The sequence below is a fragment of the Helcococcus kunzii ATCC 51366 genome, from assembly GCF_000245755.1.
In the GTDB taxonomy this organism is placed as follows: domain Bacteria; phylum Bacillota; class Clostridia; order Tissierellales; family Peptoniphilaceae; genus Helcococcus; species Helcococcus kunzii.
In genome coordinates, this window is record NZ_JH601088.1 from 1,299,192 (window position 1) to 1,355,749 (window position 56,558).

67 protein-coding genes and 1 pseudogene are annotated in these 56,558 nt (G+C 29.7%); 10 read left to right on the forward strand and 58 right to left on the reverse strand.

Annotation, left to right across the window (positions count from 1 at the left end):
* Positions 1–261: 261 nt before the first annotated feature.
* Complete coding sequence (locus HMPREF9709_RS05945; RefSeq protein ID WP_005398684.1) at positions 262–1,959, reverse strand: M3 family oligoendopeptidase; 1,698 nt, start codon at positions 1,957–1,959, stop codon at positions 262–264.
* A gap of 150 nt (positions 1,960–2,109) precedes the next feature.
* Between HMPREF9709_RS05945 and HMPREF9709_RS05950 the strand changes: the two genes are divergently transcribed.
* Positions 2,110–2,925 (forward strand): ZIP family metal transporter, encoded by an 816-nt coding sequence (locus HMPREF9709_RS05950; protein WP_005398685.1) that lies wholly within the window; start codon positions 2,110–2,112, stop codon positions 2,923–2,925.
* Positions 2,926–3,962: 1,037 nt separating this feature from the next.
* Here HMPREF9709_RS05950 and HMPREF9709_RS05955 read toward each other — a convergent pair.
* From HMPREF9709_RS05955 to HMPREF9709_RS06175, 48 genes are all read right to left on the reverse strand, one after another.
* Positions 3,963–5,768 carry a bifunctional metallophosphatase/5'-nucleotidase gene (locus tag HMPREF9709_RS05955; RefSeq protein WP_005398686.1) on the reverse strand — a complete coding sequence of 602 codons (1,806 nt, stop codon included), beginning with the start codon at positions 5,766–5,768 and terminating at the stop codon, positions 3,963–3,965.
* A gap of 8 nt (positions 5,769–5,776) precedes the next feature.
* Complete coding sequence (locus HMPREF9709_RS05960; protein WP_005398687.1) at positions 5,777–6,265, reverse strand: methylated-DNA--[protein]-cysteine S-methyltransferase; 489 nt, start codon at positions 6,263–6,265, stop codon at positions 5,777–5,779.
* A gap of 20 nt (positions 6,266–6,285) precedes the next feature.
* Complete coding sequence (gene pepF / locus HMPREF9709_RS05965; protein ID WP_005398688.1) at positions 6,286–8,034, reverse strand: oligoendopeptidase F; 1,749 nt, start codon at positions 8,032–8,034, stop codon at positions 6,286–6,288.
* Positions 8,027–8,752 carry a response regulator transcription factor gene (locus tag HMPREF9709_RS05970; protein WP_005398689.1) on the reverse strand — a complete coding sequence of 242 codons (726 nt, stop codon included), beginning with the start codon at positions 8,750–8,752 and terminating at the stop codon, positions 8,027–8,029. The genes pepF and HMPREF9709_RS05970 overlap by 8 nt, the downstream gene beginning before the upstream one ends.
* A gap of 239 nt (positions 8,753–8,991) precedes the next feature.
* Positions 8,992–10,620 carry a chaperonin GroEL gene (gene groL / locus HMPREF9709_RS05975; protein ID WP_005398690.1) on the reverse strand — a complete coding sequence of 543 codons (1,629 nt, stop codon included), beginning with the start codon at positions 10,618–10,620 and terminating at the stop codon, positions 8,992–8,994.
* 16 nt (positions 10,621–10,636) lie between these two features.
* Positions 10,637–10,909 (reverse strand): co-chaperone GroES, encoded by a 273-nt coding sequence (locus tag HMPREF9709_RS05980; RefSeq protein ID WP_005398691.1) that lies wholly within the window; start codon positions 10,907–10,909, stop codon positions 10,637–10,639.
* Between the two features lie 385 nt (positions 10,910–11,294).
* On the reverse strand, positions 11,295–11,486 hold the full coding sequence (locus HMPREF9709_RS05985) for a hypothetical protein (protein ID WP_005398692.1): 192 nt from the start codon (positions 11,484–11,486) through the stop codon (positions 11,295–11,297).
* A gap of 69 nt (positions 11,487–11,555) precedes the next feature.
* On the reverse strand, positions 11,556–12,464 hold the full coding sequence (locus HMPREF9709_RS05990; protein ID WP_005398693.1) for a GH25 family lysozyme: 909 nt from the start codon (positions 12,462–12,464) through the stop codon (positions 11,556–11,558).
* 112 nt (positions 12,465–12,576) lie between these two features.
* Entirely contained in the window at positions 12,577–12,903 is a 327-nt protein-coding gene (locus tag HMPREF9709_RS05995; RefSeq protein ID WP_005398694.1) for a hypothetical protein, read from the reverse strand.
* Positions 12,904–12,917: 14 nt separating this feature from the next.
* Positions 12,918–13,136: a hypothetical protein gene (locus tag HMPREF9709_RS06000; protein ID WP_005398695.1), complete on the reverse strand. Its 219-nt coding sequence runs from the start codon at positions 13,134–13,136 to the stop codon at positions 12,918–12,920.
* Between the two features lie 9 nt (positions 13,137–13,145).
* Positions 13,146–15,149 carry a DUF859 family phage minor structural protein gene (locus HMPREF9709_RS06005; RefSeq protein WP_005398696.1) on the reverse strand — a complete coding sequence of 668 codons (2,004 nt, stop codon included), beginning with the start codon at positions 15,147–15,149 and terminating at the stop codon, positions 13,146–13,148.
* Entirely contained in the window at positions 15,149–16,987 is a 1,839-nt protein-coding gene (locus HMPREF9709_RS06010; protein ID WP_005398697.1) for a phage tail spike protein, read from the reverse strand. The genes HMPREF9709_RS06005 and HMPREF9709_RS06010 overlap by 1 nt, the downstream gene beginning before the upstream one ends.
* A gap of 1 nt (position 16,988) precedes the next feature.
* A complete protein-coding gene (locus HMPREF9709_RS06015; RefSeq protein ID WP_005398698.1) occupies positions 16,989–17,672 on the reverse strand; it encodes a phage tail family protein in 684 nt (227 codons plus the stop codon).
* Positions 17,672–20,623 (reverse strand): phage tail tape measure protein, encoded by a 2,952-nt coding sequence (locus tag HMPREF9709_RS09620; RefSeq protein WP_005398699.1) that lies wholly within the window; start codon positions 20,621–20,623, stop codon positions 17,672–17,674. The genes HMPREF9709_RS06015 and HMPREF9709_RS09620 overlap by 1 nt, the downstream gene beginning before the upstream one ends.
* A 53-nt stretch (positions 20,624–20,676) precedes the next feature.
* The gene (locus HMPREF9709_RS10070) at positions 20,677–20,838 is read right to left on the reverse strand and encodes a hypothetical protein (protein ID WP_005398700.1); all 162 of its coding nucleotides are present in this window, start codon (positions 20,836–20,838) and stop codon (positions 20,677–20,679) included.
* Entirely contained in the window at positions 20,810–21,370 is a 561-nt protein-coding gene (locus tag HMPREF9709_RS06025; RefSeq protein WP_005398701.1) for a Gp15 family bacteriophage protein, read from the reverse strand. Before HMPREF9709_RS06025 ends, HMPREF9709_RS10070 begins: the two co-directional genes overlap by 29 nt.
* Before the next feature lie 6 nt (positions 21,371–21,376).
* The gene (locus HMPREF9709_RS06030; protein WP_005398702.1) at positions 21,377–21,790 is read right to left on the reverse strand and encodes a hypothetical protein; all 414 of its coding nucleotides are present in this window, start codon (positions 21,788–21,790) and stop codon (positions 21,377–21,379) included.
* A 52-nt stretch (positions 21,791–21,842) separates the two neighbouring features.
* Positions 21,843–22,367 carry a hypothetical protein gene (locus HMPREF9709_RS06035; RefSeq protein ID WP_005398703.1) on the reverse strand — a complete coding sequence of 175 codons (525 nt, stop codon included), beginning with the start codon at positions 22,365–22,367 and terminating at the stop codon, positions 21,843–21,845.
* Position 22,368: 1 nt separating this feature from the next.
* The gene (locus HMPREF9709_RS06040; protein ID WP_005398704.1) at positions 22,369–22,785 is read right to left on the reverse strand and encodes a hypothetical protein; all 417 of its coding nucleotides are present in this window, start codon (positions 22,783–22,785) and stop codon (positions 22,369–22,371) included.
* Complete coding sequence (locus HMPREF9709_RS06045; RefSeq protein ID WP_005398705.1) at positions 22,782–23,165, reverse strand: minor capsid protein; 384 nt, start codon at positions 23,163–23,165, stop codon at positions 22,782–22,784. Before HMPREF9709_RS06045 ends, HMPREF9709_RS06040 begins: the two co-directional genes overlap by 4 nt.
* Positions 23,158–23,556, reverse strand: a complete 399-nt coding sequence (locus HMPREF9709_RS09625) for a DUF6751 family protein (protein WP_005398706.1) — start codon at positions 23,554–23,556, stop codon at positions 23,158–23,160. Before HMPREF9709_RS09625 ends, HMPREF9709_RS06045 begins: the two co-directional genes overlap by 8 nt.
* Positions 23,540–23,950: a head-tail connector protein gene (locus HMPREF9709_RS06055; RefSeq protein ID WP_005398707.1), complete on the reverse strand. Its 411-nt coding sequence runs from the start codon at positions 23,948–23,950 to the stop codon at positions 23,540–23,542. Before HMPREF9709_RS06055 ends, HMPREF9709_RS09625 begins: the two co-directional genes overlap by 17 nt.
* Before the next feature lie 10 nt (positions 23,951–23,960).
* Positions 23,961–24,227 carry a HeH/LEM domain-containing protein gene (locus HMPREF9709_RS06060; protein ID WP_005398708.1) on the reverse strand — a complete coding sequence of 89 codons (267 nt, stop codon included), beginning with the start codon at positions 24,225–24,227 and terminating at the stop codon, positions 23,961–23,963.
* Positions 24,228–24,277: 50 nt separating this feature from the next.
* On the reverse strand, positions 24,278–25,144 hold the full coding sequence (locus tag HMPREF9709_RS06065) for a hypothetical protein (RefSeq protein ID WP_005398709.1): 867 nt from the start codon (positions 25,142–25,144) through the stop codon (positions 24,278–24,280).
* Between the two features lie 14 nt (positions 25,145–25,158).
* Complete coding sequence (locus HMPREF9709_RS09630; RefSeq protein WP_005398710.1) at positions 25,159–25,767, reverse strand: phage scaffolding protein; 609 nt, start codon at positions 25,765–25,767, stop codon at positions 25,159–25,161.
* Positions 25,768–26,095: 328 nt separating this feature from the next.
* The gene (locus tag HMPREF9709_RS06075; RefSeq protein WP_005398711.1) at positions 26,096–26,308 is read right to left on the reverse strand and encodes a hypothetical protein; all 213 of its coding nucleotides are present in this window, start codon (positions 26,306–26,308) and stop codon (positions 26,096–26,098) included.
* The gene (locus tag HMPREF9709_RS09635) at positions 26,298–27,893 is read right to left on the reverse strand and encodes a phage minor capsid protein (RefSeq protein ID WP_005398712.1); all 1,596 of its coding nucleotides are present in this window, start codon (positions 27,891–27,893) and stop codon (positions 26,298–26,300) included. The genes HMPREF9709_RS06075 and HMPREF9709_RS09635 overlap by 11 nt, the downstream gene beginning before the upstream one ends.
* Entirely contained in the window at positions 27,886–29,292 is a 1,407-nt protein-coding gene (locus tag HMPREF9709_RS06085; RefSeq protein WP_005398713.1) for a phage portal protein, read from the reverse strand. Before HMPREF9709_RS06085 ends, HMPREF9709_RS09635 begins: the two co-directional genes overlap by 8 nt.
* A 3-nt stretch (positions 29,293–29,295) precedes the next feature.
* Complete coding sequence (locus tag HMPREF9709_RS06090) at positions 29,296–30,612, reverse strand: terminase large subunit domain-containing protein (RefSeq protein ID WP_005398714.1); 1,317 nt, start codon at positions 30,610–30,612, stop codon at positions 29,296–29,298.
* A complete protein-coding gene (gene terS, locus HMPREF9709_RS06095) occupies positions 30,587–31,285 on the reverse strand; it encodes a phage terminase small subunit (RefSeq protein WP_005398715.1) in 699 nt (232 codons plus the stop codon). The genes HMPREF9709_RS06090 and terS overlap by 26 nt, the downstream gene beginning before the upstream one ends.
* Before the next feature lie 142 nt (positions 31,286–31,427).
* Positions 31,428–31,886, reverse strand: coding sequence for a hypothetical protein (locus tag HMPREF9709_RS06100; RefSeq protein WP_005398716.1), 459 nt, complete (start codon positions 31,884–31,886; stop codon positions 31,428–31,430).
* A gap of 3 nt (positions 31,887–31,889) precedes the next feature.
* On the reverse strand, positions 31,890–32,069 hold the full coding sequence (locus HMPREF9709_RS06105) for a hypothetical protein (RefSeq protein ID WP_005398717.1): 180 nt from the start codon (positions 32,067–32,069) through the stop codon (positions 31,890–31,892).
* A gap of 88 nt (positions 32,070–32,157) precedes the next feature.
* Positions 32,158–32,352 carry a hypothetical protein gene (locus HMPREF9709_RS06110; RefSeq protein WP_005398719.1) on the reverse strand — a complete coding sequence of 65 codons (195 nt, stop codon included), beginning with the start codon at positions 32,350–32,352 and terminating at the stop codon, positions 32,158–32,160.
* 15 nt (positions 32,353–32,367) lie between these two features.
* The gene (locus HMPREF9709_RS06115; RefSeq protein WP_005398720.1) at positions 32,368–32,550 is read right to left on the reverse strand and encodes a hypothetical protein; all 183 of its coding nucleotides are present in this window, start codon (positions 32,548–32,550) and stop codon (positions 32,368–32,370) included.
* Positions 32,550–33,473, reverse strand: a complete 924-nt coding sequence (locus HMPREF9709_RS06120; protein ID WP_005398721.1) for an RNA ligase family protein — start codon at positions 33,471–33,473, stop codon at positions 32,550–32,552. The genes HMPREF9709_RS06115 and HMPREF9709_RS06120 overlap by 1 nt, the downstream gene beginning before the upstream one ends.
* Positions 33,470–33,781, reverse strand: coding sequence for a hypothetical protein (locus HMPREF9709_RS06125; protein ID WP_005398722.1), 312 nt, complete (start codon positions 33,779–33,781; stop codon positions 33,470–33,472). The genes HMPREF9709_RS06120 and HMPREF9709_RS06125 overlap by 4 nt, the downstream gene beginning before the upstream one ends.
* Positions 33,782–34,021 (reverse strand): hypothetical protein, encoded by a 240-nt coding sequence (locus HMPREF9709_RS06130; protein ID WP_005398723.1) that lies wholly within the window; start codon positions 34,019–34,021, stop codon positions 33,782–33,784.
* Position 34,022: 1 nt separating this feature from the next.
* Positions 34,023–34,253, reverse strand: a complete 231-nt coding sequence (locus HMPREF9709_RS06135) for a hypothetical protein (RefSeq protein ID WP_005398724.1) — start codon at positions 34,251–34,253, stop codon at positions 34,023–34,025.
* A 12-nt stretch (positions 34,254–34,265) separates the two neighbouring features.
* Positions 34,266–34,694, reverse strand: a complete 429-nt coding sequence (locus HMPREF9709_RS06140) for a RusA family crossover junction endodeoxyribonuclease (RefSeq protein WP_005398725.1) — start codon at positions 34,692–34,694, stop codon at positions 34,266–34,268.
* Positions 34,695–34,969: 275 nt separating this feature from the next.
* Complete coding sequence (locus HMPREF9709_RS06145; protein WP_005398726.1) at positions 34,970–37,207, reverse strand: AAA family ATPase; 2,238 nt, start codon at positions 37,205–37,207, stop codon at positions 34,970–34,972.
* On the reverse strand, positions 37,197–38,795 hold the full coding sequence (locus HMPREF9709_RS06150; RefSeq protein WP_005398727.1) for a DEAD/DEAH box helicase: 1,599 nt from the start codon (positions 38,793–38,795) through the stop codon (positions 37,197–37,199). The genes HMPREF9709_RS06145 and HMPREF9709_RS06150 overlap by 11 nt, the downstream gene beginning before the upstream one ends.
* On the reverse strand, positions 38,795–39,220 hold the full coding sequence (locus HMPREF9709_RS06155; RefSeq protein WP_005398728.1) for a DUF669 domain-containing protein: 426 nt from the start codon (positions 39,218–39,220) through the stop codon (positions 38,795–38,797). The genes HMPREF9709_RS06150 and HMPREF9709_RS06155 overlap by 1 nt, the downstream gene beginning before the upstream one ends.
* A gap of 12 nt (positions 39,221–39,232) precedes the next feature.
* Positions 39,233–40,375: an ATP-binding protein gene (locus tag HMPREF9709_RS06160; RefSeq protein WP_005398729.1), complete on the reverse strand. Its 1,143-nt coding sequence runs from the start codon at positions 40,373–40,375 to the stop codon at positions 39,233–39,235.
* Positions 40,375–41,703, reverse strand: coding sequence for an AAA family ATPase (locus HMPREF9709_RS06165; RefSeq protein ID WP_005398730.1), 1,329 nt, complete (start codon positions 41,701–41,703; stop codon positions 40,375–40,377). Before HMPREF9709_RS06165 ends, HMPREF9709_RS06160 begins: the two co-directional genes overlap by 1 nt.
* Before the next feature lie 10 nt (positions 41,704–41,713).
* Positions 41,714–41,914 (reverse strand): hypothetical protein, encoded by a 201-nt coding sequence (locus tag HMPREF9709_RS06170; protein WP_005398731.1) that lies wholly within the window; start codon positions 41,912–41,914, stop codon positions 41,714–41,716.
* 154 nt (positions 41,915–42,068) lie between these two features.
* Entirely contained in the window at positions 42,069–42,197 is a 129-nt protein-coding gene (locus tag HMPREF9709_RS10315; RefSeq protein ID WP_280985306.1) for a hypothetical protein, read from the reverse strand.
* 3 nt (positions 42,198–42,200) lie between these two features.
* On the reverse strand, positions 42,201–42,362 hold the full coding sequence (locus HMPREF9709_RS09935; RefSeq protein WP_005398732.1) for a hypothetical protein: 162 nt from the start codon (positions 42,360–42,362) through the stop codon (positions 42,201–42,203).
* Positions 42,363–42,371: 9 nt separating this feature from the next.
* A complete protein-coding gene (locus HMPREF9709_RS06175; protein ID WP_005398733.1) occupies positions 42,372–42,653 on the reverse strand; it encodes a hypothetical protein in 282 nt (93 codons plus the stop codon).
* Positions 42,654–42,744: 91 nt separating this feature from the next.
* On the opposite strand from HMPREF9709_RS06175, the gene HMPREF9709_RS06180 reads away from it, so the two are divergent.
* Positions 42,745–43,095: a DUF2513 domain-containing protein gene (locus HMPREF9709_RS06180; RefSeq protein ID WP_005398734.1), complete on the forward strand. Its 351-nt coding sequence runs from the start codon at positions 42,745–42,747 to the stop codon at positions 43,093–43,095.
* Here the strand turns inward: HMPREF9709_RS06180 and HMPREF9709_RS09940 are convergent.
* Genes HMPREF9709_RS09940 through HMPREF9709_RS06190 form a run of 3 tightly spaced genes read right to left on the reverse strand, consistent with a single transcriptional unit; the run spans position 43,070 to position 43,708 of the window.
* Entirely contained in the window at positions 43,070–43,243 is a 174-nt protein-coding gene (locus HMPREF9709_RS09940) for a hypothetical protein (RefSeq protein WP_005398735.1), read from the reverse strand. The genes HMPREF9709_RS06180 and HMPREF9709_RS09940 overlap by 26 nt on opposite strands.
* A 55-nt stretch (positions 43,244–43,298) precedes the next feature.
* Positions 43,299–43,511 (reverse strand): DUF739 family protein, encoded by a 213-nt coding sequence (locus HMPREF9709_RS06185; RefSeq protein WP_005398736.1) that lies wholly within the window; start codon positions 43,509–43,511, stop codon positions 43,299–43,301.
* 14 nt (positions 43,512–43,525) lie between these two features.
* Positions 43,526–43,708, reverse strand: coding sequence for a hypothetical protein (locus tag HMPREF9709_RS06190; RefSeq protein ID WP_005398737.1), 183 nt, complete (start codon positions 43,706–43,708; stop codon positions 43,526–43,528).
* Between the two features lie 99 nt (positions 43,709–43,807).
* Between HMPREF9709_RS06190 and HMPREF9709_RS06195 the strand changes: the two genes are divergently transcribed.
* Positions 43,808–44,371 (forward strand): hypothetical protein, encoded by a 564-nt coding sequence (locus HMPREF9709_RS06195; RefSeq protein ID WP_005398738.1) that lies wholly within the window; start codon positions 43,808–43,810, stop codon positions 44,369–44,371.
* Here the strand turns inward: HMPREF9709_RS06195 and HMPREF9709_RS06200 are convergent.
* Both HMPREF9709_RS06200 and HMPREF9709_RS10320 read right to left on the reverse strand, forming a co-directional pair.
* On the reverse strand, positions 44,368–44,562 hold the full coding sequence (locus tag HMPREF9709_RS06200; protein ID WP_005398739.1) for a hypothetical protein: 195 nt from the start codon (positions 44,560–44,562) through the stop codon (positions 44,368–44,370). The two genes, HMPREF9709_RS06195 and HMPREF9709_RS06200, sit on opposite strands and share 4 nt — an antisense overlap.
* Before the next feature lie 124 nt (positions 44,563–44,686).
* Entirely contained in the window at positions 44,687–44,818 is a 132-nt protein-coding gene (locus HMPREF9709_RS10320; RefSeq protein ID WP_280985307.1) for a hypothetical protein, read from the reverse strand.
* A gap of 137 nt (positions 44,819–44,955) precedes the next feature.
* Between HMPREF9709_RS10320 and HMPREF9709_RS06205 the strand changes: the two genes are divergently transcribed.
* From HMPREF9709_RS06205 to HMPREF9709_RS06230, 5 genes and pseudogenes are all read left to right on the forward strand, one after another.
* The gene (locus HMPREF9709_RS06205) at positions 44,956–45,450 is read left to right on the forward strand and encodes a helix-turn-helix domain-containing protein (protein WP_005398740.1); all 495 of its coding nucleotides are present in this window, start codon (positions 44,956–44,958) and stop codon (positions 45,448–45,450) included.
* A complete protein-coding gene (locus HMPREF9709_RS06210; protein ID WP_005398741.1) occupies positions 45,450–45,866 on the forward strand; it encodes an ImmA/IrrE family metallo-endopeptidase in 417 nt (138 codons plus the stop codon). Before HMPREF9709_RS06205 ends, HMPREF9709_RS06210 begins: the two co-directional genes overlap by 1 nt.
* A gap of 22 nt (positions 45,867–45,888) precedes the next feature.
* Positions 45,889–46,224 carry a hypothetical protein gene (locus HMPREF9709_RS10235; RefSeq protein ID WP_005398742.1) on the forward strand — a complete coding sequence of 112 codons (336 nt, stop codon included), beginning with the start codon at positions 45,889–45,891 and terminating at the stop codon, positions 46,222–46,224.
* Positions 46,225–46,358: 134 nt separating this feature from the next.
* Positions 46,359–47,432: a site-specific integrase gene (locus HMPREF9709_RS06220; RefSeq protein ID WP_005398743.1), complete on the forward strand. Its 1,074-nt coding sequence runs from the start codon at positions 46,359–46,361 to the stop codon at positions 47,430–47,432.
* Positions 47,433–47,735: 303 nt separating this feature from the next.
* Positions 47,736–48,614 (forward strand): annotated as a pseudogene (locus tag HMPREF9709_RS06230) (Abi family protein).
* A 162-nt stretch (positions 48,615–48,776) separates the two neighbouring features.
* On the opposite strand, the gene HMPREF9709_RS06235 reads toward HMPREF9709_RS06230, so the two are convergent.
* Both HMPREF9709_RS06235 and HMPREF9709_RS06240 read right to left on the reverse strand, forming a co-directional pair.
* Entirely contained in the window at positions 48,777–49,676 is a 900-nt protein-coding gene (locus HMPREF9709_RS06235) for a DNA-3-methyladenine glycosylase family protein (protein WP_005398746.1), read from the reverse strand.
* Positions 49,677–49,711: 35 nt separating this feature from the next.
* Positions 49,712–50,581, reverse strand: coding sequence for a class B sortase (locus HMPREF9709_RS06240; protein WP_005398747.1), 870 nt, complete (start codon positions 50,579–50,581; stop codon positions 49,712–49,714).
* A 134-nt stretch (positions 50,582–50,715) separates the two neighbouring features.
* Between HMPREF9709_RS06240 and galT the strand changes: the two genes are divergently transcribed.
* Together galT and HMPREF9709_RS06250 are read left to right on the forward strand one after the other, a co-directional pair.
* On the forward strand, positions 50,716–51,705 hold the full coding sequence (gene galT / locus HMPREF9709_RS06245; protein WP_005398748.1) for a galactose-1-phosphate uridylyltransferase: 990 nt from the start codon (positions 50,716–50,718) through the stop codon (positions 51,703–51,705).
* Position 51,706: 1 nt separating this feature from the next.
* Positions 51,707–52,870, forward strand: coding sequence for a galactokinase (locus HMPREF9709_RS06250; RefSeq protein ID WP_005398749.1), 1,164 nt, complete (start codon positions 51,707–51,709; stop codon positions 52,868–52,870).
* 43 nt (positions 52,871–52,913) lie between these two features.
* On the opposite strand, the gene hemW is transcribed toward HMPREF9709_RS06250, so the two are convergent.
* Positions 52,914–54,059 carry a radical SAM family heme chaperone HemW gene (gene hemW, locus HMPREF9709_RS06255; RefSeq protein WP_005398750.1) on the reverse strand — a complete coding sequence of 382 codons (1,146 nt, stop codon included), beginning with the start codon at positions 54,057–54,059 and terminating at the stop codon, positions 52,914–52,916.
* 86 nt (positions 54,060–54,145) lie between these two features.
* The gene (locus HMPREF9709_RS06260) at positions 54,146–55,966 is read right to left on the reverse strand and encodes a flavocytochrome c (RefSeq protein WP_005398751.1); all 1,821 of its coding nucleotides are present in this window, start codon (positions 55,964–55,966) and stop codon (positions 54,146–54,148) included.
* Between the last annotated feature and the right edge of the window lie 592 nt (positions 55,967–56,558).

Genomic DNA, 56,558 nt, shown 5'->3' on the forward strand with positions numbered 1-56,558 from the left:
AATTATCATCGTACAAAACTGACTAAATAGACGAGGATAATCGCAAAAAAGTAAATTATCATCGTAAAAACTGGCTAAATAGACGAGGATAATCGTAAAAAAATAAATTATCATCGTTTCTATTCTGAAATTAATACGAGGACAATTAGGAAAATCCACATTATACTCGTAAATTTCCTAATACTTTTCAGTTCCCATTCCTACTCTAATAACAAATAAAAAAAGACACTATTGAGCTGTTCAACAGTGTCTATCTATAAATTATTTTATCTTATCATGATCTAAAGATTCTAAATATTCTTCTAATCTTGGTACTACATATTTAAATGTTTCTTTTTCAAATGGATTTTTTAATCCAACTTTACTAATGATTTCTTTAGTACCTAATTTTCCACCAAGTTTACATAATTCAAGGTATTTGTTCCATGCATCTTCATGATTTTCCATATCCAATACAAAGAATTGGAATGCGTTCATTTGTGCAATTGTATAATCTAAATAGTAGAATGGTGAAGAATATACGTGCATTTGAACTTGCCATCTTCTACCTGAATCCATGTATTCATCATCAGCATAATCAATATGTGGAGAATATTTCTTTTCTATTTCTCTAAATTTATTATTTCTTTCCTCTGGGGTTGCTTCAGGATTATCGTAAACCCATTCTTGATATTCATCAATTGAAGCTCCATAAGGCAAGAATTCTAATGAAGATACTACATGATTATAGTAATACTTTTCTGTGTCTTCCTTAAAGAAACCTTCCATCCATGGATGTGTGAAATATTCCATACTCATAGAATGTGTTTCCATAATTTCCATGCATGCACCTCTAACATCACTTGGATAAACATCTCTTGTTAAGTATCCTTGGAATGCATGTCCCGCTTCATGAGTTAAAACATCAACATCATGCGCTGTACCATTAAAGTTTGCAAAGATGAATGGTAATTTTGTCTTATCTAGTTGAGTCATATAACCACCAGGCGCTTTGCCATCTTGTGAAGTTAAATGCATCATTTCATGTTCAATCATGGCATTAAAGAATTCTTCAGTTTCTGGAGAAAGTTCTTTGTACATTTTCTTAGCATAATCCACTAATTCTTCTTCTGTGCCCTTTGGTGTAGGATTACCAGATAGGAATTTTAATGGAATATCATAGTATAGAAAATCTTCTACTCCTATTCTTTCTTTTTGTTCTTCATATAGCTTATTCGCTAAAGGAACGATATATTTTACAATTTGTTCTCTATAGTTTTTAGCATCTTCTCTTCCCCAGTCTGTACGACCAAAGCTTCTATATGCTACATCTAAATATGAATCAAATCCTAATTTTTTCGCAATTTGATGTCTTACTTTAACTAATTCATCATATATTCTATCAAATTGATCTTTTCTTTCATTAAACCATGCAGATGAAGCTTTAGCAGCAGCTTTTCTCACTGCTCTATCTTTTGATTGTTTATATGGTGTTAATTGAGAAAGATTTAATTTTTTACCATAAAATTCGATTTCTGCTGTACCCATTAATTTTTGGTATTCATTCGCAAGTTTTGATTCTTTAATTCTATCTTCCATTATTGAAGGATTAAAAATATCTTTTTGTAATTCATCAGTTTTTGTAATGTTTTTTCCATATTTTTCTTCAAAATCTTTTCTAAATGGTGATTTTAATCTAATATTTTGCAATTTATTGGAAAATTGAGAAAACTTTGGAAAAATTTCGTCAAATACTTCTACTTCTTTTTCGTAGAACTCATCTCTTGTATCAATTGTATTTCTAATATATGCAATATTTGCAGCTTCAGAAAAATCTTCTGTCATTGTATCAACTTCGTGTAATAGTTTAAGATACTCATCACTAGTTTTTGCATTTTCAATTAAATCTAATTTTTCATTTAATTCATTTAGTAATGAGTCAAAATCAGGTCTTGTGTATTCTAATTCTCTAAATTTCATAATTATCTCCTTTTCTTATTTAATATTAATTATATACCATTTAGTAATATTGGTAAAATTTAAATTTATATTTTTACTATATCAATATATTTTGCAAATTTTTCTCTTATAGGATATATTGAATTTATAGGGATTTTATAAGGAGAAATAATGGAATGGTTTTTATCACTATCGCCTATTTTACAAGCACTTTTAGCTGGGATTTTCACTTGGCTATGTACGCTTGTTGGTTCTGCGGTAGTATTTTTTATTAAAGAAGTTAATAATAAATTCCTTGCGATAATGCAAGGTGCAGCAGCTGGCATAATGACCGCCGCTTCTTTTTGGTCACTTTTAGCTCCAGCGCTAGAGTTTGCTGAAAAAGGACATTCTTCCTTACCAACTTGGTTACCTGTAACAATTGGATTCTTAGGTGGAGGAATATTTCTAAGATTCTTAGATATAGTTATACCTCACATTCATCTATCAGGCGATCATGGCGATACAGATATCAAAAAATCTACTTTAGGAAGATCCACAATGCTTTTCTTAGCAGTTACATTACATAACATACCAGAGGGAATGGCATTAGGTGTTGCCTTTGCTGCTGCCGGATTACAAGTATCTGGAGCTTCAATCGCTGCAGCAATCGCTCTAACAATTGGTATAGGGATACAAAACATCCCTGAAGGTTCAGCACTTTCTCTTCCGATTAGAGCTCAAGGACGTTCAAAAAAATATGCGTTTAATATGGGACAAATGTCTGCACTAGTAGAACCAGTCGGTGCAGTACTAGGTGCAGCAGCAGTTACAGCTGTCACAGAAATATTACCATATGGGTTGTCCTTTGCTGCAGGTGCAATGTTATTTGTCGTTATTGAAGAATTAGTACCAGAATCACAAAAGTCTGAATACACAGATATAGCCACAATGGCATTTTTAGTTGGATTTTGTATAATGATGGTGTTGGATGTGGCGTTAGGTTAGATTTGTTGTTGCGTATTGCAACTGCGTGCATTCGAAAAGAAATTACTTCGGTAAATTAACGAAAAGCTGCGGAACTTGTTCGCTTCGCGAACTTCGGACATCCTCGCTTTTCTAATTTACTCTTGTAATTTCTTTTCTCATATTCGCACGATGTTGCAATTACTCACAACAAATCTATTCAATATTGTGTGGGTACACACTTTATTCTGGTAAAATTATGTAGTAGCTTTTTTTATTTCAAAAAGCAATGCCACGTATCGAACAACAAATTCTATTCGAAATTGTTTGGGATAGAAGTTATTGGAAAAAATTAGATAAAATATTAGTAGAGGTATTGATTAATCAATTCTTTATGGAACAAATTTAAGTAAATCTAGGATTTAGTATTTTACATATAAAAGAGAGCTGTTACAAAATGAAGTTAGTCATTTGCAACAACTCTCTTTTATGGTTAAATATTTTATCCACATTTCACTGGTTTATTGATTTTATGTATAAGCACAAAAATAATTTATACATAAATTTCCTATTTTAATTTCTATGTATAACAATTTTGAAAAATTTATACACAAATGGATCTTTTATCTTTTATGTGTATAGTATTATAAGGTCTAATTATACACATCTTTGCTTATTTGTAGGAAGTATGTATAAAATACTGAAAAATTTTATACATAAATTTTAGTAAATAGATTTTATGTATAAGGCTGTACTTTATTTTATACATAGATTCCAATAAATGGGATTTTATGTATAAATCGCAAGCAAAACAACACATTCTACTATTCTTCTAAATCTATGTTGTCTTGAGGTAATGGGAGTCAACACATTTAGCCATTTCGAAGAAAGTATGTTGTCATTTGTAAGAAAATTTCAACACACTTCTTACATTAATGTTGAGTTGTGTTGTCTCACTCCACTCATATTCAACATATTCTGTTAATATCTTCAAAATGTGTTGTCCAGAAAATTCGTCCCGACCAATCCTTCCAAAATGCTCACCCGAGTGAATTTAAAATTTATAACTCGTTTTTTTATCATTTCTTATACATATTTTCTAAAATTTCCCCCAGAGTTTCATTTCTATCAAATTGATATTTCTCTGATAGTTTTTCAATTTGGTATTCTTCAAGTTTGTTAAATAGGTTAAGCGATCTAGTAATGTCAATTTCACCATCGGCATTTTTGTATAAAAGTAAGTCACCTTCATTTATTAGCTTAATTGCTTTTTGTCTTAGTGTTTCGTGTGAATTATCGATGTTTATATGCCACCTATTGATAAAGTGATATTTGTATGTTTGATCCGTTTGTTTTGCAATATAGCTTTCTGCAAATTTCCTTATTGTGCCATTTTGACCTAGTGCTGTGATTGAGGACCAAAGTGGCTCTAAAGGTTGTCCTTTTAATGGACCTTGATCTGAAATGAGTAAGTCCATTCTGTATTTGTTGATGGCAAGTTTTATTTTGTCATCTGGCAAAATATTTGTGTCATCTTCATATCTTAAATTTTCTATTCTATTACCGAATTGATTTGTGATGTCTACCTCATATTTGATGCTTCCAAATATATCTAAAGTTGAATATTTGTATTCATTTCTCGTTGGTTCAAAAGAAATGTTTATATCTCCTTCTCTAAATGTATTGTAGACAGAAACAGACCATTCCATATAGTCTCGCAGATTTTGTCCTGTAATTTCATAGACCGAAACTTCTCCACCAGAATAGCTATAGGAATTGTTTATGTGTTTCCTTTTTATTTCTCCTTTAGTAAGAATGGGATACGGATTGTCAAAGTGGACGGCTGCGACATCCGCTCCACTTGCATCGAGCATGACATCTAAAAAGAAATCTGCGATAGGTGTTTGTCTAATCCTAACTTCTGGTATTCCTTTTATTGTGTCTGGGTAGACTAAATTGGTATCGGAGTATCCAATATGTTCATTTACATAGGAACGCAATTCTTCATGATATGGTTTTAATATATTTTCAAGTTCTTTATCTGATTCTATATTTTCATCAACTTTTATTAGTGAATGCTTGATGTCAATTAATTTGTTTGATTTTGTTTTATCAAAAAATAAATCAACTCTACTTATTGCTTCTCCATGATATCCCGGCTCTAGAAAAATAGTATTGTTTATTTTACCTTCTTTTACCTGATGCATATGGCCACCAAAAACCGCATTTATGTTTTCAGTGTTTTTTACATTTCTTAAAAGATCATCAACACCGGTATTTTCTATTGAATTTTCATTTATATCACCCATATGAAACAGACCAATTAAAGCATCACAATCTTCGACTTCTTCCAATAATCGAGATAGTTCAAAATCTGCATCAATTACATCAAAATGTTTGAGGTTTCCTCTTTTCGCTTCAAACTTACGTACAAGTGGCGTATTTAGAGCAATAAAACCGATTCTTATATTTTGAATGTTTTTATAATAAATTCCATTCATAAAACGCATAGTGTTCTTTTTTCTATAAAGATTTCCCATCATTGGGATTCCTTGAAATTGACCTACAATGTTAATTAATTGAGGCATACCAAAGTTAAATTCATGGTTTCCCATATTGTAGATTTCATAGCCCATAGCGTTGATGGCTTCAATCCCCGGAAATTTGTCTCGTTTTAAGAAACTTTCAGCACTATTTCCTTGAATTAAATCTCCATTATCAATCAAAATAGTATATGGATTTTCTTCTCTGATTTTTTTTACAATAGTAGATATTCTGGTTAATCCTCCTATTTTAGAATATTCATCTTTTGAATAGTCCCAAGGCATATAATATCCGTGAATATCACTTGTACACAACAATGTAACTTTTAATTGATTGTCCATATCATCTCTTAATCTCTGTATTTTTTCTCAAGTTCTAACAGTCTTATCTTTAATTCTGTACCACCGGTATAATTTCCAATGTTTCCATCCGTTCTTACAACTCTATGGCATGGGATAATAATTGGAAAAATATTTTTAGCCATTGCATTTCCTACAGCTCGTGCTGAATTTTCAACGCCTACTTTTTCTCCAAGTTCTTTATATGTGATAACTTCGCCATAATCCACAGTCACTAATTCATCATAAACTTTCTTTTCAAAACCTTTACTCATATTCTTTATTGGTATATCGAATGTTTTTCTCTTACCATTGAAATATTCTAAAAGTTCAGTTTCTGCCATTTCTATAAGGGAATTTTTCTCATCTATAATTGTTCCATTAAAATTTAACGGACTATCTTCATTTAATTTTATTGCTAATAAATTATTGTTATCGGCATATAAAATTATGTTAAAAATATCGAAAGTAAACTTAGATCTGTAAATTACTTTTTCCAATTACATCTCCATTCACATGGCTATTTTACCATTTTGTCTAGTTTTTCTACTAATTCAGCAAAAATACTTAATGATTCATTAACTGTTTCTGGTTTAGACATATCAACACCAGCAATTTTTAATTGTTCAATTGGGAAGTGTTTGTCACCATCTTTTAAGAATTTAATATAATTTTCAACAGCTCCCTCTTTGCCTTCTAATACACGTTTCGCAAGTATTGAAGATGCAGAAAAACCTGTAGCATATTTGTATACGTAGAAATTTGTATAGAAATGAGGTATTCTCATCCATTCATAAGCAATTTCTTTATCTGAAACCATTGCATCTCCAAAATATTTTTCATTTAATTCATAATAAATTTTAGAGAAATCTTCCTTAGTTAAAACTTGTCCACTTTCAATTAATTCGTGAACTGTTCTTTCAAATTCTGCAAACATCGTTTGTCTAAATACTGTGGATTTGTAGTTGTTGATGTAAAAATCAGTTAGATACATTAATTCTTCTTCTGATTCTGCTCTATCCATAAGTAATTTTAGCAATAGCGCTTCATTAAATGTGGATGCAACTTCTGCAACGAAGATTGTATATCCTGAATGCATGTATTCATTTGAAGATCTGTCATAGAAACTATGAAGTGAATGTCCCATTTCATGTGCTAAGGTAAATACATTGTTTAATGTACCATCAAAGTTTAACAGTATGAATGGTTTTGTATCGTATGATCCTGATGAATATGCCCCACCTCTTTTACCTTCTCTTGGTTCTACATCAATCCATCTTTCTTCAAAAGCTTTTTTATAGTTTTCAACATATTCCTCACCTAGAGGTTTAACAGATTCAATAACTAATTCTTTAGCTTCTTCAAAAGTATATGTTTTATCAAAATTACTTGTAATTGGCATATATACGTCATACATATGTTGTTCATCAAGTTTTAACGCTCTCTTTTTAATTTCATAGTATTTATGAATATGTTTTAAGTTTTGATGAACTGAATCAATTAAAGCATCATAAACATCAGTACTTACATCATCTCGGTACAGATACATTTCTCTAATTGAATTGTATCCTCTTAATTTTGCTACCTTAGATAACCCATCAATATGTGAATAATATGATTGTGCAATAGTATTACCTAATTCATTGTATTTATTGTAAAATGCGTCAAATACATCTTTTCTTAATTCTCTATTTTCATTAGTTTGTAATTTTGTAAAATTAACATTTGTTATTTCTGTTTCATGTTTATCTAAATATGGGAATTTGATATCTGTATTTGTTAAGTAATAATAAATATTTGAAGCAGTTCTTGTTGTTGAACTCAATGAACTAATGATAAATTCTTCCTTATCTGAAAGTGTATGATCTTTGTATCTTAAAATTCTATCTAAATATATATCGAAATCTTTCAATTCTTCATTTGATTTTAATTCCTCAATTTTTTCATCACTTAAAGATAAAATCAATGGAGTTAGAAACGCAAATTCTGAATTAATATCTGTGTAAAGATTCATCACTTCACTGTCTAATTTTTGATATTTGGTTACATTTGAATCCTCATCTTTTTTCATATGAGAATATGCACCTAATTTTTCCGCCTTTCTACTGATATCTCTATATTTTAATAGAATTTGTACAAGATTGTTTTCTTTATCTTCCTTTAATTCTTTTAGTTCATTAAGCAATTCTTCTATTTCTGTTTTTTCTTTTTGGGCTTCATCAATATTACTAAAAATTGATTCTAAATCCCATCTCATTGTATTACTCATCTTTTCCCCTTACTTCACCAATTTCGTCGTTATAAAAATATCCTTCTCCCCATCTAGTCTGAATGTATTTATCAGTATTAGTTGGTTCAAGTTTTTCTCTAAGTCTTCTAATATGCACATCTACAGTTCGAATGTTTGACTCTTCTATACCTTGCCATAATTCATTCGCCAAATCTTTTCTAGAAAATATTTTTTGTTTATTTGAAACTAAAATAAAAAGCAAATCAAATTCTTTACCGGTCAAATCAAGCTCTGTATCCTCAACTTTTACTTTCCTTCCAAGGATATTAAACTCAAATTTACCTTTAACTAATGAACTCACATCTTCTTTAATAATCTTTACTTTTTCTTCAGCTTTAATTTTAGTTCTTCTAAGAACAGATCTTATCCTAGCCTTTAACTCAAGTAAATAAAATGGATCAACAATATAGTCGTCACAACCATATTCTAAAGCTAATACTATATCATTAGGCTCATTACTTTTTGATACAACTATTGTAGGAATATTACCCAATTCATTCATTTTACGTTTTAAATCTAGGCCTGTGCCATCTTTATAAATCATATCTATAATTACTAAATCATATTGATTATTTTTTAAGTTCTCTATAGTCTCTTTTATATTTTTAGCATAGCTAATTTCATACTCTTCAGACTTAAAACTATACTTAAAATTATCAATAAATTCTTGACTAGAGTTAGCTAATAGTAATTTCACAACTGCCCCTCCCTTTTTATTCTTAGGTAAATTATAACATAAATGTAATATTTACCTCAAATAAAAATGTGAAACGTGTAAATTTAGCGAGTTAGAATGCTTACCATATTATTACGAAATGTTAAAATATCTTAAAAACATTAAAATCTTTTAAAACTTGAATTTACAATCTAAGTGCAACAAATAAAAAAAGAGATTGTCACAATTACTCTGCAACAATCCCAGTTTTATATTTTTTATTAGAATCCTAATCCACCCATTCCTGGATTCATCATATTTGGAGTTTCAACATCTTCAGGTGAATCAATAATAGATGTTTCTGTTGTTAATATCATTGAAGCTATAGAAGCTGCATTTTCTAATGCAGATCTCGTAACTTTTGTAGGATCTACAATACCACTTTTAATCATATCAACAAATTCATCACTTAATACATCATATCCTATACCATCTTCTTTAGATTTTACAGAATTTACGATAACAGCACCTTCTAGACCTGCATTTTCTGCAATTTGTCTTGCTGGAGCTTCAAGTGATTTAGCAACAATCATAGCACCTGTCTTTTCATCTCCAATTGAAGATTCAATATATTCATCCAATGCCTTTATTGAATCAATTAGTACTGTACCACCCCCTGGTACGATACCTTCTTCAACAGCAGCTCTAGTTGCTGCAAGCGCATCTTCTATTCGCAATTTTTTCTCTTGCATTTCCACTTCAGTTACCGCACCAACTTGGATAATAGCAACACCACCAGCTAATTTAGCTAGTCTTTCTTTATATCTTTCAATATCAAATTCAGAATCAGATTCTTCAATATCATTTTTAATGGAATCAATTCTTGCTTTTAGTTCTTCTTTTGCACCTAAACCATCTACAATAGTTGTATTGTCTTTATCAACAACTACTTTTCTAGATTTACCTAAATCTTCCAACTGAACTGTTTTTAAATCGTCTTTTAATTCTTCTTTAAATACTTTTGTACCTGTTAAAATTGCAATATCTTCAAGAATTTTTGTTCTATTTTCACCAAAGCTTGGAGCTTTTACAGCAACTACATTAAATGTTCCTCTTATTTTATTGATAATTAAAGGAGTTAATGCATCGCTTTCAATATCTTCAGCAATTATTAATAATGGTTTTGAAGATTCTACTATTTGTTCTAATATCGGAAGTATTTCTTGCATATTTGTAATCTTCTTATCAGTAACTAAAATATATGGATTTTCTAATTCAGCAATTTTCTTTTCTGTATTTGAAGCCATATATGGGGATAAAAATCCTTTATCAAATTGCATACCTTCAACTATTTGCAATTGGGTATCCATTGTTTTTGATTCTTCAATGCTAATCACACCATCTTTACCGATTTTATCCATTGCATCAGCAATTAATTTACCAATTTCTGCATCCGCTGATGAAATCGCTCCAACTTGAGCAATTGATTCACTTGAATCAATTATGATTGAATATGATTTAATCTTATCTACAACTAATTTAACTGCATTTTTTATACCTTTTTGTACAATTATTGGATTTGCCCCTGCTGCAATGTTTTTCAATCCTTCTGAAACTATTGCTTGAGCCAAAATTGTAGCTGTAGTTGTACCATCACCAGCTATATCATTTGTCTTTATAGAAACTTCTTTTAATAATTGGGCACCCATATTTTCAAATTTATCTTTTAATTCAATCTCTTTTGCTATCGTAACACCATCATTTGTAATTAATGGAACCCCAAAACCTTTATCTATAACTACATTTCTACCCTTTGGTCCAACTGTAACTTTTACAGCGTCCGCAAGTTTATTAATACCAATTTCTAATGCTTTTCTAGAATCAGCACCATATTTTATTTCTTTCGCCATAATTTTACTCCTTAATCTATTCTTCAACTATCGCCAAAATATCTTCTAAATTAATTACGATGTATTCTTCATCGCCATCATTTATTGTTGTACCTTTATATTTTGTATATAAAACTTTATCACCAATCTCAAATAACTCTTTATTTTCTACTTCTTTTGAGAATGCAACAACTTCAGCAAATACTGGTTTTTCTTGATTTGTCTCAGGGATAATAATACCTGATAAAGTTTTACTTTCCGCTTTTACACTTTTTAATAGTACTCTTTCACCTATTGGATTAATTTTCATATATTCCTCCTAGCGTTTTATCACTCAGTCACATCGACTGATAATAATATTATATCATATAAAAATAGAAAATAAACTTTTTTCAAATTTTTAAAATTAAATATATTTAATTTTAATTAAAATAATTTTTACTATCATATTGGTAATAATTTTTTAGTTTGTAATTAATTTAAGAACCTATACTAAATGCTTAATTTACACAATTATTAATATTATCATTTATAAAAATTTTCTAAAATTTTAAAAAATAACGTCACGGAATCGTCACGGTTTTTATAATGTTATTAATTATATATTAACACAAATTTATTTATTATTTTGTATATGCTATAAATCTTATTTTTATAGGAGCTGTTGTATTTTTTTTCAACAGCTCCTAATTATTTTATTCTTGTTCTTTATAATTTTTTTGATATTGTGTGCCAAAATAAAATGAAATAATAACTGTGTAAATTGTTAAAAATTCTTGAGTCATTTTTTCGTTAACTGATAAAATAATGAAAGTTACTGTTAACATTATTGTTATAATACTTTTAACATCTATTAATCTAGCTAGTTTATCTGATAATTTTTCCATTTTCCCTCCTGGATTTATGATTCTATTTTAAAAAATAGCCTATTTTAAAAAGTTAGAGCGTAATTTTTTTTAATTAAAAGGCATTGCTGTAGATTTCTTCTCAATTTTTGCATCACCTATATAACGACCTTCGCCGTCAAAATATCTCCACCTGTTATTGATCCACTGGAATCCTGTTACCATCGTTCCGGTGTTTTTTCTAAAATAATACCAATTTCCTTTAATCTTTTGCCACTCAAATGCTTGAGTGCCGGATTGTCTATAATAATATGTGTTTCCGTTTTTCTTTCTGAATCCGTTATAGTCACTTGCGGATTTAACATCTGCTTTCTCTACTTTAGTGTAACCATTTAATCCAGCATTTTTTATAAGATTTGGATAATCTCTATACATGTAATTAAGGTCTAATTTCCCACTGTATCCGTTTAGTTTTCCATCTGCAGTATATTGCCACATACCATACACTCCATTATATGTTGGTTTATTTGCGTTGTAATGAGCAACCCAAACATCATATATTTTAAGCATATTCATGTCTAACTTAGAATTAAGCCACGAAGTGCTAGCATAAATACCAACATAGTATCCTTTTTTCTCTAAATAATCTAAGAACTCAATTCCTACTTTTGCAAGCTGCGTTTTTGTTACTTTTGCTTGATGGTATTGGTCTTCTGTATCCCAATACACTGGCAAAGCTAATCTTTTATCTTTTATTATGTTATAAAAATATTCCGCTTCTTTTTGACCTTCTCCAGTTGAATTAGCACATGAATACCAATAAGCACCTATTGATACACCTCTTTTTACAAATTCAGAGTAATGTTTTTCAAATGCTGTATCCTTATTTAATGATTGCCCTGTTCCATATCCTGTGTAACCTGCTCTTAGTATTACACCATCAATCTCTTTTGATATTCTATCATAATCAATTTGAGATGGTTTTTGCCAACTTGAAATATCTAAAACAATTTTCTTCATTTTTCCTCCTAATTCACTGTATAAGCTATACAATCATATAGCTACACTCTTAAAAATCGCTTAAAATCGATTATAGAACGTAGCTATTGCAATTACTTAATTACAGACCTTTTTATTTTAAAAATGGGAACAAATATAATAAAATTGCTCCTACAACTAAACCTAATGTAGTTTTTATTACATAAGATTTTAATTCTTTCATATCTTCAACTTGTTTTTTAGTTTCTGCAGATTTTTGTTTGAATATATCATCTAATTTCATATTGATTACATTAAAATTAGATAAAGTTTGATGCTCAATATTATCTAAAGACTTTTTCATATACTCATAGTCTTTTTGCATTAGTTTGATGTTTGCGTCATGATCTACAAATTGTTTCTCTAGATTGGAAATACGAGCTGTATTTTCTTTTACATCATCATAAATTTTACTTTCCATAGGCTTTATTCCTTTTACTTATTTAATCTCTCAAATGTTGACTTTGTAATATTTAACTCTTTCAATTCTCCAAGTATTTCATCTATTTCTTGAGCTATAGGGATTAATTTCATATCCTCTAAATATTGCTGGGTTTTTAATTTCTCAAGATTTTGTTTATGCGTAACTTCTTCCTCTTTTAATTGTTTTATTCTATCATTCAATTCTTTTATTCTAGATTCTATTACTTCCATCTTTACCTCCTAAAATTGATATTTTGTTAGATATGGATAAATAACTGATATATTAATTGTATTTGCATGTGCTGCTTGATTCCATATCTGCAGTTTTCCGTTTTCAAATAATCTTCCTGTGATAACCTTAGTAGTCATATCCACATAGCCACCTTGTCTTATATCTACTACTACACCCATAATTGGTGGAATAGATACTTGACATATATCAACCCAACCTGTTGTTTTTGCATCCCATTTAAGTTCCATAGCGATATACTCAGGTGTTTGATATGCATGTACAACCGTAACGTTTTGATAGTTGTTAGAAATAATTGTATCTGTTATATCTATCGTTCCTGAAACTAAAGCCCATTCACTCCACGAATTCATATACTTACTTCTTATCCATACAGATTTACTTTGATACTGCGTATATCTTTGAATAATATAAGCATAAGTAGTACCATATTTCGAGATTACCTCTAAGAATCCTGCAGAATTAATTGGATAATTCAAATTAGTATCAGCCCTTGATGTTTGAGTTTGGATATAAAATCCCATATCTAAAACATCATTGAGATTTTCTGTATATAATTCATATGGTGAACTCCCTAATACAGACCAATTTCTATCAATATCTATCAAATAATCCTTACTTGCCACTTTACCTATTGCTATCCCATTTCCAGTTTTATAAAAGTCAACTGTTACATTAGCTGTAGAAATGGAATTGTAATAAGTAGAATCACTTAGAGAATCTTTTACAAATAATTCAAATTCGTATTCTTCTTCAGTACTCGCTGGTACAGTTAATTTTTGTGTTGAAGTGCCAGTCAAATTACTTATAGTCTTAACATCTGAAAAATAGCTAGAATTATCTAAAGTTTTTGTTCTACTTCTAATTTTCAAACTACCAACATTTCTGGAAATATTGTAGATACTAACATCAGCTTCTATGGTTGCATACGCACCATCATCTTGTACTAATCCAGATGCATTTGAACGGTATACTTTGATATTTGATAGTTTAGGATAGTTATAGTCTTTAACATTTACAGTAGTTTTAATTTGTGCTTTTCTTCCTCTAGAGTCTGTAGCTTCAGTATTTATAGTTACATCTCCAGCATCATTAAATATATTTGATGTAAATATCTGCTGATTACTTGATTGTAATAATGTATTTCCTTGTGTAATTTTAGTACTGAAACTTCTAAAACTAGATCCTAAGATTCCCGAAGCTGTATTTACGATTTTTGCACTTGAAAAACCTTTTATATATTGACCATTTAATCCATTAACTAATGTTACTGAATGATTTACAGTTGGAACTATGTTTGATGGTATAGTTAATGTAAAAGTTTTAGATTTTTCCCCAATAATATTAGAACCGTTCATAGTTCTTACCATTACTGTTGCAACCCCTGATACACTATTAGTATTAGCAATTGCCCATACATCGGTTGTAGGAGTGAATTTAGCCGTTTTTACCCCACTAGATAAATTAGCTACAGATGTATAACCTTTACTACCATATTTCAAGTAAATAACGTGAGAAAATGAACTTGTAGCTGGATTAAGATTTACTGTCATCTCATTATTCATTATTAAATTTGAAGTGCTTAATGTAAATGGCGTCGCTCTAGGTATTGCCGTTAAAGTCATTGATGAGCTTCCGTTTGCATTTCCTAAGTAACCGTTGTTACCTGTAAAACTAAATGAAAATGATAAAGTCTTTTTACCATCTGCATTATGAGGGATAGTTAAAGAGCCGCTAGCCCATGTTTTTGTTCTTGATGAGTTAAAGTTATATGCTTTCTTTCCTGAACTTACAACCTTTCCATTTATAATTACTGAAAAATTTGCACCACTTGAATCTTGATTAGCATAAGCACCACTTCCCCCAGAGAAATTAGTAACTAGACTGTAACTAACAGTAGTTGAATTTGCTAATATATTCTGTTTCCCTTGATTCACAGTTAGCACTGTATTGTATTTATTGTTTGTTCCGTGTAGTCCGTTAACTGTTGCCATTAATTCCTCACTTTCCTGAATGATAAATTGCCAGATTCTCTAGGTACAAATTCAAAATTACCTAGCCTTAAACTGTTGATAATGTGTGCATCATATACATATAGCTTGTTATTAGATAAATAGGCTACTTCTTGTCCATCATCTAAAAATGTCATTTTTTCATTTGTTATTTCTACTTTTAAATTACTTGTGTTTTTCCCTATAATTAAGCCATCTCTATTAAACTCGAAATAGGTTTTTATAAACGTTAATTCATCATCAGTTAGATTTTTATTCTCATCTACTACTTGTTGTAGAGCTTCAATTGCAACGCTAAAACTATCACTTTCTTGTAGTAATTTAGTTTCTTGTTGTTGTATAAGTTCATCAACTTTTGATGTATCATAAAAACTTTCTGAAACTGTCTGTAAAATTTCAGTACCTTTATTTTCAATTTGAGCTGTAATATCCACTTTGATATTTTCTAAATTCTCTGCTACTTCAGAATCTAAATTAACCCAGTCGTTAACATCATGATTGAAATACTTTACTCTATTTTCTTTAGCATCATGCCATAATTTACTTGTATCACTTGGAGGTTCTTCAGAATAAATTGTTGCATTTTCACCATCTTTTCCAGGTTCACCATCCTTGCCAGGATCTCCCTTGTCACCTTTGAATTTATCAATTATTTCAGGAGATGATAATTTACTTTCCACAGATTTTGATACAGTTTCAGTAATTGCTTCGGGTGTTATTTTTTCTTCTGCACTTGATACTCTATCTTGTAGCTCCTTATAAGTTTCTTCAGAAACTTTAGATTTTATCTCCCCTTGTAATACAGTAATGTATTGTCTAGTTACCTTTATTTCATTTTCTAAGTTAGATTCTTGTATTTCTCTAATTTGATTTATACTTAATGGAGCATTAGATAATATAACAGAATTTTTTATTTTCTCTCTTAAATATTCTTTTATTGACATTATTCTTTCTTTTGAAAATGTCTCGTTTTCTTTATCTACAAGAGTTAATGTATCTCCTATTTGATAATCTAAATATTTGTATTTATTACTTAATTTAGCTAAATCAATAATATCGACTTCATATGATTTATAAATAGCTCCTAAACTATCTATTATTTTTTGTCCAGCTTCTTTTAAGTTTTTTACAACGGTATACCTTTGATCTTGCCATGTACCATAAATAATTTTATTTGTATATTTAACAGTAGGCTCCAAATAAGGTATACCATTATTAATTGATTCAATCCCTAAATCATCTTTACCTTTAACTATTAATCTTGTTACATAGTCGTAACTATGCGTAGTTACATTCATTTCTCGTAAATTTAGTTCTTGATGTAAATATGAGCCTTTGTCTTCTCCTATTTTTGGAGCTGCAATAATCTTTTTGTTTAAAATGTCCCATACATATTCATATTGAAACAACTCCATTCCATGCTGAATTATCTCAAGCAACGTTTTATTTTTGCCTGTAAGTGTTTCTTTTCTAGAATCATCACATTTAATTTCCCAACCTAAAGGATTTAATAATGGTGATAAGATAGCTTTAAGAGTTGCTGTAGTATAAGTATAATTAGGATAATAATCCTTTTGTAGATCGTCCAAATTAGGCTTACATATAATATCGTATCTATCTCCTGATTTTTTCTTTTCTTTAAGAATATACTCTCCTTCACCCTCAACTTGAATATAATATTCCTCCTTAAAGTATTTTCCCATCTCTTTAGGAACACTAAAGTTTAAGAGTGGAACTAAATTCAATTCTCTCTCAATATAAGCATCAGAAAAAGTATCAAATGATTTTAAATATTCCCTTTTTAATCCTAAAATATCCATATTATATTATCCTCGGTTTAAATTTAGTTTTTATAGTTGCAGCTGGGGTAATTTTAATATTATTTTCTCCTGGTATTAACTTAGGATATGTGAAGAAAATTGTATCTGAAAATTTATTATTTACTCCTTCAAATACGCCACTTTCAATTCCTATAGTTCTTGCTTTTCCTACTATCATGTTATTTAATGTAATTTTTACCTCATTAATTGTCCCCTGATTTATATAAAGAACATATGCACCAGCTTTACTTGGAGTTATTTCTATCGTTGCAGGTGTTATTCCAGTACCAGGATTTATTATTTTAAAATTTGTTGTTTCTACTTCTGGCATATACTCGATAACCATTAATTCGTATTCAACTCTTTGATATTTTCCGTTATCTATTTTTACAGAATGATTAGATAAATATCCAAATAGAATATTTTTCCCTAATCCAAATTCCGTTATTTCACATTTTGATAATTGGGCAATTAATTTACTCTTATTCAAATTGGTTGTTTGAAAATTTCCTTTATATTCAATGTCTAGTTTTAGAGGTTTATAGTTATAAAAAATATCATCTCCAATAAATGGAAGGAGTGACTTTTCTGGCCACTCCGTATCAATTCTTATTTCTGAAGATTCTAAACTTCTTTCAACTAATCTTGCATTAAAGTTTTTTAAGTCTATTCCATTTATTTTCACTAATATCTTCTCCTTTTACTATCTAATGCTTGTTCTTCTGAACTATACCTTGCAGTACTATAACCAACTGTTCTTCCTTCAAGGTCTACGGTAGTGTGTATATCACCAATAATCATTGCTGTACTTCCTGATTTAATTTCTTTTCTATCATATGGGCTTGGTAAATATACATTACTATTGGCTGCTATTTTTCCAGCTGTTAATGTACTTTCAGCTTCTACAGTTTTTTGCATAGTATCTGTTAAGCCGCCTAGTTGCTTTTTAACATTTTTTTCTAATTTTGGCATACTATCATCAAAACCTACTGCAACTCCTGGTGGTAACCATTTACCAACTTCCTTAGCCATTACTCTTGAAGGTGATTTAATGCCAAAGAAACCTTTTATACTACTTAATATTCCTCCAGCAAATCCAGCAATTTTATCTTTTATCCATCCAGTTACAGATTTAATACCATTCCACAATCCTTGTATTAAATTCTTTCCAATATCAAATGCACCTGTGAAAGCACTTTTAATCGCGTCAATTGCAGTATTACCTAAGTTTCTTGCAACTCCACCAATGAAAGAAAACATTGAATGGATTCCTCGTCCAATGCTTGATATTAAATCTTTTCCTATACTAAGACCTTTAGTAAAGATATTTTTTATAAAATCAATAACATTATTAGCAAGATTTTTTACAATCCCCCCAATGTTATTTTTCATGTAAGTAATACCTTTACCAATATGACTAATAAGGTTTTTACCAAGACTCAAAAAATTCATTAATGTGAACGCATTTATAATAGCCATAATTATCTGAGGGATATTTGCTATTAAAGTTGGTATTGCATTAATTAATCCTTTTCCTAAAGCCACTAAAAGCTTAAATCCTGTAGCTATAATCTGTGGAATTTTACCAAATAGTGCATCTGCAAAACTATTAATAATACGCGGTACTTGTTCTATCAAATATGGTAAATTATCAATTAAACCTTGAGCTAATGCCATAATTAGTTCTAAGGCAGCATCTATAAGTACTGGTATATTTTCAATTAAAGCATCACAAATTGCTACAATCATTTTTAATGCTGCAGGTATAATCTGTGGTAATGCTTGAATTAAACCTTGGACCAATCCTAAAATAATTTTTACAGCAGCATCTACAACTAAATTGATATTTTCAGTTATAAATTCTACAATTGTTAAAATTATTTGAACTACTTGAGGTATTAAAGTAGGAAGTGCTGTTACAATACCATCAGATAAAGCTAATATAATTTGAAGGGCAGCATCTAATAGTATTGGTAAATTTTCTAAAATTACCTGACCAAATGAATCAACAATTTGGATAATTGCAGGTATTAATATAGGTAACGACTTTAATATACCTTGAACTAAGGAATCAATAATTTTTCCTGCTGCAGAAACAAATTTTGGTAAGTTTGTTATTATTGTGTTTATAACATTTTGGAGCCCTGTAATAAATGTCGGTATTAATGATGGTAATTTATCAGCTATAGCACCTATAAAACTAGACACTATTTCTATACCAGCAACTAATATTTGAGGTACAATCTTTAATAATCCATTAATAAGAATTATCCCTAAATCTGCAGCAGATTTACTAATTTGAGGTAAGTTATTAGTTAACGATTGAGCAAAAGTACTAACTACATTAACAGCTAATTGAGCAACATTAGGTAAACTTTTCGCCAATCCTATTAATGCTTCGGTTAGCATGCCCCCTAAAACCATTACTAACCCTTCTACTCCACCTTTTGCTTGAGCAGCACTTATACCTAATTCCTCAAGACCTTTACTTGAATTATTTAATTTCTTTATTGTTGCTTCATCTAATCCACTAAATGCATCCCCCATTTTGTTAATATAATCAGTAATCTTACCAATTGCATTTCCTAATGGCTTATCTACACTTTGGAAAATCTTTATTTGTAAAGTCTCTAAAGAACCAAGCATTTGTTCAATGCCAGATTGAACATTGTTTTGCATAGTCCTAGCCATTTCATCAGCTGCTCCATCTGAATTTTTTAATGACTTTGTTAATTCATTCAGTTTATCAGGTCCAGCTTCTACAAGTGCAAGCATTCCAGAAAGTGATTCTTGACCAAATAAAGTAACAATAGCTTGGTTTTTTTGTTCTTGTGTTAAACCTTTTGTTCCTCTTTGAAGTTCTGAAATAATACCATTTAATGGTTTCATATTTCCTTGAGCATCAAAAAACTTCAATCCAAGCTCATCCATTACAGCATTCATTTTTTTAGTCGGTTTTACTAATCTAGAGAATGCCCCTCTTAATGTTGTACCTGCTTGAGATCCTTTTATACCAGCATCAGACATTAATCCTATTGCTGCAGCGGTTTCTTCAACAGTTTGACCCATTGCTTTCGCAACTGGAGCAACATATTTCATTGCTTCGCCCATGTCATCAACTTCAGCGTTTGTATCCGCTGCCGCTCTTGCAAAAACATCAGCAATATGACCCGCTTTACTTGCTTCTAAACCAAAAGCCCTTAATGTAGATGCTGCAACTTCTGAAGCTTTAGCAACATCTCCTCCGGATACTGCCGCTAAATCCAAAAGTCCTGGCATTGCTGACATAATTTCTTTTGTATCAAAACCTGCTGAAGCCAAGTTTTCCATACCATCTGCTGCTTCTTTTGCACTGAATGCTGTGTCAGCTCCAAGTTTTACAGCTAATTTATTTAGTTCTTTGAGTTCCTCTCCGGTTGCCCCAGAGATTGCTTGAACTCTTGACATTTGAGCCTCAAACTCCATTCCAGTTTTTACTGCAGCAACTCCAAACGCAGCTATACCAGCGGTAACTCCAATTACAGCCTTTGTTACACCCGCTACTGCTTTACCCGCTAAAGAACCTAATCCTTTTAGTCCTTTTGTAAAACCGGAAGTGTTAATTTTAGTATCAAATAATAAACGCCCATCAGCCATTGTTTACACCTCCAATTTATAAAATGATAAATAATGACGTCAGAGCGTTCTTTTTAATTATTTATTTTATTTTTAATTTCAATTTCATTTTTACATCTTGTGCATTTTATATAAACCTTTTCTATCTTTGAGTTTTTGTCAATCATTGCTAATCTTTTCCCACAATGTGGACAGGTAACCCATTTTCTAGAAAAAGGCATTTGCAAATTCTTCATCAATTTCCTCCTGTGTTCTCTTATCAGGAAGCTTATATATTTCTTTCATTTCATTATAATATTTCTTTTGTTCTTTACTCATTTTAGAATCTATCTTAATTAATCTAAATCCTAATATTTTTTTAAATTGAGTATTTTCATCTAAACTTTCAAACATTCCCTTAAATTGCCACCAATGAAGATTTTTTACAGTATTTAAGTCAACTCTATATTGTTGTAAAAATGCTGCATGAATATATCCCCAATCTTCCACAAAATCATAAGCTTGTTTTTTCCTTATAACATCATCTTCTTCATTTATTCTAGGCAATTCCTTACCACATCTATAGAATTTTAATATTTCATTTATTAATAAATGTGGCTCATCTATTTTAGGTAATAATTTAAAATAATTTTCAAGTATTTTAATTAATCGTTCTTCTTCACTAATACTACTATCATATATTAATTTTTCAAACTCTATTCCTGCTCTAAAGTCCCAATTTATTGGAATTTCAGTGTTGTTGTATATTATATATTTTGGATAGTTCATATATAACTATTTCTTTCTATTATTTGCTCTTCGCTGTGCTCTTCTTTGTTGTCTATTTAATTTAATAACATTATCATCAGCTTTTTTTTCATCTTCACTATTTTTCATATTAATTCCAAATTTTCCACCATAGTTTTCTATTGCTTTTATAGTTAAAAATAATATATCTAATAAGGTTGCTCTTGTAGTTTCTTTATTTCCATAAATACTATCAATAGTACCTTCCCCATAAATTAATTCCAAACCATCTTCTAAAGCTTCTATAACTTCAGTCTCATTATTTGAATCTAAATTATCAGCAATTTCTTTTAAACTTGCCATTTGTTCTAGTTTCTCATTATTCAAATCAAAGCCATAAATTTTCCCATTAATCTCAACTTCTATATCTTTTTTATCAAAATTTAATTCTAATTTTAACATTCTAATCTCCTATTAATTAAAATAAAAAGAGGACTATTTCAGCCCTCTCTTATTACAATTCTTTTGTTCCGATAGTAACAACTTCTGATTTATCATGTTGTGGTGCAGTTACTTTTACTTTCTTTATCGCTGTTTTTGCTTTAAATGCTCCACTATATTTATATGATTCTGTTCCATCGCCTTCACCATCCGGAATTACAGTATAGGTTCTTTGAATACCATCATATTCTTTTGGCATTTCACTTTCTGCTGTTAACATTGAAGAATAATCGACTGTAAGAATTTCAACATTTGCATCATCTCCTACAAGTTCATCATCAAATATTTTTGCAATTTTCTTGTGCGGTTCATCATTTGTATATTGATCAAATTCAAACTCAATACCTTCAGACATACCTACACTATCTGTTGTTTCAAAATATTCATCTACATATTGTCTTGAATATTCAAGAGCTTCTTTTGATTTATTTAAGCTAGTAAAACCCCTCATTCTAGTCCAAACTGGTACTTCTTGAGTACCAGTGTTCATATAACTTACTTTTCTAGCTCTTACTACTAATTTTCTTTGTTTTGCCATTTTAATCCTCCATATAAATAAATCTTAATTGAATGACATATTGCCCTATAGCTTCATCATTATCAAACAAATACCCACTTGTCAATACTTCTATTTCTTGTGGATATTGATATTGTTCATCTAATTCTGGAACTATACCTTTTTCATTATTTTCTTTTATCCATCTTTCAAGTTTATTATAAAACTCCAAATTAGAAGTGTTATCTACTTCAGATGAAGAATAGTATTCATGAGATTTGAAACTAAAATTCAAGCCTTTTATACAACTACCATCTGTATATCTTTTTATAGGTGCACCTGAAGGGTCTACATTAATTGAATAGTTAACAGCTCCATCGGTTAAATAATCTATTCCTAACTTTGCATTTTCTTCTAAAAATGGACATTTTAAAAAATATTCTCTTATCTTATTAATCATTTTCTTGGTTTACCCCCTGCAATCTTTGCAGCACCGCTTAAAATTTCTTCTAAATGATTAGCTTTCATTCTTTCAAACCACATTTTCCCTCTTCTTCCACCTTTCGCCATACCTTCTTGTCCTCGACCTGCATTTTCATAGTATTGTCTACGAGCATATGGAGTTCTATATATAACTTCACCAGACCCTATTTGAGTGTTAATAGTACCACTTCTTATAAGTGTCCTAGTTAACTTAGGAACATATGGCTCAGATTTCCTTAATACTTCACTATCTATAAATTTTTGAACATTTCCACCTGTATTTAGACCTCTTGCACTTGCAAGTTTTACTGCTGCTTTTATTTGAAACGCTCTTAAATATACAATAGGTTTACTCACACCCAACCTCAAAGTGCCATAAATCTTTTATTAATGAATCGTTTCTGTTGTTAACAGTTTTTATTTTCACAGCAGTTTTATATTGTTTTTCAAGTTCACTTGATGAAGTTATTTCATCTTCAATTAACCCTTTTACAATATAATCTCCAGGTTTTATTGTAAACCCTTTACCATTAAATTGTATTGGGTCTATATAAACAAGATCTTCAATAGATAAATATGGAATAAATACTTTAACAGAATCAGCATTTGACATTCCAGATTTGATTATATTGATACCTTTTGTTTCTTCCCAATGAACATTTAGTATTTGAGTTTTTTTCCACTTATCTAATCTTGTAATTTTATCTAAGTATTTGTTATAAATCGTAATATTAGATTCCGTAATCATGACATTCAACTCCTCTATACATAAGATTTTGTTCATTCATCAGATAAGTAGACACAACTTCATACACTCTATCATCAATAGTTTTATCTTTGTTTTTAGAGGTAGTTATTTCGTCTCCATATTTGAATGATACCGAATGGGAACCTATAGTTTCCGAAGCTATTCTACGACTTGCAGAGCTTTTATTCGATAATTCAATATAATACTCATCTAAAGTATCAATTACTTCACATACAGCAAATTTAACTGTATCTGGGATTGTTTCTAAATATTTTATTCTTCCAAAAGTAAAATAATCGACTTTTGATTGAGCTTGTATATTTAATTTATTGAACTTTTGCTCTGTTACTGTTCCACCATATTCACCTGAATAAAATGAATAATCTATATACATTTATTACCTCCTATTCTTGAGGAAGTAATTTCATTAATTCCTCTTTTTTAGCTTTTGGATTATATTCTATTTTATTTTTATCTAGTATTTCTTTTATTTCATGTACGGTTAGTCCTTTATCTTCTTTTGGACTTAACTTAATTAGTCTAACTTCTTTTCCGCACCCTGCGGCAACAATTTTTTTTGCTAATTCTTCCGTAACTTCAACAACTTGACCTTGTTTACCGTCTTCTTTATAATCTTTGAAAATTACATCTTGATTTAATTGTATATACATAATTTATCCTTTCTTATAAAAACAGGAGGGATAATATCCCTCCCTTAGTTTTATAATTCAGCTTTAGTTATTGTCACCTTAAATATTCCATCTAATTTTTCAGCTAACCAAAGCATTGAAGAAACAGCCAATGTTTGATAAGTGAATGAAATATTATCTTGGAAGTGTTTAACACCCAAGAAACCTTTAACGCCTGTAATTAAGTCAAATGCATTTGCAACATCTGATCCAGCTACAGGAACATAATACATTACCATATTTTCAGCTACTGTAGTTATTACAGTTGATTTATCTACTGAATTTGATATAAATACTACATCATACCCCAAAAAGTTTTCTAAATAGGTCATTCCAAATTCTTTTTGCATATTAACTTGAGCTTGTCCTAAGTAATCAGCAACATCAAGCGGATTTACAAACGCTACTGAAACAAACTCTTGGTCTTCATAAGCTATTTCAAGTTGTGCCCAACCCTGTGCTAAGGCTCCTTTAAGACCTACACCTGTTGCAGTACCAGTACCAGTCTTCATATTAGTAAATAAATTATTTCTCAAGTTCTTGTTCAACTCGTTAAGTAATTTATCATCTGTCATTGATACAGCTTTTTTGAATCCGTAACGTTGGATATGTTCACCTGGTACAGATTTTCTTCTTTTATCCCACTCTAATTCATATGTTTTATCTGGTTCAAATTTTACTTTAGATAAAGGAATTACTTCACCTTCAGCAACCTTACCTCCAGCTAAAGTAACTGAAGATTTATAAGTCTTAACAGTTGCTCCCATTGGCATAGGTATAACTCTCATTACTGATAGCATTTTTTCTAAGCCTGTTATCTTTTCCTCGAATCTATATGCAAAATCAATATCTTTTGCCGCTAAATAATCTGTTTTTGATTGTAAATTTTCTTCTGCCATATTTTATTTCTCCTTTAATTATTAAATAATTCTTTATTTTCAATTATAGCTTTCGTTCTCTCTTCAGAATCTTGAATTGACATAATTTCTGAAACTGTAAGATTACTAGTTGTATTATTTCCAGGTTTAACAAACCTTGGTGGAGTTGTATTGTCATTTCCTTTATACATATAGTCTTCAGACTCTTTATGAGCATTAATTATGTCTTCAAGTCCTATCCACTTACCTTCTTTAAATTCAGCTTTTGACAAATCTAAAACTGCAGCAACAGCTTTAGGATTTTTTGCTCCAGCAAGCATTAACTCTTCTCTTAAAGCATATTCTTTAATTGAGTTATCATATTTATCTTGCCATTCTGCATTATCCTTTTCATATTCTGCAGCTTTTTGTCTTAAAGTCTTTAAATCATTCTCAGTATTTTGAAAATCTTTAATTGTTTCATTAGCAGTATTTAATTGAGATTGTAAATTATTTACTTCTTCAACTTTATTATCAAATTTTTGTTTGTCCACATACTGCCCTTGACTAAGGTCTGCTAGCTTTATACCATTGTCTTTAATTAACGAAATAAACTGATCATAACTTAAAGATTTATCACAAAATAATTGTTTTATAGTTTCCATATTTACTCCTTTAATCACTGATTTTATTAATCGACTGTTCACTCAGTCATCTGTGATTGCTAAATTTAAACGCCGATAGCTAGGCAAAATAAAAGAGCCTTGAAAGGCTCATTAGTAAAATTATATTTAGGACAGTTTTAAGACTTATCCAGGTCTTTTCATGTCATAAGGTAGCGAAATTCCTTGTATGACTAAGTGCATTTTAACCCTATTGCATGGGAGATTGTTGGATCACCTCGCTTTCTATTTTTCTTTAATAGTTCTCACGAAATAACCTCCTTTCCAAATTTTGACATAAAAATACCACCCTAGTTAATTCTAGGATGGCTTATTTAAATGGTAATCCTTTTTCATATAATTCTTTACACTCTCTTAGAGTTAATTTCATTGGTCCTTGTGGACCATCTAATTTCTCTCCATATCCACTATTATGATATCCACATTTTTCGCAAATGTCATGTTCTTCTACTAATGTTCCACAAACGGGACAATGTATATATGGGAATCCATCAATTCTTATGACACCTTTCTTATTTTCCATTTTTTACATCCTTTTCTAATTGCTCTAGATAATAATCATACTGTTTTGTTGGTTTATAAAATGTTTTTATATATCCATTTTGTCCAATAGCAATCTCATTTTTAGCTTTATCATAAATTACTGTTCTTCCATCTTTCGTTTCATATCCGAAGATATTTTCACCGTCGATTTTTTTAGATAATAATTTTCTTGCAGACTTAATATATTCTTCTTTAGTCTTAAAATTAAATTCTTTCCCATGAGATTTAAAATGGCCTTGTAAGGATTTTTCAGTTCTGAATTCTGATTTGTTCCATTTTTCATTAAATAAATTATGTCTAGCAAGAAGATTAATTCTCTCATTTTTATTATATATATTATACAACTTTTCAGCTAATTTATCTACTTTCTTATACGCCCAAGTAGCCTGTACAGCTTTTTTCCTATCAAAATTATACACTAATTGATTGAGAGGTAGTTTTTCTTTACCTGTTACTTCAGAAAATTCATCATACAATTCTCTTTGTCTTTTTAGATATATTGATCTAGCAGTAAACATTTCTTTGTCATCTGTTGCATCTAAACCTACTAGTTCTCTTTTAGTTTGAGATATTGACCTTTCTATTTGTCTCATTTTTTGACCCGCTTCATACTCGCTATACTCTTTACCGTTAAACTCATATTTTTTTGATTGATCATTAAATTCATCTAATTGTGATTGTGTATAATTTCGAGTACTTATTCCTTCAAAAAAAACAAACCAGTCATGATAACAATTAGCCCCTTGAAATCCTGCAACATCTCCATAACCTATATCAATTAAATTTAAATAACCACTTCTACCAGATAGTGAAACAATCTGACCTTGCCAGACAGAATGAGATGGTCTCGCTCCGGCATGTGCTGTAATTTCCATTAAATCTTCACCCATATCAATAGCATTTTGCAAAGCTATTTTACCAGCCATCTGAGAAATTCCAGTTAATAAATTATTTCTTACTGTTGATTCCAAACTTCTAGATACCCCTGACTCATAATTAACAGTTCTAACACCTGATTTCGCCATCTGTTTTACAATTCTTCTAGTAACACTCTGATAATCAAAGGCTCCACTCGTCGTTTGAAAAACAGCTGTATTTATAGCTTGTCTATAATAATTATCAACTTGACTAAATTTTCCTTTTTCATCAACAAAACCTATAGTACCACTTAAATTTAATATACCTTTTTTCAAATCTTCTTGAGTAGCTCTTATTAAATTTACAACGAATCCATTTCTCTCAAAATCTTGTAATTTTTTTCCAACTGTTGCGTAATGTTTAAAATCATCTCTATATTTTTCAAATCCATATTTATAAACTATACTATCGACTACACTAGCACTTATTCCTAAAGTATTAGCTATCATCTCTCTTGCTCTTTTAGAGTCATATCCAATATCTATTAAATCTTGCATTTGCTTTTCAGCAGTTTGTGTATAATTACCTTTACCGTTAATTTCTGAATCTATCCTTCTAGCTATATCCCATATTAGCATTCTTTCTAACTCGTTAAACTGATAAGATAATTCCTTAGATAAATTTATTAATTCTTTATGATTAAGCATCAGAATCATCCACTTCGTAATCTGTTTGAGTATTTTCAGAATTAGGTAACATTTCTTTTGCTTGGCTTTCAGTTACCCCATATCTATACATTAAATAATATTCAGGTTTAATTAAGCCTGCAGCTAATTCTTGTAACATTAAGTTTGCATCTGTTTTTCTATCAACTATTATGGAATCATCCCATTCGAAAGAGATTTCATAATCATCAAATTTCCCTATATTATAGAATTTAGCAAATATACACATTCCATAAACTAATTGTTCTAATGCTATTTGTAATGATTTTTGAATATCTGATATTGTGGTATAAGACCTTTGTTTACTTGTTTTTATTTCTTCGGCTGTCTTTTCAACTTCTTGAACATCTGATAATGTTCCATAAGCAAGTCCACAGTTGAACTCTACTCTTTGCAGTATCTTATTAAGTCCGTTATAATGGCTAGAATCCCTTATTTCCGGGCTATAAACATTATAGAAAGTGTCATCTCCTTGTTTATCAATAGAGTACTTTCTAAATAGCCTTTCCTTGCCCTCTGGAAATTTATTATCTTTTATCATTGTTTCAGAAACTTCAAGTGCAACTTCTTTTGCTTTATACTCCCAGTTAATTCTGTTCCACATCTCTGATGCCTCTTGTATCAAACTTTCAGCTTTAGAATAAACAGATACACCTAAGTTAGAGTCAGGATCTATATTGTTAGCAAACGGCATTTTAAAATAGCTAAATAATGGTTTTTCAACATTTTCAATAACTATATTTTCTTCTAACCCTTTCCATTCACCTACACTTGATAACTTTATTTCTCTACCAAGTGGAGTTTCTCCATAATCTTTAGGCCCTTTCTTATAAGCTCTATTAGTAACATAATAATTGATTCCAGCAAGTTCATGTAGCTCTAATCTGGTATAAGTATTATCTCCTTCAATAAACTGTTCAATAAAAATAACTGAAGTCATTTCACCATCTGTAAAACCTACAGGTACAAATCTATCTGCCTTTACAAATTCAACCGAAATTTTATTATCATCGAGATAAGGTTTCAACATTAAGCCCCCCATAGCAATAGCATATTCCGTTTGAACTCTCAATTTTTCAACAATTATTTGATAAAAATCATTTAACTTGTTTTCTGTATTATTAGAAACCGTAATTTCTGATTTCATTTCAATCGTAGTTAATCTAGCTAATTCAGAAGCTATTGCAGCAGGTAATTCCATTGTTTTATCACCTGATTTAATATACTTAGCTTTATTCAGATAAATATCTTTCCATCTTTGGATTGCTCGTCCCATTTCTGCATTAACCGGTATTTTAATATTAAGTGCTTTATCAACACTCTCAACAGGAAAAATCATTGTATAAATCCTCCTAAAAAATGATTTTACTTTATCGAACATGGATTACCTCCTTTCGATTAATCTTTTTATATCTCTTTCAAATGTATATTCGAACGCATCAAGCGTATCAATATCATTCGTTCCGTCATCAAGCCTTTCATCTATTCCTTCGTCTGATTTTTTACTATTCCACACGGCATTGCATAATGCTTCCTCCAGAGTTTTACAATGCTTTGTAATTTTAAATCTTTTGGAATCCATCAATATATTTTCAGCTCTTATTCTGTCGTTAATTTCAAGTTTCCAAGCTCCTTTTACAATAATATGATTTAATCCATCATTATAAATTGCCTTTTCAACATCTCTACCAAGCACCGACTCAGCATTATCATAATAGAAATAATCAAATGCACCATATAGGCTTTCTACTGCTTTTATAAAATTAATAACCCATTTAGTTATATCTTGGGTCGTTGTCCCCTCAGCCCTTAATTTAGAACTATATAAAGCATGCAGCTCTTTATAATTAACTGTCATTCCTGAAGCTACTAATGTATGATTGGATTTATTTCCACCAAAGTCCATTCCAATTACTTTTTTCGTATAGAATCTTTTTTCTTCAGTTTCATCCAAATAAAAAGACAAAGGTTTATTAGCAAACGTCCTGTATATTAATCCTTCTGCTATTGCTCTTTGTCCTAATATGTCTCTTTTATACCAAATTGATTCTTTATCATATTGATCTATAATTTCTTGCTTACGCTCTTCTGTTAAATTAATATTATCGAAAATAGTAAACGACTGATAGTTGTATCCTTTCAGCTTTTTCTCTTTGTATTTGTCAATATAATTGGTGTATATCTTATGCTTTGGAGCACTTGGGTTAAGGTCCCAATATATTTTTCTATCCAAAGCCATTAGCTGCCTATTGAATGCTTCTTTAATTGTATTATCATGATGCTGGTTAATTTCTGTTGCAATCCACATTCCGTATGAGTTACCCCTAAAAGACTTGTAAGAATTTTCTTTCATTCCACCTGCAAATATAACAACTTTTAGACCAGTGTAGGATTTAATAAATAGTGCTTCATTTGATTTATATTTTCCCCATTTACAACGACCTCTGAAAATATATTCAAGTCCAAATCCATTTGCATCTCCAATGTTTAACTTTGCATTAGCTACTGTAGAACCTGTAGCAAGGTGTAATTTATCTCTACAGTGGTCTAAGTCATACGCGAAGGCAAATACATTATCTATAGTCTTTCCTGCTCTTACAGCCCCTTCTGCAACGTTTATCGTTGAATTTCTACAGGCTCTAATATAATCTATGTGCTTTTGCCCAAAATTATAATTAATCCTCTTGCTTTTGGTCGCCATAAATCACACCTCTTATATCTTCTATATCTTCATAGTCGTTATCAGATCCTTTTATATGAGCTGTTCTTGCCTTAATATTTTCAATTCTTGCCTTTTGTTCCTCAGTAGCCAATGGATCTTCATTAATCATCTTTTCATATTGCTTAATCATATTATTTAATTGTGATTGCACTCTAGATAATGAATTAAGATAATTACTTTGTTTTGTTTGTGCTGATTCTACTGCAAATTGTTCTCCTATAGTTTTACCTGCAGAATAACCAGACTTTATAATATTATGGTCATACTTGTCATCTACATACATTATTTTTTGAGACCTAATAATTGCAGCATAAGCTAATACTATTTGGTCCCATAATAAATCGATTGGATTTTTTGTTTTTATAGCCTCAACTATTTCTAATGTTTCACTTGGAAGAAATCTCTCAAACAACCCATGTTTTTTTGCATTTGTATTTTTCGGCTGTCCGCCTTTTTTCCTTTTGGAGCGTTCCGTATTTTTCTGGAACGTTCCGTTTAATTTTTGTTCCCATTTATCTTTACTTTTCCAACCTCGAACAGTTCCTGCTGAAATATCTAGCTGTCTAGCAATCTCAACCAAATCAATATTTCCTTTATTTTCTTGGTATATTTCAAAGGCTTTTTCTCGATTTGGATTCCTTTGTCTAGCCAAATATTATTCGCCTCCTATTCGTTTTGTATTTTAATAATAGGTATAGAAAAAGGACAACCCCAGGCACGTGTGATTTAATCATAATCACATCGTTTATCCATCTCAAGTTATCCTTAAAAGCTATTTATAATTACCTATTCTTTTATAATACTATATTATCACAAGTGAGTGTCCCTCTTTGTCCCAAAATTTTTTCAACTTCTCGTATACCTTTTTCATGCAATCTTTGTACGGTACTTTTATTAGAATATATAAGTGTTGCAATTTTTCTAAAACTTAAAAATTCTAAGTATCTATAACTCAATACTATAACTATTTCATTATCATCAATTGAATTTATAACTTCATCAATTTCTTCTTTGATATTGTACCTTTCAATAATTCTTTGATTGTATTTTTCTATTGCTTCATCTTTCTTAAATAATTTATTTACAAATGTGGTTTCAGTGTTAATGGATGATTGAACTTTTTCACTATTAGAAAAACTTCCTATACTTGTAGCTAACTCATTCCACTCTTGAATTTTCTTTTTATCTAATTGGATAAGCTCATCTATTTTATATGCTCTATTAAGCCATTGTTTTACTTCATCAAACGTCAAGATTCACCCCCTATCTAATATCTTATTTATTTTCTTCCTAATCTTTTTATTTTTTCTATATAACTCTATTAGTTCAATAGTTTCATCACCAGTTATTATGTCATCATCGTACTTTTGTTCTAAAACTTTAATCCTATCTAGGTTGTTCAGATAATCTAAAGTTAACTGATCCCTCTCACTCATTTTCTATACCTCCAATATGCCCAAATGATGAATATAATATTAAATATTACAATCCCTGCTAGTATGTATCCTATATAATCTAATAAACTCATTCCTCCACCTCATCTCCAACATTCACTATTTCAATTACTTCGTTAATTGTTTCTAATTTAGCGATTAGCTTTGATTTTTCCTTTTCTTTATCCCACATTACAAATTGCAATTTCTCAACTTCTATCAATCTTTCTTCTATTCTTGTTTTTATTTTGTATAATTCTAATAGTAAATTTTCTTGATTAATCATTCCTCCACCTCTTCCTTATGTTAAAAAATATCCTTGTTCCTTATAATCTTCCCAATCTGATAACCTAAAAACTCTTTCTTCTCTTCTTATACTCCCCCATATATTCACAGTTAATTCAACATCAACATAAGTCTTTCCATTTAATGTAGTTATTTCTTCTTTGTGAATTTCTTTTATACTCGCTCTCAATAAATCCATTATTCCACCTCTTCAAACATTATTTTTTTAATCAATGGAACTATCAAACTTCCTTTTTTTCTAACTATTTGATAAACAAGATTTTTGTCAACTTCTGGATTTTCTTTAATTAATTCTTTCTTGATGTCTTCTTGTACTAATTTAATAATTTCCCCAATATTTTGTGGAATCAGTTCAATATCTCCATGGCTTAAAACATTTACTACTCTATTCTTTGTAATATAACTTTCTACCAAGTTGTGTAATTTAATTTCTTCTTCCCCTAATTCTATTTTTACTTTATTTCTAACCTCTGAAAAATCTTCTGTTTTGTGTTTTACCACTGGATAATATATTCCATTGTTATTTGAATTTAATACATAGTTATCTACATTAGGTTTATAAACATAACCTTCAAAGGTATTTCCACCATAAGTTGATTCTTTAGGTAATTCTTCTTTAACTAAATCAATCAATTTTCCTGTTTTTATAATTTTTGCCACAAACTCTTCTTTTACTAACTCGTACAAATCTTTTTTACTCGCTATAATTTTTCCATTTGTAAAGTGAATGAAGCAATCATAAAACCTAACTTGCCTTTCTTTATCCTTATTGGCTTGATAATCTGTTTTTTGTACTCCACTACCAAACAATTCTCCATACAAAGTAACTTGTTCTATATCTGCATTTTCAGCAATAAAACCTTGTAATTCTGCAATAATATCTTCCGATAGTTCAAATACATCAGAGTAAGGTTTTTCATCAGTTATAAAAGTTGACCTTTTACCAACTCCAACTCTTAAATTTTTATCAACTGTTAATTGAATATTAGTTCCATGATTTTTTTCAGTTGCATAATATTCATCATCTAATTTCCCAATTAAATCTCTTGTTTTCCCTATCGCATAATGATTTGTTAAGCTCGGGTATCTTGTAAATTTCATTCTTCCACCTCTTCAATTTCTGGATTATAATTAATATTAAAATAATCCTCTTCAATCAAATACTCATTCAATTCTGATTTAAGCCTTTCAATGTCTCCATTATAAAAATTAATAATTTTTACTAAAACTTTTGGAAAACTACTAAAATCTTCAAAAGACAATTCATAATTATTTTGATTCTCTCTGTAGGCTGCTATATAATTAATCAGTCCTTGCAAAGTAAGATTATTAAGTATGCTTTTAAGTTCATCATTTGTAATTTGTGTCCTTTTTCCACTAGTTAAGTTAAATCTTGCTAAACTTCTCATTCACTTTCCCTCCTCATAGAAACTAATCTTTTTTTCCATATATAAGGCAATCTCGTTTTTTAATATCCACAATCTAATTTTTTCATAATGTTTTTTCGTTGATGTATATCCTAATCTCATGTATCTCTGAAAAGAACCATCGCATATGTCTAATTCCTCGTATATGTCTTTAAGCATAAGTCCTTGTTCCTCTTTGATTTTTAGAATTTTGTCTACATCTATTTTGTATTTAGCGACCATATTACACTTCCGTAATTATGTAATTATCATCACTATACAAGAAACATTCTTTATAATTTTTGAATTGAAATAATCCATATGTTTCGTATAGCTCAATACACTTTGCTTTATCATTATGAATTAATAGCTTTTCATTCCTATTATTAATCGCGTTGAATTTATATATTTTCCCTATCTTAAACTTTTTATCATTTTTATTTACTTCTACTTTTTTCTTTTTTATCCATTTCATTTTTATTTTCCTTTATTGTATTTTTTCAATTTTTACATAAATTCCTACTACATCATTCCAAAATTTTTCAGTAATTTCACTTGAAACTTGTGCATCATCTTCCCAAAATCTTAATTTAGTCATCTGATCTTTAAAAGCTTTTATGATATTGTCGGTATCAGGCTTAGTATCTTTATAGACTCCAATTTTAGTCTTATCTTTAGTTCCATAACACCATTTAGTAACAAGTCTTAAAGGACCTATTAAAGGCTTATCTGGTTTATGTCTATAAAGTTCAGACTTAAATATTTCTTTCGCCTCTCTTAAAAGTGGTGCATCATATATAATTGGTTTATTATCTTTATAACTCCAAGTGATTTTTTTCTGTTGACCTGTAGCTGTAGGTATTTTTTCAAGAGGTATAAAAAACTCTATTGTGTTATTTATTTGTCTATCTTCCAATTTTCCTCCTTTGAAAATTTTTCTTAGGTGATGGTCGTGCATGAATAAAAGGGCGGAGCTTAACGCCCTTTTTTCATTCACAATCACCTGTGCCGAACTTCACCTGTGAAGAAAATAATATATATATATATATATAGTTTTTGCTTCGCATGACAATACTATTGATTTTTCTTTCTTCACACATTAACTGTGAAAGGAAAAAACTATTGTTTTTTCACACTTAAGCCTAAAATTGACCTATGAAAATACTATTGATTTTTCTTTCTTCACACATGTTACTTTTCTTCCTTTAGGGTAACAATTGATTCTTTTTGTCCATCAATTTTTTTAGTTTCAAACCCCTTATGTTCTTTAATCCTGTTCCAAACAGTCCTATTAGTTACGCCTAAATAGTCAGATAAATCTTCTATAGTAACATCACCTTCAACTGAACAAGCCTTAAAAGCAACTTCTAGAGCCTTCATTCTTTCTTCTTTCTTTTCTTCTGGTGACTTAATATTTTCTTGAGCCTGCTGCCATGCTGGTTTTTCACCTTGAGGAATAACTTTTTCCAACACCTTTTTGTCGTCTAATTCATGTATTGGATACTTAAACCAAATATTTACAGGATCAAATGACCTAAACTCTCTTAGAGTTCCTTCTATTCTCCACGCTGTTTTATGCCTTGCATCATCTTTAATTTTAAATATTTCTTTTTCGATTTCCGCAAGTTCAATCTTAGAATATATCTGTTCAGCGTGGTATCTCATCTTAGTTTCTAGCTTTTCATCATTTGCGGTAATTTTATTGGTATAATATTCAAGATTTCTTTGCTTAATTAATCTTGATAAGAACAATCCTGCAAGTCTTGATTCTTCAATATCTTTCATTTTTTCATCATATTCTAATTGAATTACATCAAGTAATGCGTCTGGATCTCTAGCGAAAACTCCAGAACCTGAAGCTCTATCCATAGCTTTTTTGCTACCTTGCGAACCTTTACTATGGTGATGCGCATAAATTACTGCACATCCTAATTCGGTAGCAACCTTATCGAATTGATTAGTAAAGTGAGCCATCTGATCAGCAGAATTCTCATCCCCTGTAATAACTTTGTATATTGGGTCAATTACAACTGCTATATAGTCTTTTTTTTGAGCTCTTCTGATTAGCTTTGGGGCTAACTTATCCATTGGTACAGCTTTACCTCTTAAGTTCCATATTTCTATGTTATTTATCCCTTTTGGTTCATATTCTAGAGCTTTATATACATCCTTAAATCTATGAAGTGCTGAAGGTTTATCTAGTTCTAAATTGACATATAGCACTTTACCTTGTGCACAGTCCCAATTTAGCCATTTTTTTCCTTCTGCAAGAGCTATTACTAGTTGTATCATTAAATATGATTTACCAGCCTTACTAGGTCCAGCAAGTAGCATTTTATGACCTTGTCTAAGCACACCATTAATCAATGGTGGAGATAATTCTGGTAGATTATCGAATACATCAGCAAGTGATTCTGGTTCAGGCAAATCATCATTTACACCTTCAATCCACTCTTCCCATTCTTCCCAAGAATGTTTACCTATATTTTTATCTATGATAAATTGTTTTTTATCTCCACGATAAACACCTGGAAGCCTTGAAAGTCTTGATGGATTTCTATTTTGCTTATCTATTGCAAAACCGTTCTTCTCACATACTTTGTAAAGATAATCGACTCTTTTTCTATAATCTTCATAAGTATTTGCATCAATTTTTACTATTGCATGAACAGATTTTCCGCCACTAAAAACTAACATTTTTATTGGAAGTTCAAGTTCTCTAAGAATAGATTCTTGTTTTTCAATTTCTACTACATCAGATTCTACAAGAGCATACCTATAATCAGTTACATTATCATTTTTTATGCCTTTTCCATCTAGCGGATTAAATCTTATCCAAGCACCAGCAGTCTTATCATAAGTACCAAATACATCTTCTATATTGTTATATTTATTTAACTCTTGAAGTAAGTCCCCAGCAGTTCGGCTATAAACACCTTTTGTAGGTTTTTTAACTCCATCATAGTCATATGTTTCAGTAACATATCCTACATACTCTGTAGCTTCAAATAAGGTTTCTAAATAAGTTTTTACTTGCTCTACTTGGTTAAACTCTTTATCAGTTGGAATCTTTATTTCTTTTTCTTCTATGTAGTTATGATCTACAACTACTAATTCGTCTGATATAGTATCATTCCAATCAAGAGCAAATTCTTCTTTCTGACCTGGAAATCTAAATCCTTGTTGTTTTGCATATTCTACTATCGTTCCACCTGTTACAGGTGTAGGGTTACCATAGAATGTATTCCATTTTATGTAACACTCTCCTGGTTTATATCTTTCTATATCTCTCTTACTCCATTCATCCCAATCATATGCAGATAAGCCTTCATGTTGTAAAGCCATTCCTACATTTATCCATTCTTGATAATCTAACCTTGAGGGCTCTATATGTTTTAGTAATTCCTTGTGATTTATTTTATTGTTCATTTATCCCCCCTGGTTTATATGTTTCAGGATTAACTCCTTGTGGAATTCTCCAATTATTCATTGATATTCTAGATATCATTTTGCTTGCAACATCAAATTGCCAAGTCCCAACATGTAAAAATCCTTTATTTTCTAAAAATCTAATTTGTTTTGGCGTAGCAAGACCAGCATCTCTACGTTTATTTAATTTATCTAACAGTAAATTCGCTTTACCTGCATTATCAATTGAGTCTGGTAGTATTCCATATTTTTCAAGTGCACTAATTTGTTTCTTACTTGCTGGAGCTATTTCCCAACCAAAGTTTGGTACATAATTTTCAATATCACTGTCTTGTATAGACATTTCAAATTGAATTGGGTCAACAAGTTTTCTCTTTCTTTTTCTCATTTCTTTAAGTTGTTCAGCTAAGGCTTGTTCTCTTTCTTGAATAACTTCTTCTATAGATTTAGCTTCTAATTCTTCTATATCAAATTCTTCATTTGGATTTTGTTCAGTCTTTTCATCCATCTTTTTTTGAACTTTTTCATTTGTAGTAATTAAATGTGAGGGTCTACATAAAGCGTGTCTTTCTGTATGCCATAGGAAATCTAAAAGTAGTACATGGTCTTTTCCAGGATATAGCCTTGTTCCTCTTCCCACCATTTGAGAATACAAGCTTCTTACTTTTGTAGGTCTAAGTACAACTACACAATCAACAGATGGACAATCCCAGCCTTCAGTAAGTAACATAGAATTACATAAAACGTTATACTTTCCTTTATCAAAATCTGAAAGAATTTCTTCTCTATCTTTTGAATTACCGTTTACCTCTACTGCGTTAAATCCTGCATTATTTAGGAAATTTACCATTTTTTTTGACGTATCTATAAGTGGTAAAAATACTACAATCTTTCTATCTTTAGCAACATTCCACATCTCATTAGCTATTTGTTCTAAGTAAGGATCTAATGCATTTCCTAATTCACTTGCTTTGAAATCTCCCGCTTGTTGGGTAACACTTGATAAATCTAAATCAATAGGAATAGTTAATGCTTTTATCTTAGCTAAATATCCATCCTTTATTGCTTTAGGAAGAGAATATTCAAATGCTAGACTTTCAAAAAATGCCCCAAGATTCTTCATATCTCCTCTATCCGGAGTAGCTGTAACACCTAATATTTTAGCTTTAGAAAAGTGATTTAACACTTTTTGGTAAGATTCACTCATTACATGATGAGCTTCATCAACAATAATAGTTCCAAAATAATCTGGAGAAAATTGCATCAAACGTTTTTCTCTCATTAATGTTTGCACTGATCCAACAACCACTCTAAACCATGATCCTAAACTAGTTTCATTTGCTTTTTCAGTCGCTGTTTTTAATCCAGTAGATTTTTCTAACTTATCAGAAGCTTGCTCTAAAAGTTCTCCTCTATGAGCAAGAATTAAAACCCTGTCACCTTTTCTAACTCTTTCTTCTACAATTTTTGAGAAAACTATTGTTTTACCTGTACCAGTAGGAAGAACAAGCAGAGTTTTATCTCTGCCCTCTTCCCATTCATTAAGCACTTTTTCTTTAGCTTCTTGCTGGTATGGTCTTAATTTCATTAGAATGTACCGCCAGTCCAACTAGCTTTCGCTTCAGGCTCTAAGAATTTTTTGACTTCATTGTATTTTTCACCATTCCACTCTCTATGAGAAATTGTTAGTCTGCCTGTTTTCCCTTGAGCAGCTGCCCAATTCATTCTTAAAGGTTCACCTTTTTGTTTTAGTCCAATAGAGATAAAGAATTCTGACAATTTCCATTCAGATTTTGTGTTTAAGAATAAATTTGTTTTTAACTTAACTTTATTATTTACTAATACATGTACTATTGCTTGAGGACAAGGTGCCATTTTTTCTGACCCATTAAAATATGATTTTTCAATTTGTTCTACCTTAAAATCATAATCCCCTTCATCAAGTAAAATAAATTCACTTTCTTGACTAATTTCTTCATCCCAACCTAATGCTCTATCTTGTATATCTGCCATTTTTAAATCCTCCTAAAGATTTTGTTCTTCTATAAATTTTCTAATTTGTTCAAATGCTCCTACTAAAACTTGGTCAATAAATTCAGTAGGATAATTATTTATTCCTGTATCTTGAGGGAAATACCCTCTTAAAGTAACTGCCTTTTCTATTTGTTCAACACTAATTCCATGATGATTCATCAAGTCTCTTAACGCATTATGTTTAACATGTATTTCATCTTTTTTAGTTCTATCAAATGGTATTCTAACTTGATCTGTATTTATCATTTCAAATTCATCTTCGGAAATTTCTCTAACTTTTTCTTTTGGTGGTAAATTTTCATTTATTTCTTCTATTACTTTTTCTGCTTTACTCCCGACTTCCACTTTTGTTGTTTCGTTATCGTTATTTGCATAAAATTTTTCTTTTTTCTCTTTACTAAAAATATGAGCAATCATTGAATAATCAAGTTCTAATTCATCAGATAAGTTATGTCTATTTTTTGCGTCATATGCTGGGTGGTTAGTAGTATGCATAACCCTTTGTTGACTTGTTCCTTTTCTTTTAGTTGTCATTCCATCTTTTATTGTTGTCACTTCGGTTTTGAAGTTTAAGAAAAGTAATAAGTCTGCCCATTCTTTTGTTAAAGATGATGTTTTTTTCTCTAACTTAAGTTCATATTTATCATATGACCCTAACTGATCTGGACTATCTACCTTCCTTTGTGTAGCGTGTGCAAGTAGCACTACATTAATTCCTTTATCTATAACATCTGACAATTTATTTAATAAGTCCTTTCCCCATACATCAGCCAAATGTTTATATCCTGCACCATAACCATAATCTTCAATATTTTTTACAAATTGTCCATTCGCATTTGGTCTACTAGCCACAACATAGGGCTTACACAAATATTCTTCCGCGTAATCTAGCGTATCTATTACTAATGTTTCGCATGGTTTTTCTTTGATAATCCAATCAATTTGTTGCAGCAATAACCCCCAGCTTGTAGGATTTTTTATTCTGTTTACATTCATATTATTTGTAGATCCTTCAAGGTCTATAAATAATGGATTTGGGAATTTACTCGCTAAAGTAGACTTTCCAATTCCTTCAACACCATAAATTACTACTTTTTGCGCTTTAGCAATTTTACCTGAATTAATTTCAAACATTAAAATTCACCTTCCTTCCATTTTGGTTGCACATTTTGTACTTCTTTTTCTAAAATTTTGCCATCTTCTATAATTACAGAACACTCTTTGCCTTTGGATACTCTTGTTGCAATCACTTGTAACTCTTGTTTTTCTAGCCATTCTCCAAATTCTTTTAATGTATCTAAGTCCAATTGTTCAAGTTTATCCATAAGTACAAAACCACATTCTGGATTTAATGCTTTTACAATTGAAGTAGCAACTACTAATTGTTCACTACCACTCATACCGTCCCATTTTTGACCATTAAATGTAAGTTCTCCATCTTCAATAAATAGTCCATTAAGTGGAAGTTTTGCATTTTTAAGTAAATTAGTTTTTTCATTTCTTAACCATTCTATTTTTTCTGTTAATTCGTCATATTGAATTTTATAATCGTTAGCTTCTTTTAATGCACGTTCTTTGTTTTTGTTATCTTCTACTTTTTGATTTATAATTTCAATATTATTTATTGAATTTACTATTTCTTCTGTAGATTCATCTTTCAGTTGGTCTACTGTTTTTTGACAATTAGCAATATTGACATCATATTCTTTTAGCATTGTCCCTGCTAAACCTCTATCATTTTTAAGTTTAGTTATTTGTTCTTCTAAGTCATTAATTCTTGCACTAATTAATTCATATTCTTTTTGTTTATTTTCTTTGCCTTTTAACAAATCTTGTAAATCATTTCTAATTTCTTGATTTTTTCCATTTCTAGCAAGTATTTCTTGTTGTTCTTTAATCAAATCTATAGCGGATATTTTTTCTTTTGGAACATCTTCATGTTCAATTAATTCTTCAGCATATTTTTTCTTTTGGTCTGCGATTCTTCCAATTTCATATCGTTCGTTATAAGTTTTTTGTTCTTTATTTAATAACTCCTGGAATTCTTCTTCTAAACCAATTAAACCTAAGAGCATTCTTCCTTTTTCTAAATTACTTGCTTCCATAAATTTTGGAATATCTAACGCAAATGTAGAAATAAAACTATCCAGTAATTGTTGTCCAGCCTTTTCACCATTAGGATCAGTTATTTTTAAATCACTATTCTTACCTTTTCTTTCAACAATTAATCCATTAGATAAAGTGATTTTTAAGTATGGATCTACAACCGATTCATCATTCTTTGGATTAGAAGGTTTATATCTGTTCCCGCCTAAAGTCCATGCAATGCTATCTAGTACACTTGATTTACCTTGTCTATTATTTCCTCCAATTATTGTTAAGCCTTCCTTTGTTGGCTCTAATTGGACAGCCTTTATTCTTTTTACATTTTCTAGTTCTAAGCTATTTATTTTTATTGACATATTTTTCTCCTTAATCTTCTACTACGACAACATTGTCAATAGCCCAGTCCATTATCATTTCAGATATTTCTCCAATATTTCTACCTGTTTCATCTGCTAAATCTTTTATTCTTTCGTATGTTTCTTCTGAAACTCTTACTTGTCTACCATGTCTGATTGTGTATGTCTTAATTTTTCTAATCGTTAATTTTTCTGTTCGTAAATTTTGCATTTCTTTCTCCTTAATTATTATTTGTGATATAATTAAGTAAATAAGGTGTGAACTTATTTACTTTCTGATAGACCAAGGTGATAGGCTACCACCTACGCAAAAACCTGGTCATAAATGGACTAAAAAATAATTTTTTTGGACTAGAGTTACAGCTCTAGTTCTTTTTTATTTCAATTCTCTTTTTTGAAAAACAAAATGATTTTCCAAAAAGATCTATTTGCAACCAACTTTCTACATACATTTTTCCGTTTTCTATATATTTAGTAATATAATGTTTTATCATTCTCTATCTCCCCATTACAATATATAAAAGCCACATGCCTGCGATTATCCAACCCCATAGTGCAAAACCTGCAGCAATGGCTGTTGCGTAAATAAATACATTTTGGATTGTGTCAATTGTTTTATTTTTCTTTTTTCTTTCTAATGATCTTTTTTTATAATCCATTTTTTATCCTTATAACATTTCTTTAACTTGCTTTAAACTTTCAAATGTAGAATTTATATAATCCTCTAATTGTTTATTTCTAACTCTTAATTCCTGATTTTCTTTATTGAGTCGTCGTATTTCAAAATTTGCGTTATAATCTTTGTTTAATCTCCTTTGACATTCTTCTAAATCATATTTAGCACCAGGCAAATTTAACCTACTAATTAATCCTTGTTTTTCATAATTAATTATTGTCTGAGAAGTTTTCCCAAGCCTTAATGCTAATTCGCTTTGAGATACTATAATCATGATTTTTCCTTTCTTTTAATTATTTATAATCTCCTGATATAATTAATTTATGGTGTTGCAACACCTAATAATTATGAAAGGAGGTTATGCTATGAAACTTAATTTTGATAGGGTAAGATTTCTACTTCTAGATATTGAAGAAAATATTCCATTAAATCATTTTAAGGAATTTAATTCTCAAGAATCCGAAGACGATGTATATACTCTCAAAAAGCTAATAGAAGCTGGTTTTATTAATGCAACTGTTTCAAATTTCATGGATGGCAACACGACTATATACGTAAAAGAACTTACATATAATGGTCACGAGTTCTTGAATAATATTAGAAATCCAAAAGCTGTAGAACATACAAAAAATGTTCTAAAAGAAATTGGATCTGCTTCTCTTCAAATAATGTCTCAAGTAGCTAGTGAATTTATGATGAAACAGCTTGGACTTTAATATCTTTCTTTGGTATATCTAATTCAAGATATAACTTTTTATTAAATGGAGTAGCTTCTATCTTATATCCAACAATATTTGGTATTGGCTCTCCATTTACTTTTAATTCAAATTTTTCCTTAGTGTCTATTAATTCAAATTTTTCCATGTTGGTCTCCTTTGTTAATTGTGGTTGTTTTGTTACTTTTTACGGAAAACCGTATTTACTTAGCAAAAAAAATAATATCTATATCTTTAGGATTAATTTTTAAACCTTTTATCGATTTTTCAATTTCATCTTGTTTGAATGGTAATCTACTATTAAGTCTATCCTGTAAACTAGTATACGAAATACCTATATAATCAGCATAATTATCTAATGTTCCAAAATGTTCTCTTATTAATCCTCTAAGTTTATTATAATTATAAACTGGCATTTCCTCTCCTTTCTTTAATCTATAATTTGATAATTTTTCAAAGCAAAATCTATTAATTCAGCACAAACATACTTAACAGGCATGTTAATTTTCGCTAATATATCTTTGATTTTTTCTGTTAGATCATCTGGGATTCTTATTGCAGTATCATTAGCTCCCCAGTCTTTTGTTTTCTTTAATATTAATTTTTCGTTCATTGTTTTTCCTTTCTAAATTTTAGGTATATATTTAATCTCCTTTGATATAATTTATATATAGTGTTACACCACTAAATATATATGAAAGGAGAATAATTTATGTCAGCAAAATCTTTTATTGACAGACTTGGCATCAAAGCATTAGTCCAAAAGCAAAATGGCACCACTTTTGAAACAACGGTTTTACCAAATAAAGATGACAAGTCACAAGAAAAGTTTCTAATGCTATATGTTGGTACTGATATTGAGTCTTCAGATAAAGTGATATTACCCGATGGAAAACAAGTCACAATCCAAGAAGTAGAAACTCAATATTGGCATAGGCAGCCAAGTGTTCTTCATGCTTATTATGATCGTTCACCAGAAAAATCAAATCAAATCTTTAACATCAATAGCGTTTCAAATTCTAACATTGGTAATTACAATACAGTTAATATAGGTTTAACTTTTGAAGAGATTAGAAATCTAATTAATGAAAACTCAAATATTAATGACAGGGAATCATTAAATGAGCTAGTAAACGAATTAGAAAATATTACTAATAATTCTAAAGAACTTAAACCAGGTATATTTGCAAAATTTGCAAATACTCTACAAAAAAATTCCTGGATATCTGGACCACTTGGCCAAATATTAGTATCGTATATTACTAAACAATTTTAATTATTATCAGCACCTGCCCCAGCAGGTGCTGAGTAATTTATTAATCCATTATGATAGAATTGAAATTCCATCTGTACACTTGTAATTGATTCTTGATTTTCTATATTACACATTCTCAAATTATTCAATTTCTTACCGTCTACTTTTACTTGAAACTCATCATTATTGATAAATATTTCTATATTTTCCATTTCCCCTCCTTAAAAAATTCTAATTAATATACTAATCAAATTTAACACGATCAATATATATAGTAACTTTCTAATTGTTTTTTCTGTGTTTTTCATATATAATTACAAGTGAGATAGTTAAGGCTTATCGCCCTAACTTATCTACTATTTTTGAGATGATGTCAATCACTTTTTCAATTATCATCAGTATCGTTAGTACTATGATTAATTTGTGATTGTCATCTTTTTTTATATCTCTTTTCCGTTTTCTTCTCACTTGTTTACCCCCTTTCCTTAACTTCTGATTTTATTATATACGGTTTTCCGTATTAAGTCAAGTCTTTTTTTTATATTTTATAAAGTTTTCTTGACAAATAAAACGGAATTCTTTATAATTCAATTGAGGAGGGAAAAATGAAAGATATAAAAAAAGAAGATTTTCCATCAAGATTAAAAAAAATCATGAATGATAGAAAAATTTCGCAAGCAGAATTATCAAAAATAACTAAAATCACCGCTTCATCTATTAGTGATTGGCTCAACGGAAAATATGAAGCTAAACAAGATAAGATAGATATAATAGCAACAGCTCTTAATATTAGTCCTGCTTGGCTACTTGGGTATGATGTACCTATGTTAAATGGAAATAAAAAGATTATAAGCTATGATTTAACCCAATCCGAACAACAACTTTTAAAAAACTACAATTCAACTAATGAAAAAGGTAAAAAAAGAATAATGTCCACTTCAGAAGAGATGGTAGAACTATATCCTATAATTAACAGAGATGAAATTCTAAACTTTTTTTCCGATAATGACATGCAAGCTGCAGCTTTATCTGGTAAAAATTTAAATGATATGTCTGATGAAGAACTTCATAGTCTTTATAGATTACTAAAGGATGAATAATGACAAAACAAGAAATTGATGATATTGTCAATGGATTAGTTGAGGTTGTTGGGTCTCGTAATGTCTATGACATTATAGATCACTTAAGTATAAAAGTTATTGTTAATTCTAAAATGAACACAATGTTTGTAAGACTTAAAGGTAAAGAATACATTTTTCTTTCTGAAAATGAACCACCAGAATTAATTGAATTTGCACTTGCACACGAAATTGGACACGCAATACTTCATGATATAGAAATGATTTACTTTTCTAGATTATGTATTTCAAAATCTAAGTATGAAAAAGAAGCTGATTATTTTGCTTTTAAGCTATTAAATAAAAGTATTGATAGAACATTAAACTATACAATTGAAGAGTATGCTAAAGATTTATGTGTTAGTGAGGGGGTTATTAGATATATTATAGAAAAATAATTAATATAATATTGGAGGTGTAATGAAATTTGGAATAAGAAAACCTAGCTTAAAAAAGAGTTTTAAGGCAAGAACAACAGGAAAATTAAATAGACACATTAAAAAATCTATAAATCCTTTTTATGGTAAAAAGGGTATGGGATTTTTAAATAATCCTAAGAAATCTATGTATAATAAAGTTTATAATAAAACTTCCTCTTCATTTTTTGACATATTTAAAAGTTCAAACAATAATAGCCATGGGATATTATGGTGGATTTTAATAGGTTGGTGGTATAAACTTATACTTTTCATTTTTTACATAGTATTTATTGCTTGGTGGAAAATTCCATTAAATTTTTTTAAAAGCAAAAAATAAAAATAGAATAAAAAAAAGCCCCTAATTGCTACCAACAATTAGAGACTTAAAAGAAAGAGTATATTGCTATACCCTAATCACAATAGAATTATAGCATATACTCCTCTTAAAATACAAGAAAGGAGTATTTTTTTATGGCTAATATTAATGGTATATCTTATTTTTTATATAGAACTGAATCAAAAAAAATAAATTGGAGATATGAAATAAGATATAAAGAAACCAATAATCAATTAAAAAGAATTACCAAACAAGGATTTGAAAGTAAAAAAGAAGCAAACAACGCTGCTATAGAAGTAATAAATAGCCTAGTCATACGGGAAGATGTCGAAACTAATATAACTACTGTTAGCGAATTATTTGATACATATATCAATAATTTAATTATAAGCGGCAGAAGTGATAAAACTATACAAATTAGATCTCAATCTAAAACATTTTATAAGAATTTGCTGCATTTAGATATTACAAAACTTAGAAAAATTGATTTACAAAATTTAATAAATAAAAGTTCTCATCTTGAATCCTCAACAATTAAAACATATTTAATAGCAATCAAAGGTGTATGTGAACTAGCTATTGACATGCATTTAATAAAAGATAATCCAACTGCAAAATTAAAGATATTTGAAAATGTTAAAAAGAAAAATAAAAAGAAGAAAAAAGATAGAATAATATTATCACCTGAAAGAATTAAAGAATTATATCTATTCCTTAAACCTTTCAATATTGAATTGGCACTAATGATGTTAATTCAAGGAACATGTGGGCTTAGATTTGGAGAAGTTTTTTCTTTAAGATATATAGATGTAAAAAATGGATCTTTAAGAATTGAAGTGCAAGATATTGACGAAAGTTTAAAAACTGTAAATTCATATAGAATAGTACCTGTTCCAGAATACACTCTAAATGAAATAAAAGTATTTATGAAGAAAGGATTAAATATTAGCGGTAAACTCTTTAATCACTACAAAAGAGATTCTGCGATCGGAACAATAAATAGAAAATTAAAACGATTTATGCCTAATTTATCTACTCATGATTTAAGACATAGCTATGGATCTAATTTAATAGTTGAAGGAGTAGACCTTCCAACTATTGCAAAATTGATGGGCGATACCTTAGAAACTATAATTGATACTTATATACATTCTACAGATGAAGGAATGAATAAAGCAAAGGATGCGATAAAATCGTTAAATTTATAACGTCACGGCGTTGTCACGGTCACATTCTCGGAACGTTGAAATTTAGCGATTTATTTCCCTATTTTATTTTCATATTGATAATAAAAAAATATAACTTTAAAAAAGCTCCTAGGGAATACGTTCTACTTAATAAATGTTTTTTAGCAACTACATATTGTATATATAACTTAAAATATACTTTAATCAGTACATTGACAATATAATATATTTAAGGATATAATTGTCTTGACAGAGTTGCCTATGCTTATTTAAGATTTTTAGGGACCAGACCGAGACTGCTCGGTCTTTTTTTTAGGAGAAAATATGGAATTAAAAGAACCATTAAATTTTGATAAACAAATTAATAGACTTAAAGAACATAAATTACGTATTGATGACCCTGATTATGCTAAATCTATTCTTAAAGAAATAAATTATTATAGATTTACTGGATACGCATTAGAATTTAGAAAAAATAAGTGTGATAGTAATTTTATAGATAATACTAACTTTAATATGATTTATGATATTTATAGGTTTGATGAAGATTTAAGGCTATTACTATTAGAATACTTGCTTAAAATCGAAATTTATTATAGAACACAAATATCTTAAGGGTTTTCGTTGAATAAATGTAAAAATTCCCCACACGATCAACATTATGATATAAATAATTATTATAATAAGACTAGCATTAAAAAAATATGGAGTTCTATTGAAAGAGAAATCGGATATAACAAAGACTCTGATGTTGTAAAACATCATAATACCAATTACGGCAAAAAAATGCCTCTTTGGGTTTTAGTTGAATTAATTTCTTTCTCAAATTTATCAAAATATTATAATTCATTATATACATGGGACCAAAAAATAATTGCAAATTTGGTCGGTTTTAACAATAACAACCTTTCAAATTGGTTACATTGTATGTCAGTATTAAGAAATATGTGTGCCCATAATAACAGATTATATAATAAGACATTTAGACCAGCTACAAAATTAACAAAAGGATTTTTGAGATTTAATCCAGATATAAAAAATGATAGCTTATTTGCTTATATAATTACACTTAGTAGATTATTGCCCAATAAACCGCTAAAGAAAGACTTCAAAGTTTCGTTTATAAACCTAATTAATTCCTATAAAGAAAAAGTAAATTTTGAAAAGATAGGTCTAGTTGACAATTATATAAAATTATTATAAAAATATCCCCTACCACTCTCTCCTGATAAGGGATATAAATAAAGTACAGAGTTTTAATATCTCCGAAATTATTATATTATAAAATACACTCTGGTTTTTATAAATAAATACAATAAATGAGAATTTTACAGCTACCACTTACCAACATTGAAATTTAGCGACTTATTTCCCAATCTTATTCTCCCTAGCATAGTAAAATAAATATTGTTGAGCAATTCCTTTATGCTCTCCGAATAAATCTTCACTATATATCAGAATTTGTTTATTTGGAATTGTCTTTTTGATGTACAATGTTTCCATTAATCTTTTCACCCAGACATCTACAGGAAATGTATTTCCTCTAGCATAACCAAATAGCAAAATACAATCTCTTACTTTTGGGCCAACTCCTGGCAAAGCTAGTAAATTATCTCCAAGAGTTTGATCATCTAATTGATTGCTAAAATTTTCTGGATTTTCTAAATATAATCTTGAAGTTAGCACTATTCTTTCATTTCTAAATCCAACTCTGCATATTTCCTTGATTTCTAGAGGATCTGCTGAAGCTAATTTTTCAGGCGTTGGAAATGAATAATATCTTTGACCTTTGTATTCTTGAATAAATTCGCCATAAGTTTCAGATAAAAGTCTTATAGAATTTTTTATCCTTGGGATTTGATTGTTCGCAGAAATTATAAATGAAATAATCATCTCAAACTCTTCTTGTCTAAGTATTCTAATGCCATAACCAAATTCTATTGCTTCCTTTAAGCTAGTATTTAGTTTGTATGCAGCAGTTTTCGCCAATTCAAGTTTAAGACTATCATAATCTCTATTCAAGTCAAAATAGTTATGCCAGATATTTACGAAATCTTCTTTGTTTGTATTATAAATTATTAAATCGTCACTGGCATCTTTGATAAGCTCTATAACTCTACCATAAGCAACGATAATATAAGAATTATCGACAGTCTTTTCCCATCTAAATGCTTGACCACATTCAAATATATGTGTTAAATCAAAATTCTTTAATCCCTTAACTTTAATACCACCGTCAAACTCTTCAATAATATAGTTTTCCATTTCCTCTCCCTCTTGCCTTAAGATTAAACTCCTAACTATTCTTCAATCTCATAAGCATGTACAACATATCTTCCTTCATCTGTATCATTATCACATGTAGATAAAGTGACAATTTTCGTATCTTCACTAAACTTATAATCCACACCAAAATCATGTGTCGATTTATTTTTTATATTTTTTAAATAATCTACCCAAATTCTCTTATCTCTATTTGCTTCCATATAGTCATTTGAAATGTTTGAATAATATCCTGAGAAAATACGATATTTCTTATACCCTTCCTCAGTGTAGATTTCAATAATATGTTCTTTTTTAGAATTAACAAACTCTTCATTATCGAAATTCAATATCAACTTAAACATTGGTGCATATTTTTCTGGATTTGTCCTCAAATTGTGACCAAATACTGTTGTATTCATATCAGAAAAATCAGGATTATTCCAACCATTTAAAAATATATTTCCAGGTCTTGACCAATTACCATCCAAATCTCTAAATAGATAATAATCATTATCTTCCTTGGTATATAAAATTGGGTAATCAATCTTTACACCTTCAACCTTTATATATCCAATAATATCCTTATTTCTCTCTTTTAATTTAGCGACAACTTCTTTTGCAACTTGATCCCTACTTTTCTTAGGAATGTTTATCTCTTCTTTATTTTCATCTTTATTGCCAGTACTATTTTTAACTCCTGTAACATTATTTATCCCAGCAACATCACTTTTATTAAGTATATTTTCTTCGATACTAGAAACTTCTTCTGTAATTTTTTTCAACGCTTTTGTTGACTTATAATTTTGGTAATAATATGATCCAATATTATAAAGGCTATAAATAATTATTGCGACTAACACTAATTGAACTATTGTTAATACAATATTCTTTTTCTTTTTATTCATTTCGCCTCCTATCACTTTTTCATTATACTATAAATGTGTAAAGACTCAAATAAATGTTAATCAGTTAACATTTATTTGAAATGTTAACGGTTTTTGAGTATCATAAAAATGAGACTAAAACACAAGGAGATCGTATGGCTGAATTTAGATATAACCCACTATTAGATGATTGGACAATTGTAAATGGAGATAGACAGTTTAGACCTGATATGCCTAAGGATTATTGCGCCTTTTGCCCTGGTTCTAAGCAAATTAAGGACGATTATAAAGTATTAAAATATGATAATGATTGGCCTTCAATGATGGAAAATCCTCCTCAACCGGATGATGTAGCTACGGATTTTTATAAGACTGCAAAATCATATGGTAAGGCTGAGGTAATTTTATATTCATCAGATCATAATGCATCATTATGGCATTTACCAATAGATCATATCAAGGAAATCGTAGCTTTATGGAAAGAACGTTTCATAGAAATAAAAAAAGATAAACATATCAAATATATTTTACCTTTTGAAAACAGAGGAAAAGAAGTAGGAACGACACAAATTCACCCTCATGGTCAAATATATGGTTATGGATTTTTACCTTTAAGAATTAGAGTTGAATTAGAAAATTCAAAAAAATATTATGAAGAAAATCAAAAATCATTAATTCTAAAAATCCGTGATGAAGAAATAAAAGAAAACAAGAGAATTATCTTAGAAAATGATAGTTTTGTTGCATTTTTACCTTTTTATACCGATTATCCATTTGGACTATATATCGTACCAAAAGTTGACGACATTTATACATTTGAAGATTTTGATGAAAAAATCTCAACAGACTTTGCAATTATCTTAAAAGAAACACAAGCAACTTTTGACACTCTATATGATAAACCATTCCCATATATGATGGGAATTTATCAAACACCAATAAATAGCGAATTAGAAGAGAAATCAAAGAAATATTATAATTTCCACGTTAAATTCTTCCCACCTTTAAGAGGAGAAAATTCAATCAAATGGAACGCTTCTTCTGAGACTGCTGCTTGGGCAAAGACTAATCCAAGAAAAGTGGAAGAAACATCTGAAGAGCTTAGACAAACATATAAAAAATATAAAGAAAATGAAGGTAAGTAAAATGGAAATCAAAGAATTACAATCAAAATTTATCGAAAAATTTGGAGAAAATGATAAAGAAATAAAAAGATTTTTCTCTCCTAGTAGAATAAATATTATAGGTGAACATATCGACTATAACGGCGGTAAAGTATTTCCTTGTGCATTAGAAATAGGTACATACGCAATCGCAAGAAAAAATGACGATAATGTTCTAAATCTATATAGTCTAAATATGGAAAATAATGGAAAAATTGACATAGATGATCTTGTATATAAAAAAGAAAATGATTGGATGAATTATGCCGCGGGAATGGCTAAATATATTAAAGAAAGCGGATTTAACATTGGAGGATTGGACGTATTAGTTTACGGAAATATTCCAAATGGATCTGGATTATCTTCATCAGCATCACTTGAAATGCTAATCGGAGAAATCTTTAATATTTTCTATAACGAAAAGAAAATTGATAGAACAAAACTTTCTTTATTAGGTCAAGATACAGAAAATAAATTCTTTGGATTAAATACAGGTATTATGGATCAATTTATCATAGCAAATGGTAAGAAAGATCACGCGCTACTTTTAGATACAAATACTTTAGAATTTGAACACTATCCATTCGATTTAAAAGACAATAAAATTGTAATCTTAAATACAAATAAAAGAAGAGAATTAAAAGATTCCAAATATAACGAAAGAAGAGCACAATGTGATGAAGCTGTTTCTATCTTAAAAAACTATAAAGATATTAAATATCTTTGTGAATTAGGAGAAGAAGATTTACATCTACTTGAAAACATTCCTGATGAAATAGTTAGAAATAGAGCAAAACATGCAATTTTAGAAAATGCGCGCGTTAAAGAAGCTGCACAAGCTCTTCAAGATGGAAATATTGAACAACTTGGGAAACTCTTAATAGAATCTAATGATTCATTAAGAGAATTATATGAAGTTTCCGGAGAACATCTGGATTCAATTACAAAACATTCCAACGAATTCGAATATTGCCTAGGCGCAAGAATGACAGGCGCAGGATTTGGTGGTTGTGGAATCGCAATCGTAAAAGAAGATAAAATCGAAGAATTCAAAAAATATGTATTTGAAAAATACAAAGAAGACACTGGTCTTGAAGCTGAATTTATCAGCTCAAACGTTGGTGAATCAGTACATGAGATAAAATAGAATATAAATTTAGCTGATGCAAAATAATCACGCATCAGCTTTTTTATTCATCTAACCCATATAATTCTCTAAAGAACATATTCCCATTATCTATGCCATATTCAGTAAATGAAACCCTATTGTTTTCTAATTTTAATATGCCATTTTCGATATTTCTGTTTAAGATATCTTTATATTTTTTTAAAAAGTCTATATTAAATTTTTTATTAATGTCTTGTATTTCAAAGCCGTTTAACATTCTTAGATTTAACATTAAATATTCTTTTTCTCGTGTTTCGATATCTAATTTCTCAGTTTCTTTTATGGGTTTCTCACCATTTTCAATCATTTCAAAATATTCATCAAAATCACGAGTATTTACATTTCTAATAAGTCCAAGATTTGAAGCAGCACCCATTCCCACTCCGAAATAATCATTTAATCTCCAATATTTTTGATTATGCTTACTCATAAATTTTTCTGATTTTGCAAAACTTGAAATTTCATATTGAATAAACCCGTGGTCTTTAAGCGTGTGAACAACTGTATGATACATCTTACGTTCTTCTTCTGGATTAAATAATTCTATTTGACCTTGATTTAACCACAGCTCAAAATATGTGTGTTCTTTTAGAATTAATGAATAATATGAAATATGGTCGATGTCTAATTTTGTCGCAATTGTAAGATCATTTAATAAAACATTATAGTCTTGTTTTGGATTTGCCATCATCAAATCTATGCTTATATTTTTGCAACCCAATTGTCTCATCAACTTTAATTTCTTAAAAACTGTAACATTATTATGAAGCCTTCCAGTTATCTGAAGTACCTCATTATCAAATGACTGTACTCCCGTAGAAAATCTATTAATACCATTCTCAAGATATGTTTTTATTTTTTCCTCTTTAACTGATTCTGGATTCATTTCAATCGTGATTTCACATTGATCATCAATACTAAATGTAGAATATACTGACTGCAAAATTTCAACCATCAAATCTTCATCTAGATAAGACGGCGTACCTCCGCCAATATATATCGTGTCCAAAATAGCATCTTCAGATTTGTACATTTCAATTTCTTTTTGTAGGTATTTCACATATTTTTTTATCATTTCATCATGACCAATAAAAGTCAAAAAATCACAATAATGACATCTTTTCTGACAAAATGGTATATGAATATATAAACCAAATTTCTTTTTCATAATTCTCCTAAAGCATTTTATTTACTTTATTATAACACACAAAAATGACTAACTCTTTCGAATTAGTCATTTTTTAAATGTTCTATTTATTTAACATATTCTGCAGCACTTTCTCCTGCAATTCCACCAAACACGATTATATCTGTTACGGCATTTCCACCTAGTCTATTGCCACCATGTACGCCACCAGTTACTTCCCCTGCAGCGAATAAACCTTTAATTGGTTGACCTTCTTTATTTAACACTTGAGCTTTGGTGTCAATCTTAACACCACCCATTGTGTGGTGGATTCCAGGTCCTACTGGCCCAACATAATATGGTCCCTTAGCTAAATCAGAAAGTACAGCATCTAAGTTCTTATGATTAAATTCTTTATCTTCACCTGCCTTGATATATGATGTCCAATCAGTTAATGTTATTTCAACTGTCTTCGCATCAGCACCTAAAACCTTAGCAATACCTGCGAAATCGTCCGCCTTTACTAATAAACTCTTATCAACATATTTTGAAACAACTTTTGATTTTTCAAACATTTGTTGATCAACAACTAACCATGCTGTTTTATCAGTTTGTTCATTAATCTTATTTGAAACGTAATCCCTTGTTTGCATTTCATCAGTAAATCTCTTACCTTCTTTATTTAATAAAATGGCACCATCACCACGAAGTGATTCAGAAATTAATGATCCATCTTTTTGTACTACAGTTGGATGAGTTTGAATTTGATCCATGTCTACAAAATCTGCTCCCACTTTTTCTAAGAATGCAATCGCATCACCTTGTATTTCTGGAGCATTTGTTGAAACATAACCTTTTAATTCTGGACGATATTTTGATACTAACGCATCATTACCACCAAAACCACCTGAAGCAACTATAACTGATTTTGCTTTTACAGTTAATTTACCATCTTTAGTTTCAGCAGTTACTCCTGCAACCTTATCTTCATCCATTAAAATTTCATCAACTTTTGCACTATAGATAATTTTAATACCTAAATCTTCAGCTTTTTTAGTTAATTTCTCAACTAAATATGTACCGACTGATAAAATCTTACCTTTGTCATCAACTGGTCTATGTTGTCTCTTGTTAGTTGCACCACCTGCTAAACCTACATCTGATAATTTAGCATCAATAGAATCCAACCAATCAATAGCTTTACTTGAATTTCCTGCCAATGTTTTTACAAGTTCAGGATTATTTTTATCATGTCCACCCTTCATTGTATCAGCAATAAATTGTTCCACAGTATCTTCAATTTTAGCTTCTTTTTGATAATGTGTTTCTGCAGCATTCATACCACCTGTGGCTCTGTTTGTATTACCACCAGTATTTCCTGCTTTTTCCACAATCACTACTTTCTTACCAGCTTCAGTAGCCTTAATAGCTGAAGTTAAACCAGCTCCACCAGCACCTACTACAACAATATCAGCCTCTTGATTTAAATCTAACTTATCCTCAGCCACTTCTTTAGCCTTCAAATCTTCTGGATTTAATCCAGCAGCCTTAATAGCTTGATTTACAGCTTCGATAAGCGCATTTGATGTCATTGTTGCACCAGAAACAGCCTCAACCTTAGTTGAATTTGATTTAACAATTTGTTCTGCTAATTTTTCAGAAGCAGCACCACCAATTGTAGGAGTTTCTTTTCCAGCTTCAACTTTAATATCCTTTATTTCTCTATTTTCAATTGTAACCATTGCCTTTACATCTCCAGCATATCCCTTTGATACACCTTCAAATGTATTTCCTTTAGCTTCGTTTTTAGACTCTTCTTTTTTTGTTTCTTTATCTGTTTCTTCTGCCTGTGATTCCTTTTTTGTCTCATTAACATTTTCACATGCTACAAAAGAAAAAATCATCACAAAAGATAACAATAACGCTACTATTCTTTTTGATACTTTCATATTTCCCCCTAAAATTTTTTAGCATTTTCGCTACACTTTATTATATGATATTGTTAAAAATTGTACAATATGTAAGTGGAATTTTTTTGGAATGTGAATGATGAAATAGGGTTTGTTGGGGTGGGCCTTTTGGAATGGAGTAGCATGGTGCTGGAATAGGCCTTTTGGAATGGAGTAGCATGGTTTTGGAATAGGTCTTCTGTAATTAAATAGCATTGTGTTGGAATGGATTTGTTGTGGAAAACATGAATGGTATAGATTTGGGGAATTTTTGTGGAAAATCAATGGATTGAAAGGAATTTTTTTGGAATTTTTGTTAAAAAAAATGGATTGTTAGGATTATTTGGAGTTTTTGTGTAAAAAAAATGGATTGAAAGGATTTTTGCATAAAAAATCTCATATTTGAAATTTTAAACCAAAATCTATGGTCCCAATATACCCCCACCAGGTATATCTTCAGACCATAGCCTATTTTTCATGGTCCGAATATACCCTACCCGGGTATTTTTCAGACCATAAAATAAAGTACAACATACAATAACATGGTACTTATATACCCCTCCCCCGTATATTTGGGACCATACATTCATAA

What these genes read in the sequence shown, in the direction of transcription:
- HMPREF9709_RS06235 (WP_005398746.1), bottom strand. Translation starts at nt 49,676, where the DNA reads ATGGAAAACTATATTATTGAAGAGTTTGACGGTGGTATTAAAGTTAAG.
- HMPREF9709_RS06040 (WP_005398704.1), bottom strand. Translation starts at nt 22,785, where the DNA reads ATGATTAATAAGATAAGAGAATATTTTTTAAAATGTCCATTTTTAGAA.
- HMPREF9709_RS06155 (WP_005398728.1), bottom strand. Translation starts at nt 39,220, where the DNA reads ATGGCAGATATACAAGATAGAGCATTAGGTTGGGATGAAGAAATTAGT.
- groL (WP_005398690.1), bottom strand. Translation starts at nt 10,620, where the DNA reads ATGGCGAAAGAAATAAAATATGGTGCTGATTCTAGAAAAGCATTAGAA.
- HMPREF9709_RS06210 (WP_005398741.1), top strand. Translation starts at nt 45,450, where the DNA reads ATGACAAAACAAGAAATTGATGATATTGTCAATGGATTAGTTGAGGTT.
- HMPREF9709_RS05995 (WP_005398694.1), bottom strand. Translation starts at nt 12,903, where the DNA reads ATGGAAAGTAAAATTTATGATGATGTAAAAGAAAATACAGCTCGTATT.
- HMPREF9709_RS05950 (WP_005398685.1), top strand. Translation starts at nt 2,110, where the DNA reads ATGGAATGGTTTTTATCACTATCGCCTATTTTACAAGCACTTTTAGCT.
- HMPREF9709_RS06260 (WP_005398751.1), bottom strand. Translation starts at nt 55,966, where the DNA reads ATGAAAGTATCAAAAAGAATAGTAGCGTTATTGTTATCTTTTGTGATG.
- HMPREF9709_RS06205 (WP_005398740.1), top strand. Translation starts at nt 44,956, where the DNA reads ATGAAAGATATAAAAAAAGAAGATTTTCCATCAAGATTAAAAAAAATC.
- HMPREF9709_RS10235 (WP_005398742.1), top strand. Translation starts at nt 45,889, where the DNA reads ATGAAATTTGGAATAAGAAAACCTAGCTTAAAAAAGAGTTTTAAGGCA.
- HMPREF9709_RS06220 (WP_005398743.1), top strand. Translation starts at nt 46,359, where the DNA reads ATGGCTAATATTAATGGTATATCTTATTTTTTATATAGAACTGAATCA.
- HMPREF9709_RS06130 (WP_005398723.1), bottom strand. Translation starts at nt 34,021, where the DNA reads ATGGTCGCTAAATACAAAATAGATGTAGACAAAATTCTAAAAATCAAA.
- HMPREF9709_RS09940 (WP_005398735.1), bottom strand. Translation starts at nt 43,243, where the DNA reads ATGGAAAAATTTGAATTAATAGACACTAAGGAAAAATTTGAATTAAAA.
- HMPREF9709_RS06150 (WP_005398727.1), bottom strand. Translation starts at nt 38,795, where the DNA reads ATGAAATTAAGACCATACCAGCAAGAAGCTAAAGAAAAAGTGCTTAAT.
- HMPREF9709_RS06185 (WP_005398736.1), bottom strand. Translation starts at nt 43,511, where the DNA reads ATGCCAGTTTATAATTATAATAAACTTAGAGGATTAATAAGAGAACAT.
- HMPREF9709_RS06085 (WP_005398713.1), bottom strand. Translation starts at nt 29,292, where the DNA reads ATGTTCGATAAAGTAAAATCATTTTTTAGGAGGATTTATACAATGATT.
- HMPREF9709_RS06005 (WP_005398696.1), bottom strand. Translation starts at nt 15,149, where the DNA reads ATGGCAACAGTTAACGGACTACACGGAACAAACAATAAATACAATACA.
- HMPREF9709_RS06125 (WP_005398722.1), bottom strand. Translation starts at nt 33,781, where the DNA reads ATGAGAAGTTTAGCAAGATTTAACTTAACTAGTGGAAAAAGGACACAA.
- HMPREF9709_RS06175 (WP_005398733.1), bottom strand. Translation starts at nt 42,653, where the DNA reads ATGATTATAGTATCTCAAAGCGAATTAGCATTAAGGCTTGGGAAAACT.
- HMPREF9709_RS06055 (WP_005398707.1), bottom strand. Translation starts at nt 23,950, where the DNA reads ATGTATATAGATTATTCATTTTATTCAGGTGAATATGGTGGAACAGTA.
- pepF (WP_005398688.1), bottom strand. Translation starts at nt 8,034, where the DNA reads ATGAGTAATACAATGAGATGGGATTTAGAATCAATTTTTAGTAATATT.
- HMPREF9709_RS06035 (WP_005398703.1), bottom strand. Translation starts at nt 22,367, where the DNA reads ATGGCAAAACAAAGAAAATTAGTAGTAAGAGCTAGAAAAGTAAGTTAT.
- HMPREF9709_RS06145 (WP_005398726.1), bottom strand. Translation starts at nt 37,207, where the DNA reads ATGAACAATAAAATAAATCACAAGGAATTACTAAAACATATAGAGCCC.
- HMPREF9709_RS06160 (WP_005398729.1), bottom strand. Translation starts at nt 40,375, where the DNA reads ATGTTTGAAATTAATTCAGGTAAAATTGCTAAAGCGCAAAAAGTAGTA.
- HMPREF9709_RS05955 (WP_005398686.1), bottom strand. Translation starts at nt 5,768, where the DNA reads ATGGACAATCAATTAAAAGTTACATTGTTGTGTACAAGTGATATTCAC.
- HMPREF9709_RS06190 (WP_005398737.1), bottom strand. Translation starts at nt 43,708, where the DNA reads ATGAACGAAAAATTAATATTAAAGAAAACAAAAGACTGGGGAGCTAAT.
- HMPREF9709_RS05980 (WP_005398691.1), bottom strand. Translation starts at nt 10,909, where the DNA reads ATGAAAATTAATCCAATAGGTGAAAGAGTACTATTAAAAAGTGTAAAA.
- HMPREF9709_RS10070 (WP_005398700.1), bottom strand. Translation starts at nt 20,838, where the DNA reads ATGAAGAATTTGCAAATGCCTTTTTCTAGAAAATGGGTTACCTGTCCA.
- HMPREF9709_RS06240 (WP_005398747.1), bottom strand. Translation starts at nt 50,581, where the DNA reads ATGAATAAAAAGAAAAAGAATATTGTATTAACAATAGTTCAATTAGTG.
- HMPREF9709_RS10315 (WP_280985306.1), bottom strand. Translation starts at nt 42,197, where the DNA reads ATGATAAAACATTATATTACTAAATATATAGAAAACGGAAAAATGTAT.
- HMPREF9709_RS06165 (WP_005398730.1), bottom strand. Translation starts at nt 41,703, where the DNA reads ATGTCAATAAAAATAAATAGCTTAGAACTAGAAAATGTAAAAAGAATA.
- HMPREF9709_RS06010 (WP_005398697.1), bottom strand. Translation starts at nt 16,987, where the DNA reads ATGGATATTTTAGGATTAAAAAGGGAATATTTAAAATCATTTGATACT.
- HMPREF9709_RS06000 (WP_005398695.1), bottom strand. Translation starts at nt 13,136, where the DNA reads ATGGAAGTAATAGAATCTAGAATAAAAGAATTGAATGATAGAATAAAA.
- HMPREF9709_RS06075 (WP_005398711.1), bottom strand. Translation starts at nt 26,308, where the DNA reads ATGGAAAATAAGAAAGGTGTCATAAGAATTGATGGATTCCCATATATA.
- HMPREF9709_RS06090 (WP_005398714.1), bottom strand. Translation starts at nt 30,612, where the DNA reads ATGGCGACCAAAAGCAAGAGGATTAATTATAATTTTGGGCAAAAGCAC.
- HMPREF9709_RS06030 (WP_005398702.1), bottom strand. Translation starts at nt 21,790, where the DNA reads ATGTTAAAATTAGAATTAAATTTTGATAAAAAAGATATAGAAGTTGAG.
- HMPREF9709_RS09625 (WP_005398706.1), bottom strand. Translation starts at nt 23,556, where the DNA reads ATGATTACGGAATCTAATATTACGATTTATAACAAATACTTAGATAAA.
- HMPREF9709_RS06115 (WP_005398720.1), bottom strand. Translation starts at nt 32,550, where the DNA reads ATGGATTTATTGAGAGCGAGTATAAAAGAAATTCACAAAGAAGAAATA.
- HMPREF9709_RS06180 (WP_005398734.1), top strand. Translation starts at nt 42,745, where the DNA reads ATGAAACTTAATTTTGATAGGGTAAGATTTCTACTTCTAGATATTGAA.
- HMPREF9709_RS09630 (WP_005398710.1), bottom strand. Translation starts at nt 25,767, where the DNA reads ATGGAAACTATAAAACAATTATTTTGTGATAAATCTTTAAGTTATGAT.
- HMPREF9709_RS06200 (WP_005398739.1), bottom strand. Translation starts at nt 44,562, where the DNA reads ATGGAAAATATAGAAATATTTATCAATAATGATGAGTTTCAAGTAAAA.
- HMPREF9709_RS06060 (WP_005398708.1), bottom strand. Translation starts at nt 24,227, where the DNA reads ATGTATATACAATTAAATCAAGATGTAATTTTCAAAGATTATAAAGAA.
- galT (WP_005398748.1), top strand. Translation starts at nt 50,716, where the DNA reads ATGGCTGAATTTAGATATAACCCACTATTAGATGATTGGACAATTGTA.
- HMPREF9709_RS06105 (WP_005398717.1), bottom strand. Translation starts at nt 32,069, where the DNA reads ATGAGTGAGAGGGATCAGTTAACTTTAGATTATCTGAACAACCTAGAT.
- HMPREF9709_RS05990 (WP_005398693.1), bottom strand. Translation starts at nt 12,464, where the DNA reads ATGAAGAAAATTGTTTTAGATATTTCAAGTTGGCAAAAACCATCTCAA.
- HMPREF9709_RS09620 (WP_005398699.1), bottom strand. Translation starts at nt 20,623, where the DNA reads ATGGCTGATGGGCGTTTATTATTTGATACTAAAATTAACACTTCCGGT.
- hemW (WP_005398750.1), bottom strand. Translation starts at nt 54,059, where the DNA reads ATGAAAAAGAAATTTGGTTTATATATTCATATACCATTTTGTCAGAAA.
- HMPREF9709_RS06110 (WP_005398719.1), bottom strand. Translation starts at nt 32,352, where the DNA reads ATGATTAATCAAGAAAATTTACTATTAGAATTATACAAAATAAAAACA.
- HMPREF9709_RS06065 (WP_005398709.1), bottom strand. Translation starts at nt 25,144, where the DNA reads ATGGCAGAAGAAAATTTACAATCAAAAACAGATTATTTAGCGGCAAAA.
- HMPREF9709_RS06120 (WP_005398721.1), bottom strand. Translation starts at nt 33,473, where the DNA reads ATGAAATTTACAAGATACCCGAGCTTAACAAATCATTATGCGATAGGG.
- HMPREF9709_RS09935 (WP_005398732.1), bottom strand. Translation starts at nt 42,362, where the DNA reads ATGGATTATAAAAAAAGATCATTAGAAAGAAAAAAGAAAAATAAAACA.
- HMPREF9709_RS06135 (WP_005398724.1), bottom strand. Translation starts at nt 34,253, where the DNA reads ATGAAATGGATAAAAAAGAAAAAAGTAGAAGTAAATAAAAATGATAAA.
- HMPREF9709_RS06170 (WP_005398731.1), bottom strand. Translation starts at nt 41,914, where the DNA reads ATGCAAAATTTACGAACAGAAAAATTAACGATTAGAAAAATTAAGACA.
- HMPREF9709_RS06250 (WP_005398749.1), top strand. Translation starts at nt 51,707, where the DNA reads ATGGAAATCAAAGAATTACAATCAAAATTTATCGAAAAATTTGGAGAA.
- HMPREF9709_RS06025 (WP_005398701.1), bottom strand. Translation starts at nt 21,370, where the DNA reads ATGAACTATCCAAAATATATAATATACAACAACACTGAAATTCCAATA.
- HMPREF9709_RS05985 (WP_005398692.1), bottom strand. Translation starts at nt 11,486, where the DNA reads ATGGAAAAATTATCAGATAAACTAGCTAGATTAATAGATGTTAAAAGT.
- HMPREF9709_RS06195 (WP_005398738.1), top strand. Translation starts at nt 43,808, where the DNA reads ATGTCAGCAAAATCTTTTATTGACAGACTTGGCATCAAAGCATTAGTC.
- HMPREF9709_RS09635 (WP_005398712.1), bottom strand. Translation starts at nt 27,893, where the DNA reads ATGCTTAATCATAAAGAATTAATAAATTTATCTAAGGAATTATCTTAT.
- HMPREF9709_RS05945 (WP_005398684.1), bottom strand. Translation starts at nt 1,959, where the DNA reads ATGAAATTTAGAGAATTAGAATACACAAGACCTGATTTTGACTCATTA.